The 42636-nt window shown below is 41.6% G+C and carries 38 protein-coding genes; 18 read left to right on the forward strand and 20 right to left on the reverse strand.

Features of this window, described 5'->3' with window-relative positions; translation table 11 throughout:
* Nucleotides 1-213: 213 nt before the first annotated feature.
* From ACY3FQ_RS06720 to betI, 5 genes are all read right to left on the reverse strand, one after another.
* Nucleotides 214-1488: an MFS transporter gene (locus tag ACY3FQ_RS06720; protein WP_263507050.1), complete on the reverse strand. Its 1275-nt coding sequence runs from the start codon at nucleotides 1486-1488 to the stop codon at nucleotides 214-216.
* A 73-nt stretch (nucleotides 1489-1561) separates the two neighbouring features.
* Nucleotides 1562-3196, reverse strand: coding sequence for a malate dehydrogenase (quinone) (gene mqo, locus ACY3FQ_RS06725; RefSeq protein ID WP_263507051.1), 1635 nt, complete (start codon nucleotides 3194-3196; stop codon nucleotides 1562-1564).
* Between the two features lie 493 nt (nucleotides 3197-3689).
* On the reverse strand, nucleotides 3690-5354 hold the full coding sequence (gene betA, locus ACY3FQ_RS06730; RefSeq protein ID WP_263507052.1) for a choline dehydrogenase: 1665 nt from the start codon (nucleotides 5352-5354) through the stop codon (nucleotides 3690-3692).
* 120 nt (nucleotides 5355-5474) lie between these two features.
* Nucleotides 5475-6947 carry a betaine-aldehyde dehydrogenase gene (betB, locus tag ACY3FQ_RS06735; protein ID WP_263507053.1) on the reverse strand — a complete coding sequence of 491 codons (1473 nt, stop codon included), beginning with the start codon at nucleotides 6945-6947 and terminating at the stop codon, nucleotides 5475-5477.
* Nucleotides 6940-7566, reverse strand: a complete 627-nt coding sequence (gene betI / locus ACY3FQ_RS06740; RefSeq protein WP_263507054.1) for a transcriptional regulator BetI — start codon at nucleotides 7564-7566, stop codon at nucleotides 6940-6942. The genes betB and betI overlap by 8 nt, the downstream gene beginning before the upstream one ends.
* A gap of 546 nt (nucleotides 7567-8112) precedes the next feature.
* On the opposite strand from betI, the gene ACY3FQ_RS06745 reads away from it, so the two are divergent.
* Both ACY3FQ_RS06745 and ACY3FQ_RS06750 read left to right on the forward strand, forming a co-directional pair.
* Nucleotides 8113-10173 carry a choline transporter gene (locus ACY3FQ_RS06745; protein WP_263507055.1) on the forward strand — a complete coding sequence of 687 codons (2061 nt, stop codon included), beginning with the start codon at nucleotides 8113-8115 and terminating at the stop codon, nucleotides 10171-10173.
* Nucleotides 10174-10185: 12 nt separating this feature from the next.
* Nucleotides 10186-10800 (forward strand): MarC family protein, encoded by a 615-nt coding sequence (locus ACY3FQ_RS06750; protein ID WP_004981851.1) that lies wholly within the window; start codon nucleotides 10186-10188, stop codon nucleotides 10798-10800.
* Nucleotides 10801-10854: 54 nt separating this feature from the next.
* Here ACY3FQ_RS06750 and ACY3FQ_RS06755 read toward each other — a convergent pair whose 3' ends face one another.
* The 8 genes from ACY3FQ_RS06755 to ACY3FQ_RS06790 form a co-directional block, all read right to left on the reverse strand.
* The gene (locus ACY3FQ_RS06755; protein ID WP_004696655.1) at nucleotides 10855-11157 is read right to left on the reverse strand and encodes a cyd operon YbgE family protein; all 303 of its coding nucleotides are present in this window, start codon (nucleotides 11155-11157) and stop codon (nucleotides 10855-10857) included.
* A gap of 3 nt (nucleotides 11158-11160) precedes the next feature.
* The gene (gene cydX, locus ACY3FQ_RS06760; RefSeq protein ID WP_002120988.1) at nucleotides 11161-11262 is read right to left on the reverse strand and encodes a cytochrome bd-I oxidase subunit CydX; all 102 of its coding nucleotides are present in this window, start codon (nucleotides 11260-11262) and stop codon (nucleotides 11161-11163) included.
* Between the two features lie 24 nt (nucleotides 11263-11286).
* Nucleotides 11287-12432, reverse strand: a complete 1146-nt coding sequence (gene cydB / locus ACY3FQ_RS06765) for a cytochrome d ubiquinol oxidase subunit II (protein WP_004981849.1) — start codon at nucleotides 12430-12432, stop codon at nucleotides 11287-11289.
* Nucleotides 12429-14009 (reverse strand): cytochrome ubiquinol oxidase subunit I, encoded by a 1581-nt coding sequence (locus ACY3FQ_RS06770; protein ID WP_489773730.1) that lies wholly within the window; start codon nucleotides 14007-14009, stop codon nucleotides 12429-12431. Before ACY3FQ_RS06770 ends, cydB begins: the two co-directional genes overlap by 4 nt.
* On the reverse strand, nucleotides 14009-14200 hold the full coding sequence (gene cydP, locus ACY3FQ_RS06775) for a cytochrome oxidase putative small subunit CydP (RefSeq protein WP_125273329.1): 192 nt from the start codon (nucleotides 14198-14200) through the stop codon (nucleotides 14009-14011). The genes ACY3FQ_RS06770 and cydP overlap by 1 nt, the downstream gene beginning before the upstream one ends.
* A 708-nt stretch (nucleotides 14201-14908) precedes the next feature.
* Nucleotides 14909-15526: an OB-fold-containig protein gene (locus tag ACY3FQ_RS06780; protein ID WP_010326962.1), complete on the reverse strand. Its 618-nt coding sequence runs from the start codon at nucleotides 15524-15526 to the stop codon at nucleotides 14909-14911.
* 18 nt (nucleotides 15527-15544) lie between these two features.
* Nucleotides 15545-15856: a Rieske (2Fe-2S) protein gene (locus ACY3FQ_RS06785; RefSeq protein WP_010326961.1), complete on the reverse strand. Its 312-nt coding sequence runs from the start codon at nucleotides 15854-15856 to the stop codon at nucleotides 15545-15547.
* Between the two features lie 14 nt (nucleotides 15857-15870).
* Nucleotides 15871-16875, reverse strand: a complete 1005-nt coding sequence (locus ACY3FQ_RS06790) for an adenosine kinase (RefSeq protein WP_263507063.1) — start codon at nucleotides 16873-16875, stop codon at nucleotides 15871-15873.
* Nucleotides 16876-17014: 139 nt separating this feature from the next.
* On the opposite strand from ACY3FQ_RS06790, the gene ACY3FQ_RS06795 reads away from it, so the two are divergent.
* The 3 genes from ACY3FQ_RS06795 (at nucleotide 17015) to ACY3FQ_RS06805 (ending at nucleotide 21725) form a co-directional block, all read left to right on the forward strand.
* Complete coding sequence (locus ACY3FQ_RS06795) at nucleotides 17015-17464, forward strand: GNAT family N-acetyltransferase (RefSeq protein WP_004696669.1); 450 nt, start codon at nucleotides 17015-17017, stop codon at nucleotides 17462-17464.
* 158 nt (nucleotides 17465-17622) lie between these two features.
* Nucleotides 17623-20562 (forward strand): insulinase family protein, encoded by a 2940-nt coding sequence (locus ACY3FQ_RS06800; RefSeq protein ID WP_489773731.1) that lies wholly within the window; start codon nucleotides 17623-17625, stop codon nucleotides 20560-20562.
* Between the two features lie 17 nt (nucleotides 20563-20579).
* Entirely contained in the window at nucleotides 20580-21725 is a 1146-nt protein-coding gene (locus ACY3FQ_RS06805) for a phospholipase A (protein WP_489773732.1), read from the forward strand.
* A 61-nt stretch (nucleotides 21726-21786) separates the two neighbouring features.
* Here the strand turns inward: ACY3FQ_RS06805 and ACY3FQ_RS06810 are convergent, their stop codons facing one another.
* Entirely contained in the window at nucleotides 21787-23136 is a 1350-nt protein-coding gene (locus tag ACY3FQ_RS06810; RefSeq protein WP_489773733.1) for a TrkH family potassium uptake protein, read from the reverse strand.
* On the reverse strand, nucleotides 23133-23786 hold the full coding sequence (locus ACY3FQ_RS06815; RefSeq protein WP_126036928.1) for a potassium channel family protein: 654 nt from the start codon (nucleotides 23784-23786) through the stop codon (nucleotides 23133-23135). Before ACY3FQ_RS06815 ends, ACY3FQ_RS06810 begins: the two co-directional genes overlap by 4 nt.
* 150 nt (nucleotides 23787-23936) lie before the next feature.
* Here ACY3FQ_RS06815 and ACY3FQ_RS06820 point away from each other — a divergent pair, with 150 nt between their 5' ends.
* The gene (locus ACY3FQ_RS06820) at nucleotides 23937-24431 is read left to right on the forward strand and encodes a hypothetical protein (RefSeq protein ID WP_279666318.1); all 495 of its coding nucleotides are present in this window, start codon (nucleotides 23937-23939) and stop codon (nucleotides 24429-24431) included.
* Between the two features lie 40 nt (nucleotides 24432-24471).
* On the opposite strand, the gene ilvA is transcribed toward ACY3FQ_RS06820, so the two are convergent.
* Nucleotides 24472-26010, reverse strand: a complete 1539-nt coding sequence (ilvA, locus tag ACY3FQ_RS06825; RefSeq protein ID WP_004981822.1) for a threonine ammonia-lyase, biosynthetic — start codon at nucleotides 26008-26010, stop codon at nucleotides 24472-24474.
* A gap of 107 nt (nucleotides 26011-26117) precedes the next feature.
* Between ilvA and rpiA the strand changes: the two genes are divergently transcribed.
* The 8 genes from rpiA to ACY3FQ_RS06865 all read left to right on the forward strand — a co-directional run bounded on the left by rpiA (nucleotide 26118) and on the right by ACY3FQ_RS06865 (nucleotide 34046).
* Nucleotides 26118-26789 carry a ribose-5-phosphate isomerase RpiA gene (rpiA, locus tag ACY3FQ_RS06830; protein WP_263507058.1) on the forward strand — a complete coding sequence of 224 codons (672 nt, stop codon included), beginning with the start codon at nucleotides 26118-26120 and terminating at the stop codon, nucleotides 26787-26789.
* 128 nt (nucleotides 26790-26917) lie between these two features.
* The gene (locus ACY3FQ_RS06835) at nucleotides 26918-27601 is read left to right on the forward strand and encodes a YgjP family zinc-dependent metalloprotease (protein ID WP_263507059.1); all 684 of its coding nucleotides are present in this window, start codon (nucleotides 26918-26920) and stop codon (nucleotides 27599-27601) included.
* Between the two features lie 259 nt (nucleotides 27602-27860).
* Nucleotides 27861-28895, forward strand: coding sequence for a GGDEF domain-containing protein (locus ACY3FQ_RS06840; protein ID WP_489773734.1), 1035 nt, complete (start codon nucleotides 27861-27863; stop codon nucleotides 28893-28895).
* Between the two features lie 107 nt (nucleotides 28896-29002).
* Nucleotides 29003-30058: an N-acetyl-gamma-glutamyl-phosphate reductase gene (gene argC, locus ACY3FQ_RS06845; protein ID WP_489774396.1), complete on the forward strand. Its 1056-nt coding sequence runs from the start codon at nucleotides 29003-29005 to the stop codon at nucleotides 30056-30058.
* A gap of 79 nt (nucleotides 30059-30137) precedes the next feature.
* Nucleotides 30138-30884, forward strand: a complete 747-nt coding sequence (locus ACY3FQ_RS06850; RefSeq protein WP_489773735.1) for a DUF6776 family protein — start codon at nucleotides 30138-30140, stop codon at nucleotides 30882-30884.
* 17 nt (nucleotides 30885-30901) lie between these two features.
* Complete coding sequence (gene clpS / locus ACY3FQ_RS06855) at nucleotides 30902-31318, forward strand: ATP-dependent Clp protease adapter ClpS (protein ID WP_005401077.1); 417 nt, start codon at nucleotides 30902-30904, stop codon at nucleotides 31316-31318.
* Between the two features lie 9 nt (nucleotides 31319-31327).
* Nucleotides 31328-33604: an ATP-dependent Clp protease ATP-binding subunit ClpA gene (gene clpA, locus ACY3FQ_RS06860; RefSeq protein ID WP_058951805.1), complete on the forward strand. Its 2277-nt coding sequence runs from the start codon at nucleotides 31328-31330 to the stop codon at nucleotides 33602-33604.
* An 88-nt stretch (nucleotides 33605-33692) separates the two neighbouring features.
* A complete protein-coding gene (locus ACY3FQ_RS06865) occupies nucleotides 33693-34046 on the forward strand; it encodes a YnfA family protein (RefSeq protein ID WP_489773736.1) in 354 nt (117 codons plus the stop codon).
* A 27-nt stretch (nucleotides 34047-34073) separates the two neighbouring features.
* On the opposite strand, the gene ACY3FQ_RS06870 is transcribed toward ACY3FQ_RS06865, so the two are convergent.
* The 3 genes from ACY3FQ_RS06870 to ACY3FQ_RS06880 all read right to left on the reverse strand — a co-directional run bounded on the left by ACY3FQ_RS06870 (nucleotide 34074) and on the right by ACY3FQ_RS06880 (nucleotide 36330).
* The gene (locus ACY3FQ_RS06870) at nucleotides 34074-34547 is read right to left on the reverse strand and encodes a hypothetical protein (protein ID WP_489773737.1); all 474 of its coding nucleotides are present in this window, start codon (nucleotides 34545-34547) and stop codon (nucleotides 34074-34076) included.
* A 90-nt stretch (nucleotides 34548-34637) separates the two neighbouring features.
* Entirely contained in the window at nucleotides 34638-35558 is a 921-nt protein-coding gene (gene argF, locus ACY3FQ_RS06875; RefSeq protein WP_489773738.1) for an ornithine carbamoyltransferase, read from the reverse strand.
* A gap of 121 nt (nucleotides 35559-35679) precedes the next feature.
* A complete protein-coding gene (locus tag ACY3FQ_RS06880) occupies nucleotides 35680-36330 on the reverse strand; it encodes a TetR/AcrR family transcriptional regulator (protein ID WP_201703138.1) in 651 nt (216 codons plus the stop codon).
* Between the two features lie 246 nt (nucleotides 36331-36576).
* Between ACY3FQ_RS06880 and prpB the strand changes: the two genes are divergently transcribed.
* From prpB to ACY3FQ_RS06900, 4 genes are all read left to right on the forward strand, one after another.
* Nucleotides 36577-37461, forward strand: a complete 885-nt coding sequence (gene prpB, locus ACY3FQ_RS06885) for a methylisocitrate lyase (protein WP_004696708.1) — start codon at nucleotides 36577-36579, stop codon at nucleotides 37459-37461.
* 2 nt (nucleotides 37462-37463) lie between these two features.
* Entirely contained in the window at nucleotides 37464-38600 is a 1137-nt protein-coding gene (prpC, locus tag ACY3FQ_RS06890) for a bifunctional 2-methylcitrate synthase/citrate synthase (RefSeq protein ID WP_004696709.1), read from the forward strand.
* 190 nt (nucleotides 38601-38790) lie between these two features.
* Nucleotides 38791-39252, forward strand: a complete 462-nt coding sequence (locus tag ACY3FQ_RS06895; protein ID WP_489773739.1) for a DUF2147 domain-containing protein — start codon at nucleotides 38791-38793, stop codon at nucleotides 39250-39252.
* A gap of 268 nt (nucleotides 39253-39520) precedes the next feature.
* A complete protein-coding gene (locus ACY3FQ_RS06900) occupies nucleotides 39521-40447 on the forward strand; it encodes an alpha/beta hydrolase (RefSeq protein ID WP_489773740.1) in 927 nt (308 codons plus the stop codon).
* A 77-nt stretch (nucleotides 40448-40524) separates the two neighbouring features.
* Here the strand turns inward: ACY3FQ_RS06900 and ACY3FQ_RS06905 are convergent, their stop codons facing one another.
* Nucleotides 40525-42162 carry a long-chain-fatty-acid--CoA ligase gene (locus tag ACY3FQ_RS06905; protein ID WP_489773741.1) on the reverse strand — a complete coding sequence of 546 codons (1638 nt, stop codon included), beginning with the start codon at nucleotides 42160-42162 and terminating at the stop codon, nucleotides 40525-40527.
* Nucleotides 42163-42636: the final 474 nt, after the last annotated feature.

Consider the following 42636-nt stretch of genomic DNA (forward strand, 5'->3'; position numbering starts at 1 on the left):
GAAATATTAAAATTAGAACACTGAAAAGGTATGCGCTTTTTCCACCAATAACCACACTATAGATTGCATTGAATAGGCAATAAGCCAACAACACGGATAGTACGAAAGAATAGAGTTTGGCATAGAGTGTGTGTGAAAAGGGAGGGATCAGTTTCATAATTTGCTCTATTGAAAACTCACATCGTATTAAAAGAAGATTTGAAGCTTAACATGCTATTCGATTCTTGTGACGGCGGCATGTTTTTGTTGTGTTGGAGATGGCTTGAGTAAATGTCGCGTACGAGTAGAACTTAGACCACAGATCATTAAACACAGCGTCCCGCCAATAAGTACTGCTGGCACTACCGAAAAATAGCGCGTCATTAGGCTTATCTGTAGGGCACCGAGTTGATTGCCTGAAGTCACTAAGATGCCATTTAAAGCTGCTACACGCCCTAATAGTGCTTTTGGGGGGAGTTGCTGCAATAAAGTTTGTCGAATCACCATGCTGATGCTATCAAAGGCGCCAATCAAAACAAGAAAGAAGACTGAGAGCCAAATATGGGAGGATAGTGCAAAGGCTAAAGTGCATAAAGCAATTGCAAAACTACTATAAAGCATGTTTCTCCATGCATTTTGCATTGGAGAATAACAGGTCAACATCAACATCATGATACAGGCGCCAATGGCTGGTGCTGCTCTGAGTATACCTAAGCCTTCAACACCTAAATGCAGGATATCGTGTGCAAAAATAGGCAGTAAGATAATGACACTACAAAAAAGCATGGCGCTGAGATCCAGCAACATACTCCAAAACATCAGTGGATGTTTAAAGATAAACAAATAGGCCTCTTTTAAGCTTTTGCTTAAATGTTGTTTATGCGTGCTAGGGAAGTCACGAGCGCTTAATCCGAATAAGCAGATGCTACCCACGCAACACAAGAAAAAAACAATCAAGAGGGTTTTTTCAAGCCCAAGTTGGCCGAGTAAAAGCCCTGCGCATAAGGGTGCTAAAATACCGCCCATTTGCCAAATGAGCGCAGTCCATGTGGCTGCATTGCTATAGGCTGACTCGGGGGTAAGAAAAGGGCGTAATGAATTAAAAGATGGGCTGTAAATGCCTCTAAGTATGCCTAAGCAAAAGATGAGGCTATAAATGCCGCATAAAAGAGTATTTTGTTGAATGTGCTGTTGTTGGTACTGAGAAAAAAGAACAATAAATAATAATGGAATTAGAGTGCTACAGCTAAAACTCCGCTGCACAATTTTTTGTCGGTTATAGCGGTCAGCCCAGTCGCCACTAATCAGGGAGAGGCAAATAAAGGGAAGTAACTCAATTAATGCAATCATGCCAAGGCTGAGTGGGTTCTGAGTGAGTTGGTAGACGCTATAGGCAATGACGACTTCTTGAATCATGATGGCTAGAATTAAGCACAACTGATTGACACTCAGAAGTGAAAAATCACGTGAACGAAAAGCCAAAAAAGCGTTGGAATGGAAAAGCGACATAAACAGAATGGTTTCAAATATGAATTAAAAAAAGGATGGCGCAAAGTCCATCCTTTTTAGGGTTTAAAGCAAATTACTGTGCTTTTGCTACCGCAACAGTTTCGTCATTTGCAGCCTTAGCCATAGGTGTATATTTCAAACCCAAGGTTGTACTGGTGTATTGGCGAACTTGATCAAGAAGAACAGGATTGGTGCTGAGTTCTTGTTGGTACGATTTTACAATTTCATGTAATTTCGGATTCCATTTACCTTCTACGTGTTGTGGGAATGCTTTTTCAAGCAAGCTCAACATAATATAAGGAGAAGTTGAAGCACCTGGTGAAGCACCTAATAGGGCAGTCACAGCACCATCTTGTGATGCAAAAATCTCGGTACCAAATTGCAAGCTTGCAGGTTTGCCTGGTTCTTTCTTAATGATTTGAACACGTTGACCACCTTGGTTCATGCGCCAGTCTTCTGGTTTTGCATCAGGATAGTATTTTTTCAACTCATTAAAACGGTCTTCATCGGTCATCATGACTTGGCTAACTAAGTATTTCACCAAATCAAGATTTTCCATACCCACAGCGGTCATTGGTAAAACGTTGTTCTTAGTGGTTGATTTCAATAAATCAAGCTGAGAACCTTGTTTTAAGAACTTGTTTGAATAAGTTGCAAATGGACCAAACAACACATATTTTTTACCATCGATATAACGTGTATCAATATGTGGAACAGACATTGGCGGTGCGCCTAATTCAGCACGACCATAAACTTTTGCAGTATGACCTTCAGTGACTTTTGGGTTGTCGGTCATTAAGAACACGCCACCTACAGGGAAGCCAGCATATTGCTTCGCTTCTGGTAAGCCTGTCATTTGTAAAAGTTTAACCGCTGCACCGCCTGCACCAATAAAGACAAAGCGCGTTTTCACGTGATCTGTTTTTCCTGTAGTGAGGTTTTTAAATGCAACAGTCCACGTTTTATCATCGTTTTGGCTAATGCCAGTCACTTCAGTCGATGTTTGTAACTGGAAATTAGATTGTTTTTTAAGGTGATCGACCAATTGAGTGGTGATCGAACCATAGTTCACATCCGAACCTACATCCATGCGTGTTGCAGCTACTTTTTGTGCAGCATCACGGCCATTCATCACCAATGGTGCCCATTGTTTAATTTCAGCAGGATTCTCAGAGAATTTCATGCCATAAAACATTGGGTTTTTAACCATTGCAGCGTAACGTTTTTCGAGGAAATTCACGTTATCGCCCCAAACGAAAGCAATGTGCGGTACAGGGTTGATGAAACTATTTGGTCGTCCCAAAACACCTTCTTTGACTTGATAAGACCAGAACTGTTTTGCAACTTCAAATTGTTCAGCCACTTTTACAGCTTTGGTAATGTCCATTTTCCCATCTTTTTCAGAGGTGTAGTTCATTTCCATAAAGCCAGAGTGACCTGTGCCTGCATTGTTGAAGCCATTAGAGCTTTCTTGTGCAACTTTATCTAGGCGTTCATACATGCGAATTTGCCAGTTTGGCTCAAGTTCACTAAGGTATGTGCCTAGGGTTGCGCTCATGATGCCACCACCAACTAGGACTGCGTCAACAACAGGCTCATTGCTGGTGGTTTGAATTTTTTTAGACGTGATAGGTCTAAATAAGAAAATTACGACTGCAATAATAAGCAGTACGATTAATACCAAAAGGTATTTTAAAAATTTGTTCATGCGATTATGACCTTGGGGAGCAGGTTTTGGATCGCTTTATAGCGAAGAGAAAATAACAATTATGGTGATAGAGGTGCTTGTAAAAAATTAGCTTGGCAGAATTGAAGTAATACTTAAAATCTCAAGTAGCCAAAGCTTAACTTTTTAAGCTATCACGCATCTTGACTTATGGGTATTTTAGACTAAATATGTATTGACTTAGTAATTTTTATTGTAAATGGTTTGGTTTGAATTATAAATATCAGTGATGTTTGTTTTTAGCTCTTGTTTTTATTGAGTTTTTATTTAGGTATAATTTCTGTATTTAAAATACAGACGTTGAATATCTATACAAGAGCATAATCTTTTTAACGTTTAAATGTATAAGTTGAGATGGAAAGTAAGTCCTAAAGATAAAGCAAGTTGTGATTATGGTGTTTTAGAAAATATGAATAATTGCCTGACCTAATTATTCTAAAGTTGAATAAAAGGTCAGGTTTTACACCATTAAGAGTTATGCGATTTCGGCGCGGTAAAATGGAGCAGTTGAACGTGGTAAAGCTTGATGACCACGTATTTGATCCGCGATTTTCTCAGCCATCATAATGGTGGTTGCATTTAAGTTACCTGTGATAATCAGCGGCATAATCGATGCATCAACAACACGTAAATTTTGCATGCCATGCACACGACCTTGTCCATCGACTACTGCCATATCATCTTCGCCCATTTTACAACTACAGGATGGATGATAAGCAGTTTCAGCGTGATTGCGCACAAATTCATCTAATTCAGCATCGGTACTCACATCTTTTCCAGGGCTGATTTCTTCGCCTCGATAAGGATCAAGTGCAGGTTGGTTCATAATTTCACGAGTAATCCGGATAGCGTCACGAAATTCCTGCCAGTCTTGTTCTGTCGACATGTAGTTAAATAAAATACTTGGATGGTCGAAAGGGTTTTTAGATGTCACCTGTACTCGACCGCGTGAAGGTGAGCGCATCGAACCGACATGGGCTTGGAATCCATGCTCTTTGACGGCATTGCTGCCATTATAGTTAATTGCAACAGGCAAGAAGTGGTATTGAATATTTGGCCAAGCAAACTCTTTGGATGATCGAATAAAGCCACCTGCTTCAAACTGGTTGCTTGCTCCAATCCCTGTTCCGTTAAACAACCACTCTGCACCAATTGCAGGTTGATTTTGCCATTTTAAAGCAGGGTAGAGAGAAACAGGTTGCTTACACTTATATTGTAAGTACATTTCTAAATGGTCTTGCAGGTTTTCACCGACACCCGGTAAGTCATGCACGACTGGAATGTCGAGAGATTGAAGTAAGGTGCTTGAACCCACACCTGAACGTTGCAAAATTTGCGGTGATGCAATTGCCCCTGCACAAAGTAGAACTTCTTTATTGGCATAGACCTGAAGCAAGTTGTTTTGATTAGCACCTTGAATATATTCAACACCAATCGCTTGTTTGCCATTGAACAAAATTTGATTGGTCATGGCGTGGGTAATAATGGTTAGATTCGCTCGACCTTTGGCCATATCTAAATAGCCACGTGCTGTGCTTGAGCGTCGACCTTTGGGGGTCACGGTTCGATCCATTGGGCCGAAACCTTCTTGTTGATAACCATTTAAGTCATCAGTGCGTGGATAGCCTGCTTGCACACCCGCTTCAACCATGGCGTGGAATAAAACATTGTTGTTTGCTTTAGGCGTGGCGACAGAAACAGGGCCAGCATCGCCATGATAGTCATTGCCACCGATATCACGGGTTTCTGCTTTTTTGTAGTAAGGCAGACAGTCGGCATAGCTCCAATTTTCAAGGCCTTTCAAGCTAGCCCATTGTTCTAAGTCCATGGCATTACCACGGATATAGCACATGCCATTAATTAGGGATGAGCCGCCTAAGCCTTTGCCGCGACCACATTCCATGCGGCGGTTATTCATATGAGGTTCTGGGTCGGTTAAATACGCCCAGTTATAACGACGACCTTGCAAGGGATAGGCTAAGGCAGCAGGCATCTGGGTACGGAAGTCGAGACGATAATCAGGACCACCTGCTTCGAGTAACAGTACCGAAACATCGGGGTCTTCTGTTAAACGAGCAGCCAGTACGTTACCCGCAGAACCTGCACCAATAATAATATAATCGTAGTGTTGAGAATGCATAATGATCCTTTTTCTATGGCAGGGCCACGTTGCATGAGAACGTGGCCACATGTTGAGTTGAGGATGAAAAAAAGAATAAATAAAAAGGAAGTAAGGATTTAGATAGTTAAAATTCAGACTTTAAAAAATACTTTGGTATTCACCCAGTTCAACTTGAACCGATTTGATACGGGTATAGTGTTCAAGTGTGGTGATGCCATTTTCACGTCCGACTCCTGACTGTTTATAACCACCTACAGGCATTTCAGCAGGGGATTCGCCCCATGTATTGATCCAGCAAATACCTGCCTCAAGCTGATGAATAATGCGATGTGCTTGGGAAATATCTTGTGTGACCACACCTGCGGCTAAACCATAACTGGTGTTGTTGGCACGTTGAATGGCTTCTTCAATATTGTCATAGCTTAAAATGCTCATAACCGGACCAAAGATTTCATCTTGCACAATGTGCATGTCGTCATGGCAGTCGGTAAAAACGGTCGGTAATACATATGCACCTTGAGCAAGTGCTGCTTCAGTGGCACGTTGTCCACCAATCAATAAGGTCGCACCTTGTTGTTTGCCTGACTCAATATAAGACAAGACTTTTTCCATATGTGGAAAGCTGACTAAAGGTCCAAAGTTGGTATCAGCTTGTATTGGGTCGCCGATACGGATACGTTTTACACGCTCAATCACTGCTTGTTCAAATGCAGCCTTGAGGGTTTGTGGTACAAACACACGGGTGCCATTGGTACATACTTGACCTGAGCTAAAGAAGTTCGCCATTACCGCAATATCGGCTGCGCGGTCAAGGTTGGCGTCGGCACAAATAATCAGAGGTGATTTGCCACCGAGCTCCATGGTGACTTCTTTGAGACTAGAAGCCGCAGCACTGGCCATGACCTTTTTACCCGTTGCCACACCACCTGTGAACGAAATTTTTTGGATATCTGGGTGTTCAGTCAACCATTGACCCACTTCAGCACCAAAACCTTGTACTACGTTGAAAACCCCAGCAGGTACGCCTGCTTCAGTGTAGATCTCTGCCAATTTTAAGGCAGTAAGAGGGGTCACTTCGCTGGGTTTAAAAATCATGGCATTCCCAGCAGCGAGGGCTGGAGCTGATTTCCAAAGTGCAATTTGGATGGGATAATTCCAAGCACCAATGCCTGCCACCACACCTAAAGGTTCACGGCGCGTGTAGAAAAAACTACTTTCACGTAGCGGCACTTGTTCACCTTGAATGGCAGTTGCAAGTCCTGCGTAGTACTCTAAAACGTCTGCACCAGTGACAATATCGACGGTAGAGGTTTCACTGAACGCTTTACCTGTATCCAGTGTTTCTAGGCGTGCTAATTCGTCATTACGAGCGCGTAAAATATCGACTGCACGACGTAAAATACGGGCACGTTCGACCGCTGTTTTGGCAGCCCATTCACGTTGCCCTTGTACAGCACTGTGTACGGCTGCATCGACGTCGGCTTTAGAGGCTTGTTGAATGGTGGCAATGACTTGACCTGTGGCAGGATTAATACTGTCAAAGGTTTGACCACTGGTGGCATTGAAATATTGTCCGTGAATATAAAGCGAGTGAAGCTGTACATTATTCATTTTGTTGTTCCTGCCGTATCTGTTGAATTAAGCGAAGTTGCATATCGACATAGTCGTATGCAATAGAACGTGCCAAATCACGATCAAATGCTTGATGACCACTTAAACTTCCACGTAACCATAAGCCATCAATCAGTGCTGCTAGCCCTTTAGCCGCTTGGCTTGCTTGTGACTTTGGCATGAGCTGCAAGAAATGAAACTTTAAATTTGAATAAAGACGTTGGTCATTGATTCGTTGCAGTCGACCTAAGTCGGGTAGGTGCATACTGGCAGACCAAAAATCCAGCCAAACCCGCATAGCAGTGTTGTTGACCTGACTGATGTCAAAGTTGGCATCAATAATGGCTTTGAGTAAATGTTCTGGACTGGGCTGCACCACCTTTGCCTTATAGCTTGCCGTGGTCTCGGCTAAGACATTGAGCATTTGACGCATGCAACTGTGAATGAGGCCTTGTTTATCGCCAAAATAATGACTCACAATGCCCGTAGAAAGCTGTGCTTTTTTCGCAATTTGAGCAATGGTGGTGTTGGATAAGCCCACTTCATAAATGACTGCATAAGCAGCATTAATGATTTCTTCACGGCGCTCATGCTCAGGTTTTACTCTACGTTTATTCATGACAATCCAGAACAATTTGCCTTAAATTTAAAGGCGTTAGATTCAATAACTTACATGGAAAGCATCATAGCATTTTTTTATGATACTTTTTATTGATTGAACGTTCAATCAATAAAAAGTACACTTATGGTTAAATTCAAAGCAAAATATTGCTAAATTGCTTTGAGTATTCGACATAACTTTTTATTTATCAAAAGGATGTGTCATAAGGGTTTAATCTCAGGACATCTTTCAAAAAGTGAGCTGATGAGCTATAGGCTTACGGTTTTATACTTTTTTTGAGCTGAGAAAACTCTTATAGTCATGTTGAAGGGAGATATGTGTAGGATTCCTATCAAAATATCGATGAACAAGGGTGGCTCACATTTTAAAACTGTGTAGCAAATGCACCTCATAAATGATTTAGACCTTCAGGTTTAAAGAAGATAGCGTTTTTATTTCTGATAAAAATACTGTCGTTTTTCGTTAGTCGATTTTTAAGCTCTCGACCACGAGAAGTTTAAAAATTGGCTTTTGTCTTTTTTTATTTACTTTCTTGAGGATTGTATGGCAACAGATAATCCAAGAGCAGTTGATGATCAAACATTAGCGCCTAAAGACCGTTTAAATGGTGTGGTCTTTTATATTTCAGCTCTCATTATTTTAATTTTTTCTCTTACCACCATTTTGTTTAATGACTTTGCTAACCGAACCTTAAATATGGTTTTGGCGTGGGTAAGTTCAACTTTTAGTTGGTATTACTTACTCGCAGCGACCTTGTATATGGTCTTTGTCATTTTTATTGCCTGTTCTCGCTATGGCAACATCAAATTAGGCCCCAAACATTCCAAGCCTGAATTTAGTCTTTTAAGTTGGTCTGCAATGTTATTCTCAGCTGGGATCGGCATCGATTTAATGTTCTTCTCGGTGGCGGAACCTTTATCTCACTATATGCATCCACCTGTGGGTGAGGGGCAGACCCTAGAGGCTGCACGTCAAGGCATGGTGTGGACCCTGTTTCACTATGGTCTAACGGGATGGTGTATGTATGCCTTGATTGGCATGGCCTTAGGGTATTTTAGTTATCGCTATAACTTACCACTGACTATTCGCTCTGCTTTATATCCGATCTTTGGGAATAAGATTCATGGGCCGATCGGTCATAGTGTTGATACGGCAGCGGTCATCGGGACTATTTTTGGTATTGCCACGACCTGCGGGATTGGGGTAGTACAGCTGAACTATGGCTTACATGTGTTGTTTGATTTACCTGAAAACCTTTGGATGCAAACCGCATTAATTGTGGTTGCGGTGGTAATGACCATTATTTCAGTGACTTCAGGGGTGAATAAGGGACTGCGAGTTCTCTCCGAGATCAATATTTATGTTTCTGTTGGGTTGATGCTGTTTATTTTGTTTTTAGGCAATACCGAATTTTTACTGAATGCTTTTGTGCAAAATATTGGAGACTACATTAACCGTTTTCCAAGCATGACTTTGGAAAGTTTTGCCTTTCAACAACCGAAAGAATGGATGAACAGTTGGACATTGTTCTTTTGGGCATGGTGGGTGGCTTGGTCACCATTTGTAGGTTTGTTTTTAGCACGGATTTCACGTGGTCGAACCATTCGTGAATTTGTTAGCGGAACGCTCATTATTCCTTTATTTTTCACACTCACGTGGTTATCAATATTTGGAAATAGTGCACTACATAGTGTGATTTTTGATGGTAATTTGGCCCTTGCACAAAGTGTCATTGCCAACCCAGCACATGGTTTTTATGACTTGCTAGCACAGTATCCATGGTTTCCGTTTATTGCAGGTGTGGCCACAATTACGGGCTTATTGTTTTATGTGACCTCAGCGGACTCTGGTGCACTGGTATTGGGTAATTTCACCACTCAATTTACCAATGTCGATCATGATGCACCGCGATGGTTGAGTGTATTCTGGGCCATAGCGATTGGTTTATTGACCCTTGCAATGTTGATGGCTAATGGAATTACGGCACTACAAAATGCCACGATTATTATGGGGTTGCCGTTTAGTTTTGTGATGTTCTTGGTCATGGCAGGTTTGTATAAATCACTGCGGTTAGAAGACTACCGACAAGCCAGTAGCAGCTTAAATGCCGCACCCGTGGTGGGCAACGTCGACATCCTCAACTGGAAAAAGCGTTTGTCCCGAGTCATGCACCATCCAGGAACAACTGATACTCGGCGTATGCTTGATGATATTTGCCGACCTGCGGTAATGGCGGTTGCCGAGGAAATGCAAAAACGTGGTATCGACATCAGTGTTCAAGAGAGTGCATTAGAAGAAGACCCAAATCTATATCATTTAGATTTGATGATTCATTTGGAAGAAGAACAAAACTTTGTCTATCAAATTTGGCCAGTACGTTATATCGCGCCGACCTTTAGTGAGCGTGGCAAACTAGGTAAACGCTTCTACTACCGTCTTGAAACTTATTTGTATGAAGGTTCTCAAGGCAACGACCTTGTTGGTTATACCAAAGAGCAAGTGATTAATGATGTGCTGGATCGTTATGAGCGCCATATGACCTTCTTACATATCAATCGAATCAGTCCAGGGAATCGTCCCTTATTTCCAGACCCTCAAGGATAATTAGGAGGAACCATGTTGACCTCATATTTACATGCTTTTGCTTTGTTTTTCTCATTGCTGAATCCGTTTTTAATGAGTATTTACATGATTGGCATGATTCGGAACTCCGAAGCTAAAGTGTTTAATAAGGCCTTGATTCAGGGTTGTCTCATTGCCTTTATAGTATTTATGCTGTTTGCGTGGGGCGGAGAAGCGATTTTTAGTAAATATTTAAATGTACGCTTTGAAGCCTTTCAAATATTTGGTGGTCTGATCTTCTTGGTGATTGGTTATCGCTACGTGTTTCAGGGGGCAGATACCATTGGTGAAATGCGTGGTGCGCCTGAGCATTTAGCAGGAACCATTGCGATGCCTTTTATGATTGGTCCAGGTACGATTAGTGCTGCTGTGGTGACAGGTATGGCACTGCCAATCAGTGGTGCGGCCATGATTATTTTCCTGACTTTGGCGTTGACCTGTGGCTTGATGATTTTAATGAAATTTGCACATGATCATTTACGCTATAAGCATGCCAAATATATTGACCGTTATGTTGATATTGTCGGGCGACTGTCGGCCTTACTGATTGGGACTATTGCGGTAGATATGATTATTAATGGCATTATTGGCGTCATGGCTGAAATGTAGAATCCACGAATAGCGGACCATAAAAAAGCCCTCAGTCAATGAGGGCTTTTTTATTTAACTGAAGAACCAAGTGTAATAACCCCAGATCATCAGTGGCCACGATAGAAACGGGCTAAACAGCCATTTCCAAATCCAGTGGCGTGGGACGAATCCGACGCCGTGGATAAAACCACCTGAGATACCAATCATGATATACATCAGTGCACTGTGGCTATAGTGACCATTGTCATCCAACATAGCAGCAGGATGCACTAACAACACCGCTGCAAGTGGAAAGGCCAATAGGCAGGAAATTAGCATCGCAAATTTGTTCGGCTTTTTATCTACAGTTTGGTTTTCCATAGCAACGTCTGTCATGGTTTATTCCTCATCAAGGTCTTGATGATGTTCGATATACAAAGCACTGAGTACACCTGCAAAGCAAGCCATCAAAATGCCGAGAATCCATGCAAAATACCACATAATTTGATCTCCTTAGACACAGCCTTAGTAAAGGCTGTGTGAATTCTCTTTAATGTGTGTGTTGGTAATAACACCCCACATTTTGTAGTAACACCAAGTGGTGTAGCACAAAATGAGTGGGACAAAGATACATGCTGCAACTGTCATTACAGTTAACGTCGTTTTACTTGATACTGCATCCCACATGGTCAAGCTTGCAACAGGTTGAATGCTTGATGGCATTAAGAATGGGAACAGCGCAAAACCAGCAGTTAAAATTGCACCCACGACCGCTAAACTTGAACCTAAGAAGCTAAAGCCCGCTTTGTTTTTGCCTGCTGCAAGCACCACAATCAAACCACCTAAGATACCTGCGATAGGCGCAATCATGGTAATTGGGTAAGTCGAGTAGTTGTTCATCCAGCCATGGTTGGCATTGGTCAAGACTTCTTTTGCCAATGGGTTAGCAACACCATTGGTGTCAAATGGAGTGACTAAGGTATAACCTTCGATTCCACCAAAGTACAACCAAGCACCAGCGCCTAAGAAACAGATGAGATAAACAATGCCCATAAGTTTCGTTGCTTGTGCTGAGCGTCTGCGTAAGTCACCATCGGTACGAAGCATGAGCCATGCACCGCCGTGTGCACACAGCATTGATAAGCTAACTAGGCCGCAAACTAATGCAAATGGGTTAAGCAGGGCGAAGAAGCTCCCTGTATAAGTTGAGCGGACGGTATCATCTAAACTAAATGGCACGCCTAAGAACATGTTCCCAAAAGCCACACCGAAGACCAGTGCAGGCACAGCACCACCGACTGCTAAGCCCCAGTCCCATGACGTACGCCATTTGGTATTTTGCAGTTTAGAGCGGTAGTCAAAACCTACAGGTCTTAAGAATAGAGCAAACAGTACCAACAGTAGCGCCCAATACATGCCTGAGAATGCTGTTGCATAAACCATTGGCCATGCGGCAAACAATGCACCGCCAGCAGTAATGAACCAAACTTGGTTACCATCCCAGTGCGGAGCAATGGTGTTGATGGCCGCACGGCGTTCTTCATCTGTTTTGCCCACAAATGGCATGATCGCCATAGAGCCCATATCGAAGCCATCGGTGAGGGCAAAGCCAATCAGCAAGACACCGACTAAAACCCACCAAATGATTTTGAGTAATTCATATTCGATCATGCTTGAGTCTCCTCATTACGAGCTGCTTCAAGTTTTTCAAAATGGTATTTACCAGTGTGAAGCGAACTTGGACCAAGACGTGAGAATTTGATCATTAAATACATTTCAATGATCAAAAGAACGGTATAGAACGCAGCTAAGGCAGCGATAGAACCCCACACATCACCTGTGCTTAAACTCGATGCTGACAAGTGTGTAGGTAAAACTTCACCAATAGTCCACGGCTGACGACCTACTTCTGCAACATACCAACCTGTTTGTGCAGCAATCCATGGCAGAGGCAGAGCGAAAAGCGCAAACTTCAGTAACCATGGTTTGTTTTCTGCATTGCGTTTTGCCACAGCAAAGGTTGCTAGAGCAAATAACAACAGCATAAGGAAACCAGATACAACCATGGCACGGAATGCCCAGAATAAGCTTGGTACGTGCGGAATCGTGTCTTTTGCAGCAGATTTAATTTGATCTTCAGATGCATCAACTACATTTGGTGTGTATTTCTTCAGTAGTAAACCATAACCCAAGTCTTTTTGAGTTTCAGCAAAGGCAGCTTTTAGCTCTGGAGAAGTATCACCCGCACGTAGTTTTTCCAGTTGTGAGTAAGCCACCATACCGTTACGAATACGATCTTCGTGTTGTACGATCAAATCTTTAATGCCAGTCACTTCTTTGTCTAAAGAACGTGTTGCAATAAGACCCATCACATATGGAATTTTCACTGCATAATCTGTAGTCATGGTTTCTTTATTTGGAATACCAAACAAAGTAAAAGGTGCAGGTGCAGGGTGAGTATCCCATTCTGCTTCAATGGCTGCGAGTTTAGTTTTTTGAACATCACCCAGTTCATAACCTGACTCATCGCCCAGTAAAATCACTGAAAGTGTTGAAGCTAAACCAAAAATTGCGGCAATGGCAAATGAACGACGCGCAAACGGAATATCGCGTTTTTTCAGTAAGTAGTAGCTTGAAATAGCAAGGACGAAAATAGCGCCTGTCACATAACCCGCAGACACGGTATGTACAAATTTTACCTGTGCAACTGGGTTAAAAATGAGAGCACCAAAATCTACCAGTTCCATACGCATGGTTTCATAGTTAAATACAGAACCGACAGGGTTTTGCATCCAACCATTTGCAACCAGAATCCATAAGGCAGACATATTAGAACCGAGTGCAACCAGCCATGTTACACACAAGTGCTGCACTTTGGATAAGCGATCCCATCCAAAGAAGAACAGACCGATGAATGTTGATTCTAAGAAGAATGCCATTAATCCTTCAATGGCTAATGGAGCACCGAAAATATCCCCCACATAGTGTGAGTAATATGCCCAGTTAGTCCCGAACTGGAACTCCATGGTTAAGCCAGTAGTGACCCCTAAAGCGAAGTTAATACCGAAGAGTTTCCCCCAAAACTTGGTCATGTCTTTATAAATTTCTTTACCTGAAATCACATAGGTGGTTTCCATAATGGCAAGAATAAAGGCAAGCCCCAGTGTAAGTGGAACAAAAATAAAGTGATACATCGCGGTCATAGCGAACTGGAACCGCGAAAGATCGACCACGCTTTCAGCTATCATCAACGTGTCTCCTTGATTGGGGATGGATTGCCTGCAATACGCTCAGCAACTTGATTGTCAAAATTTTTAGGAATAGTCGGGGCGTCAAACCAGATGTTCTTAATGACCATTAAAATAATCACCTTAATGATTAAAATGGCCATAATCTCTCTGGTGACTTTTTGATTGAGATTTTTGGGGACTAAGCTCATTTCACAAAGCCTATTTTTTTAACTTGCTTTATATTATTAAACAAAAACATACAAAAGATAAATAGTCTTTAAACTTAAATAAAAAATATATTATTAAGTCATTTAAATACAGATACTTAAAAAAATGGTGTGATGAAAAATAAACTAATATTTTTGTATTTTAAAGTTGACCAAATTACTTATGTTTATATTTAAATACCTGACTAAAATACTTGTATATATTTATTTTAAATCCGACTAAAACGCTTATATTTAACGTTCATCGTTATTTTATTGATAATTCGTTTTAAGATAATAAAAGTGATAGGGCTTTTAAATGATAGATTTTAACGGATATGAATCATGGATGATCTGATCTGTTGCATAGATCACAAGGAAATTAGGAATTGAAAATCGAATTAATATTTAAAAAGTCTTTTATTGTGTCATATGAGCTTGAAGGCAGAGGTGGAGAGTAAAATTCTCATCCTGATCTTATTTTGCGCAAATATTTTTAAATTGTAGAAAGCTGGATTGTGAATGAAAGATTACTTTAAAAAGATTGAGCAAGAAGATGAGGCAAGGGCTCGATTTAAACAGCGCGTTGTGAGGCGTTTGTTGGAGGCTGACGCTGTATCAATATCTTGGTAGGGGTAGTAGGCCATGGCAAAGGATAAACATGCTCATACAGATGTACAGCGTTGAAATGGGATCAGATGGGGTGCTTGTTTAGCGTGTACTTTCGCCGCTAAAAAGTTGATTGGATTTTGAAATTTTCTTTGCTATGTAATGCGACTTTTTTAGACGAATGAGAATAATTTGTGACTGAAACTCAAGTTCACCAAACTCAGGCTCAACTTGCACATAGTGGAGTTGACCGTATTCATCGCGAACGCGAGCTTGAGCCGAAAAACCAGGACGTGCATTCCCGCTGGAGATGGTCGCCAGACGACCCAGTAAGTTGGTTTGCTTTTTATCTGGTCTGGGTTTAATAACTTGATCCAAACAGTGGATCATAAAAACGGTAAAGAAAATTGCAATAATCAGCGCAGGCAAAATCAGGTAGTAAGCCGAAGTAAAGGCCTGTTCTTTGGCGTAGATGCAGAACTGAAGGAAATAACCTGCAACACTAAAATTAAGTAAGAGAAAAACTACAATCAGTACTTTAGAAAACTTAACGTCCAGCAGCGGAGATTCAGTCAGTTTTTGTGGCGAGAGCCTTTTAAGGAAATGACTTGGGCGAGATTTAAAAAAGTAGCCTAAGGTTTCCACCATGCTGAGTATGACTAAAGTCAATAAGCTGAAATGAAAGAGCATCAAATCAGGGTGATGTAGCAACTCATACATGGTGAACGTCCAATTTCATTATTCTTCTGTGAGATAAATCCCACCGTCAGAATGCACGGTAATCGCTACTTTTTCAAGTGCTTCGCCTTGGCAGGGGCCAGAAATGCATTCACCTGTTTCCACCATAAACAACGCACCATGGGTCGAACATTCAATAAATTCTTGGTCGCGGTCTAAGAACTGGTTTTCCAAAAATTCAAGTTCAACTTGCAAATGCGGGCAAATGTTTTGGTAAGCAAAGAAGGCACCATCACGTTGGGTAATAAAAATCGTATCCCCTTTAGGTGTTTCAAAAGAGCGCGCTTCGCGTTCTGGGATGTCTTCCGTCATGCAAATTTTTTGCATCATGCACATTCCTTTTGCAGTTGTTGGAACAATTCAGCGTAATTTGCCACAGCCAAACGAGGGCCAAACTGTGACACCACTTCACTTGAAATCAAAATTGCAAGTTGCGCTGCGGTATGTAAGCCTAAGCCCGCATTCACTGCATAAAGGAAGGCACCAGCAAAGGCATCACCTGCACCATTGGCATCGATAGCGTGTACTTTACGACCTGCGACATTAAATGTTTCCTGTGCATTTGAAATAAGTGCACCTTCAGCGGAAAGCGTAATCACCACATGCTGGCTCAGTGTTTTCAGTTTTGCTAAAGCCGCCTCAACTGTTTCAGTTTCAGTGTACATCATGGCTTCTTGCTGATTACAGAACAATAAGTCCACACCATCCGCCATCATTTCATCTAGACCATGACGCGCGTATTGCACCATCGCAGGGTCAGACAGGGTTAATGCAATTTTAACACCATGAGCTTTGGCAATTTCACGCGCCTGCTTAACAGCTAAACGTGCGCTATCGCTGGTTGAAAGATAACCTTCGATATAGAGCCATTTCGCTGTTTTTAAGGGTTCAAAGTCAATCTGTTGTTCAGTTAACTCGGCTGTAATACCTAAATAAGTATGCATAGTGCGTTCAGAGTCTTCACTGACTAGAACCATACACGTGCCTGTTACGCCTTCACTGATTGATTTTTCAGTGTTTTTAATGCCTGCTTCGTGCAAACCGTTAAGGTAAGTTTGTCCTAGTTCATCATTACCCACGCGGCATGCATAAAATGCTGAACCACCCAAGGCACTAAAGGCAACGGTGGTGTTGGCTGCTGAACCACCTGAAGCTTGACCTTTATAGCTCTGTGTTTCTTTTAATTTTTTATAAAGATCTGCTTGTGTTTCACCATCAGTTAACTGCATAGTGCCTTTTTGCAAATGTTGTTGAATAAGGAAGTCGTCAGAGACTTTAAATTCTTGGTCGATTAGTGCATTACCAATTGCAAAAAGATCAACAGTTGCCATGTCTTTTTTCGTCACGTATTGAAAATAAAGCGACATTTTACACCAATGCTCAAGATTGCTGTAGTTTGTTGAGGAAAATTCATTTTATTTACGCGGCAAATGTAGTGAAATGGCTTTGCTCATATTCAAGGAAGTTTAGATGGAAATTTTAATTCAAGCGGCAGAACAATTACCTCCTCAAATACAAGCTTTAGCACAACTTGCGGCAAAAGAAGGATATGAACCGTTGACCCGCTTGATCGAAGAATATCAAAGCGGAAAAAATCGTTTTGATCAAAAGGGTGAAGTGTTGTTATTGGCCTATGATCAAGACCAATTAATTGCCTGTGGCGGTTTAAATCAACAATGGGGTGAAAATGAAATCGAGGCGCGGATTGGGCGCGTACGCCGTTTTTATGTACATCCTAAATACCGTAAGAGCGGTGTGGGTCGTCAGTTGTTGGCACATTTAGAAAAATGTGCACGTCCGAACTTTTCTGCGCTGTGTTTAAATACCGCGGATTTGTCCGCAGCCAGTTTCTATCAGAAGCAAAACTATGTTTTTGTGGAAAATCACCCGAACTATAATTATTTTAAATATCTCATCTAGTTTTACTTTTGAGAACGCTTCCCTAAAAAAGACTGAAATTTGGAAAGCAGTGAGATGCTTTTCAAATTTCCAGCAAATTACTCGGGTTTTCAGCGTGAAATCTTTTGACAACTAAAGCTATAATGCAGGCAGTGTATTAATTATTGTTAGGAGATCACATGACTGTAGATGTCACTGAAACCATTTCTCAAACTGTACATCCTGCGTTTCAGTTGGTACGTCAACACCATGTTGAAGCTTTAGACATTTTAGTGTCTGAATATAAACATAAAGTCACTGGGGCAGTGCATTATCACTTGGCCACCAATCATGATGAAAATGTATTCTTGGTTGCATTTCGCACCCAACCTATGGATTCAAAAGGCGAAGCGCATATTTTAGAGCACACAGCACTGTGTGGTTCGGAAAAATTTCCTGTTCGTGATCCGTTCTTTTTAATGATTCGTCGTTCACTGAATACTTTTATGAACGCCTTTACTGCGGCGGACTGGACAGCGTATCCATTTGCGACTCAGAATAAAAAAGATTTCCAAAATTTACTTGAAGTATATTTAGATGCGGCTTTTGCAGCCAATTTGAATCCGTTGGATTTTGCCCAAGAAGGGATCCGCATTGAGCTTGAAAACGGTGAGCCTGTTTATAAAGGTGTGGTTTTCAACGAAATGAAAGGGGCTATGAGTTCGCCTTCAGACCAGTTGTATCATCAGTTAGCGCATCACTTATTTCCTGAAACCACTTACCACTACAACTCAGGTGGCGACCCTAAAGATATTCCGGACTTGACTTATCCTGAGTTAGTGGATTTCTACAAGTCACATTATCACCCAAGTAACGCAGTTTTCATGACCTTTGGTAATGAGCCTGCTTACAATCTACAAGAGCAGTTTGAAACTTTAGCCTTGGCGAAGTTTTCAAAAGGTGAAACGCTCTTTTCTAAAGAAGAGCGACGCCTGACTGCGCCGCTAGAAGTGACCGAAACCTATGCGGTAGATGCGGAAGATTTAAAAGACAAAACTTATCACATTATTTCGTGGTTATTGCCTAAAGCCAGCGAGATCAAACTACGCTTAGGTATGCGCCTAGTGGAAGGTGTACTGTTAGAAGATTCAGCTTCTCCGCTACGTCACTACTTAGAGACCTGTGATTATGCACAATCTACAGGCCCGATTATGGGTGTAGATGATTCTAACTATGAAATGACCTTCTACTGCGGTGTACAAGGTTCAAACCCAGAACATGCAGCTGAGTTTAAAGCAGGTGTGTTTAAAGTTTTGGAAGACGTTGCTGCAAAACCTGTTGATCAGAACATGGTGGATGCGATTTTACATCAAATTGAATTGCACCAACGTGAAATCAATGGCGACGGCATGCCTTATGGTCTAAGCCTGATTTTAAATGGTTTGGGCAGTGCGATTCACCACAGCGACCCAGTCACTGTATGGGATGTGGACTCAGCCATTGCTGCGGTAAAAGAAGAACTGAAAGATCCAATGTGGTTGTCAAACTTAATCAAAACCTATTTGATTGATAACCCACACCGTGTACAAATGACTTTGGTGCCTGATGCTAATAAATCTGCAGTGGAAGCAGCGGCAGAAAAAGCACGTTTAACCGAAATTGGTGCGCAGCTAACAGAAGCTGAAAAAGCAGAAATTGAAGCACAAACTGAAGCACTTAAAGTCCGCCAAGATACCCCTGATGACCTTAATCTTTTGCCGAAAGTGGGCTTGGAAGATGTGCCTGCTGAACTGCAAATTGTACAAGGGCAGTTGCGCGAGATTATCTCAAATCGTATCGATTATCCGTTGAATCTTTATCATGCTGGGACCAACGGTATTTACTATAACCAAGTGTTGATCGAAATTCCGCAAGATGTAGTGCAGTCACCTTACTTTAACTTGCTGTCTATTTTGATGGGTGAAGTCGGTGCAGGCCAGTATGACTATTTAGAACTACAACAACTGCAAACTGCGGTGAGTGGTGGTTTAGGTATGGGCGCCTCTTTACGTTCTCAAGTGAATGACAAAAATCAAATCAGTGCATGGTTAACGCTGACCACAAAATCGTTGGTGAGTAATTTTGACAGTATTGCTTTGTTGAAGTTGGCATTTGAACAACTTCGTTTTGACGAAAAAGATCGCATTGTTGAGTTATTGCAACAACGTAAAACCCGTTGGGCATCACGTCTTTCAGGTTCAGGCCACAGTTATGCTATGCAAATTGCGGGGCGTAACCACAGTGCTTTGGCAAAACGTGATTATCACAACACGGGCTTAGGTGCATTAAACTGGTTAGGCGATCTAGTCAGCCTTATTGAAAAAGATGCAGCAGCTTATGATGATTTGATCAATGAATTAAAAGTGATTCATTTAAAACTTTTACAAGCACCAAAACAGTTCTTACTGGTTTGTGAAGAACATCAGTCAGACCGTTTGGTTGAAGAAGTTCAAAATGTGTGGGACAAGTTAGCCATTCCTCAACACATTGTGAGTTTGAAAATGGCTGAGCAGATCGATACCGATGCAGATGAGGCGTGGTTAATTCAAGCCAATGTTCAATTCTGTTCATCGGCTTATCAAGCTGTTGAGGTGTCACATCCAGATGCTGCACCGCTGATGGTACTGGCAGCGTACTTGCGTAATGGTTTCTTACACAGTGCAATTCGTGAAAAAGGTGGGGCTTATGGTGGTGGCGCAAGCTATGACGGCAATGCATGTTCATTCCGCTTCTATAGCTATCGTGACCCGCGTTTGGCTGAAACCTTCAATGACTTTGAAGCCAGTGTGCAATGGTTGCTCAATACTGAGCAAAAGCCTCATCAGCTTGAAGAAGCAATTTTAGGTTTGATTGCGGGTATGGACAAACCAGGTTCACCAGCGGGTGAAGCGATTACGGCATGTTATGCACTTTTACATGCACGTACATCAGCCTTCCGTAAGCAGTTACGTAGCCGTCTTTTGGCTGTGAGTTTAGAGGACTTGCAACGTGTGGCGGTACAATACTTGCTTGAACAAAAACCAACGAAAGCCGTGGTTGCACCTATGGCGAAGCGTGATACTTTAATTGAGTTAGGTTTTAGTATTCAACAAGTTCAGTAAAACAATAAGAGGGTCATATGGCGTTCAAATCATTTGAGCGTTCAACTTTAGTACTGAGCATGACTGTGCTCAGTACTTTGGGTGTCGCTAAAACACATGCACAAATTTCCGAAGTACCTGCAACTCCTGCAACAGCCGAGGCATGTGTTGCATTAGCATCTAATGCAGACCGTTTGGCTTGTTATGATGCATTATTCAAAATTCCTGAAGCAGTAAAGCCGCGCATTGTTTCTGAGCAACGTGCAGCCATGGAAATTGCGCCAGAACCTGAAAATATCACAGGGAAGATTGCACAAGGTGTGAGCTCTGTTTTCGCTTCTGAAGGTCCTAAAATATCCCCGAATTTATCTTTAATGGATAGCCGTTGGGAGCTTTCACCCGAAAGTAAATTAGGGACTTGGAATATTCGTGCTTATCAACCTGTGTACTTAATGCCTGGTTTTTGGACGACAGATAAAAATGAACGTCCATCGAGCCCAAATGAAAACAATACTGTAAATGCCGATCGAGAGCAAAACCTGAAGTCGATGGAAGCGAAATTTCAACTGTCTTTAAAAACCAAAGCTGTGGAAAACCTATTTGGGGACAATGGCGATGTTTGGTTAGGTTATACCCAGTCTTCTCGTTGGCAGCTTTATAATAGTGATGAATCACGTCCGTTCCGTGAAACGAACTATGAGCCTGAAGCCAGTTTGGTTTTCCGTACCAATTATGAATTGTTGGGTTTAAATGGTCGCTTACTGGGATTAACTTTCAACCATCAGTCTAATGGTCGTTCCGATCCGCTGTCGCGTAGTTGGAACCGTGTCATGTTGAATGTGGGTTTTGAAAGAGACAACTTTGCGCTCATGCTGCGCCCTTGGTACCGTCTAGACGAAGATGCAGGTGATGATAATAACCCTGATATTAAGGATTATGTCGGACGGGGTGACTTAACAGCATTCTACCGTTGGAATGAACATGATTTTTCACTCATGCTTCGCCATAGTTTAAAAGGTGGCGATGATTCACGTGGTGCTGCACAGTTTGACTGGGCTTTCCCTATTTCAGGGAAGTTGCGTGGCCATTTGCAGTTATTTGATGGTTATGGCGAAAGCTTAATTGATTATAACCACCGAGCGACCTACGTAGGCTTGGGCGTGTCCTTAATGAATTGGTACTAATTTAGAGACATAAAAAAACCACGTATCAAACGTGGTTTTTTTATGTTTAAGTTTTAGTGTTTTAACCAATTTGAATATCGGCAGTTGGGTGCTTTAGACGGCTCTTTTTCGGCGTAGCTATCAGGTAGGCCAGCGTTAATGGACCTAAACGACCTGCAAACATCAAGAGCATCAGGATAAATAAACTTGCAGATTGAAGTTCACCCGTGATGCCACGTGACAAACCGACAGTACAAGCAGCGGAAATGGCTTCAAATAACAAATCCATAAACTGATGATTAGGTTCAATTAAAGATAAACTAAAGATGCCTAAGAAAATAAGTGCTGCGGTAATAGAGACAACAGCCATCGCCTTAAAAGAGGTTTTTTGAGAAACAGAGTGATTGAACACACGAATTTCATCTTCGCGTCGAAGGAAGCTAATCACGCTGAGTAAAACAATAATAAAAGTACCTACTTTAATCCCACCTGCGGTACTCATCGAGCCTCCCCCAATGAACATCAGTAACATGGTCACGAGGGTCGAGGCATCTTTCATTTGTGCCAAATCGAGGCTGTTAAAACCCGATGAACGAGGCACGGTGGCATGGAACCATGCATTTAAAGCTTGGTCACCTAAGCTCATTGGCGCTAAAGTGAGGGGATTGTTCGATTCAATTGCCCATAAAAGAACAAAAGCAATCAGGTTCAAGCCTGCAATGGTGGATAAAATCAGTTTGCTATTGGTACTTAAGCCTTTCCAACGTTTGCTGCGTTTAATGTCCATTAGCACCACAAAACCTGTCCCACCAATGATGTATAGCATACTGATGGTAAAGGTAATGAGATACTGGCCCGAGAAGCTCATTAGACTGTTGGGAAACAGTGAAAAGCCACCATTGTTAAATGCGGATACACTGTAAAAAGCCGCATAAAACAGAGCTTGATTGAAGTTGTAATCTTCTAACCATGCAATGGTCAAAATAACCGTGCCGATCGCTTCAAAAAATAAGGAATACAGCAGTACCCCTTTAATGGTGAAAGACACTTTGGATAAGCTGGTTTGACCAATGGTCTCTTGCGCCATGATTTGTTGCTTTAAACCGAGTTTGGTCGACAGACTCAGTGCGGCTAAAATTGCAAAAGTCATAAAGCCTAAGCCACCAATTTGAATCAGTAGCATGATGATGATTTTACCTGTTACGGTAAAAGTTTCACCGACATTCACCACAGACAGTCCCGTAATGGTGACTGCTGAGCTGGCGGTGAACAAAGAGTTAATCCAACTGAGTTCACCGTAGTGTGAAATGGGTAACTTTAATAATAGAGTCCCAATAATAATAAAGCTCAAAAAACCCAAAGCCAGCAGGCTGGGCGGGCTTAAATTAATGGTGCTGTTTTTGGGGGTTTGCCATTCTTTGACTTTTTTCATGATTTGAACCGTGCTGAAAGACGACGTAATGTTTCAACTAAACCTTCAACAACTAGAATATCACCCACTTGTAAAATTAAATTGGGGTCAATGCTGTACAAAACTTCTTTGCCACGTTTATGGAGTAATGTTTTCACATCAGGTGCTTGATCCATCAGTTGGCGGAAGCGAGTCCCTTGTAGTTTTTCATCAATTTCAATTTTGACGATATAGTGATTATCTTCAAGCGCCATATAGCGACTGACCATGGGGTAGCATAAAGACTGCGCAATCCGTACGCCCATGTCCTCTTCAGGGTGAATAATTTTACTAATCCCTAAATGGCTTAAAATCATATGGTGCGACTTTGATTTGGCTTTGACCCAAATTTTTTCAACCCCAATATTTTTGAGGTGCAGCACACACAAAATACTGGCTTCAATATTTTCACCAATTGCGACCACCACGGCATCGCAGTTTTTAATATTTAATTCATCGAGGACATGTTCATCTGTTGCGTCGGCGATGACAGCATGGGTCACCTGCTCAGAAATATTTTCAACATATTTTTTTTCACTATCGATACCAATGACATCATGTCCCAGTTCAATGAGTTGAGTTGCAACTGTGGCTCCAAAGCTTCCTAAACCAATCACTGCAAATTGTGCCATGTCATCTTTCCTTTAAATTTTTTTATACGTCGATTGTTAACGAATGTTGTGCCAAATTTCACAAGATGTCATCTTTATACAGACACGCTATTTTCGATCAACCGCGCTTTGCCTTATACCAATATATCACTCATCCAAAGGAGTATATAAATGCGGAAGACACTGTATGAATCCCTGAGGGTCGCGTTTCCAGAATTGAATGATACCGCAATTCCAGAAGAACAAGATGAGTTCGAGCACTTTGTACGTTGGTTGAATAGCTATTATTCAAACATTCAAAAAATAGAACTCGATGATTTTCGACAAAATGGTATTGATGAATGCCATCGATTTCAACAATTAGGTATTGACTTAGACGAGCTGAAAAACCAAATCAATGATGATATGGCGTCTTATTATCAAATGTATGACAGTGAGGAAGAAGAAACCTCAGACATGCATGGTTATGATTTTGAATTTAGTTTTGATGTCATTTTTAACCACATTAAAATTTTTATTGAGCCTTATGAACTCAGTTTACTGGTTATCGAGCGGGAGAATCCCTATTGGCTGTTGGTACCGCATAATGATGAACTGATCGACAGGATTATTGTCACGTATAACCACACGTTTGGTGATGAAGAGCCGATGCAGCTCATAGAATAAAACCGCCTCGAAGGGCGGTTTTATGTATGTATTGAATCTTTTATTTTAAGAAACGTTGATAACCTAGGTTATTGGTAATTTCTTCATATGGATACGAAATACTTTCTAAAGTTTCAATCAAACCATCTGGGTTTTGTTTCGCATCACTTGCTTCTAAACCGACGAGGACACGACCTTCCGCTGCACCGTGGTTACGGTAGTGGAATAGGGTAATGTTATGTGTAGGGCCAAGGCGTTCGAGGAACATTAACAGTGCACCTGGACGTTCAGGGAACTCAACACGGAACAAACGCTCATTTTCAAGGTCTGCATGCCCACCAATCAGATAGCGAATATGCAGTTTTGCTACTTCATCATCAGACAAGTCATCGACATCGAACTGAGTTTTGAGTGCTTCAAAAATATCATGACGCTCTTTTTCACCGCCTTTTAAGCTAATGCCGACAAAGACTTGCGCTGCACTGGCATCACTCGCACGGTAGTTAAACTCGGTGATATTACGGCCCTGTAGCGCTCGGCAGAAATTCAGGAATGAACCTTTTTTCTCTGGAATGGTCACAGCAAAAATAGCTTCTTTACGTTCACCCAATTCAGTGCGTTCTGCAATATAGCGTAAACGGTCAAAGTTCATGTTTGCACCACATACAATTGAGACGATGTTTTGCCCAATCAGCTCGTGAGTTTCAACATATTTTTTAATCCCTGCCAAGGCCATCGCACCCGATGGTTCAACGATGCTACGACATTCATCATAGGTGTCTTTAATGGCGGCACAAATTTCGTCGGTATTGACTAAAACCACTTCACGCTCAACAATCGGGCCTGAGTTATCCGACTTTTGTAGTTGAATCACTTCAAATGGTTTTTCACCAATCTGTGCCACAGCCGTACCGTCGGCAAATAAGCCGACTTGAGGCAGTACTACGCGTTCACCTGCTTCAAATGCGGCTTTTAAACAAGCAGATTCGTCATATTCAACAGGAATGACTTTGACATGTGGTGCAACATCGCCTAAGTAGGCTGCTACACCAGCAATTAAACCGCCACCACCAACAGCGACGAAGACATAGTCGACATCGCGCCATTGGCGCAAAATTTCATTGCCAATCGTGCCTTGACCTGCCATCACCAGTTCATCGTCATAGGGTGGAATAAAGCTCATACCATCTTCTGCAGCACGTTGAATTGCGTATTTGTTTGCAACATCAAAAGAGTCGCCATGGAGAACCACTTCACCGCCTAAGCGTTTGACTGCCTGAACTTTAATATCTGGGGTGGTTTTTGGCATCACAATAATGGCACGAATCCCGAGTTTTTTACCTGACAGTGCTACGCCTTGGGCATGGTTGCCAGCAGATGCGGTAATCACGCCACGTTCAAGTTGAGCTCTAGGAAGTTGGCTAATGCGGTTATAGGCACCGCGCAGCTTAAATGAAAAGACGGGTTGTAAGTCTTCGCGCTTAAAACGAATGTTGTTATTGAGTTTCTCACTAATTCGAGGTGCCGCTTCGAGTGGAGTTTCGATTGCAACATCGTAGACTGTTGCTTGTAATATTTGTCGAACCAAACGAGACAGCATGTTAATTTCCCATTTAACAGTTTAAAATAGAGGATCATTGTAACAAACCCCTGTACATTTGGGCTGTAAAATCAGCAACAAATGTCAAAAAATAGTTGAGCCAAATTATGAGTCTGTATGCTACCCAAGATGAAAAAAAGCAAGTTGCTGCAAAAGCTGCCTTAAAGCACTTACCTAAAGGTGGCATTTTAGGGGTGGGTACAGGCAGCACCGTGAATTTCTTAATTGAACTTTTACCAGAGCTTCAGCTTGAAGCAGCTGTGGCAAGTTCAGAAGCAACGGCTGAGCGTTTAAAGAGATTAGGCATTGAAGTGGTTGATATGAACTCTGTCGGCGGTTTAGATGCCTATGTCGATGGTGCAGACGAAATTGACCGTCATATGCATATGATCAAAGGCGGTGGCGCCGCACTTACTCGCGAGAAAATTGTGGCTTCAATTGCGAGAAAATTTGTTTGTATCGTAGATGATTCTAAGTGGGTTGATCAATTGGGGCGTGACTTCCCACTTCCGATTGAAGTGATTCCAATGGCTCGTTCAGCTGTGGCACGTAAAATTGTAGCGCTCGGTGGTGATCCTGCTTACCGTGAAGGCGTGGTGACGGATAACGGTAACGTGATTTTAGACGTCTATAACCTGAACATCTTAAATGCGCTTGAGCTTGAAAAAACCATTAACGACATTCCAGGTGTAGTGTGTAATGGTATTTTTGCAATCAATAAAGCAGATGTGGCAGTTGTTGCAACAGACAGCGGTATTGAAGAACGTACCGCTGTTTAATTTTAAATCTTCCCTAAGCCCTTCTTTGAAAAAGAGGGGCTAAAAGCAAAAACATTTTTATCTTATGTTTTTCTCCCTCCTTTCAAAAGGAGGGCCGGGGAGGATGATTCAATAAAAGAATAATATTAATGACCTTAGCAGACCTACCTGAAATTCAAATCACCCATCATGCACGTGCGACCCGGTTACGACTTCGTGTTGAACCAACTCAAATTCGTTTAACCGTGCCTAAATTTTGTAGCAAACGGCAAATTCAGGATTTTTTAAATCAATCTGAACAGTGGATGGTTGAAACGTGGCTGAAGCAACAAGCCAGTCTGCTACAGATAGCTCAAACCCTTCCCATAGAGTTGCGGTTATTTAATCGCCAAAATGCTTTAACGGTGAGCTATAAAACACAAAAAAATGCATATATTTTGGATGAGTACAATCACCAGCTTTGGATCAGTGACCGTCAGCCTGAAAGTTATTTAAAATCTTTTGTGATTGCATATGCCAAACAGCACTTGCCTGTTTATTTGCAACAGATTAGTCATGAAACTGGTTTAAAATTTGCACAATGTTCAATTCGCCAACCCAAGACCCGCTGGGGGAGTTGTAGTGCCAAACACGACATCATGCTTAACAGTGCTTTAGTGTTGTTTCCTGAAGCCATTACCCGTTATGTCTGTGTGCATGAACTCGCACATACGCAACATTTTGATCATAGTGCACGTTTTTGGGCGGAAGTTGCCAAATATGATGCCGCTTTTCAACAGCATCGAAAAACCTTAAAAACAACCGCATTGCCGTATTGGTGGACAAGCGCTTAAAGTTAATTTTACGTGCAGAATTTAAAAATAATTTCTTCTGATTGATTGAGCGTTAGCCAAAAAATGCTCTAAACTTCATGATCTAAGGTAAACATTCCTCAATTTCAGTCCAAAGACCTCAAATGTGAATTTTACAGATATCCACTATTTTATATTAATTGTTCCAGCTTGCCTGATTTTAATGGGAAGCTTGCTTTTAATATGTCATTTTGCTTTTAGGGCTCCCTCATATTTATTGTGGCTCGGGCTTGGATATATTGTGCCTTCGTTTTCTGTGGCGGCACAAAGTTTTATGTCGAATAAGCAGTTGGCTTTGTCGGCACCCATTTTAGGCAGTATGTATTTGTTTGGTGCATGGGCCAGCGCTTATGCCATGGGCTTAAGAAAGAATACCAATGCACGTCCATATTGGTGTCTTGCCTTGGTCGTGATGGCTTTATTTTCACTCAGTTATTATTCCTATGTAGATGATCAACTGTGGATCAGAATGCTGATTTTGAACATTTCAATTGCATTGGTTGAGTCTTTGGTTTTGTTTTCAATGTTTAAACATTATCAAGGGATTGATTTGCTCAATAAAATAGTCGACTTTTCCTACTTGTTTATTGTGCTGTATACCTTTGTTCGCGGAATCATTATTTTTCTCTTTTTAAGAAATATCGAAGCAGATATGCTAGCAAACTCAGTTTGGTGGCTGATGATGCTTGCTGCGAGCATTATCTTGAGTATGTGGTTTGCAATAGTGCTGCTCGGAACCTTGGTGCGCGATATTATCCATCAACTCAATGATGAGCGGCTAAGAGATCCGCTAACACATTTATTCAATCGACGTGGCTTTAACGAAGCCGCTAAACGAAAGTTGCATCAGCTCTCTAAACAGTCTTATTTCTTGCTCATGTGTGATATTGACCATTTTAAGAAAATTAATGACACCTATGGGCATTTGGTGGGTGATCAAATTTTACAACAAGTTGGGCAAATTATTGGGCAAAACGTCCGTGATCATGACTTAGTGGGGCGTTTTGGCGGGGAAGAGTTCATTGTCTTATTGCAAATTGATGACCCCACGCTGGCTTATAACATTGCCAATCGTATTCGTTTAGGTATTGCCGATGCACGATTATCCTCAAAAAGTATTGCCGTGACAGCAAGTTTTGGACTGGCTGCAGTACATCATTCCAACTTAAAATATGCCATACAAGCTGCCGATCAATTATTATATCAGGCGAAACATTCGGGACGAAATCAGATTGGTTTTGAGCCTGCACAGAGTATATTGGATGTGTCTCATTAGGTGTCGATAGCACTAAAAACGCATAAATTCCAAGTAAAACAGTTTAGAAAGCAGAAACTTCCTGTCATACTAGGCAGTTACGAAATGGACAGTTTAAGTTTGAGGTAATACACGTGATTTCAGTTGGTATTGTCGGCGGTACAGGTTATACAGGCGTTGAATTGTTGCGTCTTTTACTACGACACCCAAATGTGCAAGTAAGCGTATTAACATCGCGTACAGAAGACGGTCGCCGTGTAGATGATATGTTCCCAAGCCTACGTGGACATACCGAACTTAAATATTCAGATTTGAATATTGATGAACTGAAAAAATGTGATGTGGTGTTCTTTGCGACACCGCATGGCGTTGCCATGAAGCATGCTGAAGAGTTGGTGGCTGCAAATACTAAAGTGATTGACCTTGCCGCAGACTTTCGTTTACAAGATTTAGAACAGTTTGAAAAATGGTATGGTATGCAACATGCGTGCCCTGAACTGTTGAAAGACTCGGTTTATGGTTTGTCAGAATTAAACCGTGAGCAGATTAAAGAAGCCAATGTCATTGGTAACCCTGGTTGTTATCCAACGACAGTACAACTGGGTTTAGCGCCGTTATTTAAGCAAAACGACACATTAGTTAAACCTGAAAGTATTATTATTGATGCAAAATCGGGTGTGTCTGGTGCAGGCCGAAAAGCCAGCCTTGGGATGATCTATTCTGAAAATGCTGATAATTTCAAAGCCTATGGCGTTGCAGGTCACCGTCATCATCCTGAAATTGTGGAAGCGTTGGAAAATATTTCAGGCTTAAAAGAGGTATTTAACCACATTTTATTTGTCCCGCATTTGGTGCCAATGATTCGTGGCATGCTGAGCACGATTTATGTGGACTTAACCGATGCGGGTGAAGCTGCTGATTTGCAAAGTTTATATGAACAGTTTTATGCCAATGAAGCTTTTGTCGATGTGATGCCTGCGGGAAGTTCACCAGAGACGCGTTCTGTGCGGGGTGCAAATCAACTGCGTATTGCGCTGTATAAACCACAACCAAAAAAACTAGTGGTCATTTCAGTACAAGACAATTTGGTTAAAGGTGCAGCAGGTCAGGCCGTTCAAAACATGAACTTAATGTTTGAATTTGCTGAAACTGCAGGCTTAGACGGAATTGGTTTATTACCATAAAAAACGTTTTAGAACTTCACACACATTTAGATTTCGATTTAAATGTGTGTTTTGAATTGAATCAAAATAAGAGATGACGATGCCGAACACTGACACAAATATGACGTCACAACAGCCTGAACCTGCAAAGCCGTTTTTACAGACCAATAAGCCCTTGGCAATTGGTGCTGCAATATTGATGGTTGCAAGTGGACTATTGGGCTATACCGTCGGACATCGTCAAGGTTTAACGGTGGTAGGTTTTGATGCGGATGCTGAGCAACTGGTTGAAGTGGTACAAAAGCAAAAGACCAGTCTGGATGCTTTAAATAAAAACTACAATGTTGCTGTTCAGGAGCGTGACGTTGCTGTGACCAATTCAAATGAGCTGTATTTGTCGTTGCAAAAAGCTCTAGATCAACAAGCGCAATCTGAAACCACGGCTGTGATTTACCGTGAGGTTTTGCGTCAACGCGGCGGTATTCCACTGGCTGTGCAGCATATTGCGATTAAACCTTTGCCTGAAAATGCATTTGAATATCAACTCGATTTGGTTCAAGTCAGTCCATCTAAACGTGCAGCTTCAGGTACAGTTGAACTCCGACTCATTCGTGGTACAGAGGTTTTAGTTGTGCCTCTTGAAGACAAAAACTTTAACTTTGAAAACTATGAGCGTTTAACAGGGCGTTGGACGATGCCTAAAGGCTTTACGCCACAGTTTATCGAAGTCCGTTTAACAGGTAGCACACCAGTGACACGACGCTTTAGTTGGTCACGTGGTGAGGCCGTAGAAAGTCAATCTGCATTTGTCTCTGAAATCCCTCAGGCTGAGGCAAATGCACAATAATTGTGAATTGTAAGTTTATGGGTATCTCTAAGCGTTCAACGTGTTTAAATGAAATCAAGCAGTCTTTTCATGAATCTGGCTATGTCGACTGGCATATCAGCCCGCGCTTGAGCAATGATGAACCGAATGAAGAAGAAAATGGGGATGTCGCTGTCCAAACTGCGCCACCAGAACTTAAGCGTCCGCCACTCTATGCTGTCGTTTTAATGAACGATGACTACACCCCAATGGACTTTGTTATTGAAATTTTACAACAATACTTTGCTTTGAATCTTGACCAAGCCACTCAAGTAATGCTAACTGTACATTATGAAGGAAAAGGTGTTGCAGGCGTTTACCCGAGAGACATCGCGGAAACAAAAGCAAACCAAGTCAATAATTACGCTCGGTCTCAAGGTCATCCTTTACTTTGTCAGATTGAGCCGAAAGATTAAGGGGGTTCCATGCTCAGTCGTCAATTAGAAGTATCCTTACGTTTGGCTGTTAGTATGGCTCGACAAAAGAGACATGAATTCCTAACCGTTGAACATTTATTATTGGCTTTACTCGATAATGATTCGGCCGTAAATGCATTGAAAGCCTGTGGTGCAGATATTATTGTGCTTCGTAAAGAGCTTGAAGAATATGTAGAGCAGCACACTCCTAAGCTGGGCGAAAACAGTGACCAAGCTCCGCATCCAACTGAAAGTTTTGACCGTATCTTACAACGTGCAATTTTTCATGTGCAATCAAGCGGTGGTGATCGTACAGTTGAAGGTGCAGACATTTTAGTTGCAATGTACTCTGAACGTGACTCTTTTGCAGTCTACCTCTTGAAACGTCATCAAATTAACCGCTTAACTCTGACACAATACTTGGCCCACGGCACACGTAAAGATGAAGTGCAAGTGGAAGAAGAAATAGAAGATCTTGATGGTGAATCTGCTAGTTCAAGCAACGCAGGTCCTTTAGAGCTGTATACAACCAACTTAAATGTTGAGGCACAAAAGGGTAAAACAGATCCTTTAATTGGTCGTGAAAAAGAAATTGAACGTGCTGCGCAAATTCTATGCCGTCGCCGTAAAAATAACCCGTTATTGGTTGGTGATCCTGGCGTCGGTAAAACATCGATTGCTGAAGGTTTAGCTTGGCTCATTGTCAATGGTAAAGCGCCGAAACCATTGGCAAATGCTGAAGTGTATAGCTTGGACATTGGTGCTTTGGTAGCAGGAACCAAATACCGTGGTGACTTTGAAAAACGTTTAAAACAGCTTTTGAACGCATTGAAAAAGAAACCAGAAGCAGTTTTGTTTATTGATGAAATCCACATGATTATTGGTGCAGGCTCAAGTATGGGCAGCACAATGGATGCATCAAACTTGATTAAACCCGCTTTGGCCAATGGCTCATTGCGCTGCATTGGTTCAACCACATTCCAAGAATACCGCCAAGTCTTTGAAAAAGATCATGCATTGTCACGCCGTTTCCAAAAAATTGATGTCAATGAGCCATCTATTTCAGAAACGATTGATATTTTACGCGGTTTGAAGAGCAAGTTTGAAGATTTCCATCATGTTAAATATGATGACAAAGCTTTAATTTCTGCGGTTGAGCTGTCTGCGAAGTTCATTAATGACCGTTTCTTGCCGGATAAAGCCATTGATGTCATTGATGAAGCAGGGGCGCAACGTCGTCTGAAAGCTGAGCAAGATGACACCTTGATTACCGTGGAAAATATTGAAGATATCGTGTCGAAAATTGCACGTATTCCACCAAAAACTGTGTCTAAAGATGACAAGACCGTTCTTGAAAATCTTGAGCGTGATTTAAAACGTGTGGTCTTTGGTCAAGATGAAGCCATTGAAGCTTTAGGCTCAGCAATTAAACTGTCGCGTGCAGGCTTAAAATCGCCAGATAAGCCTGTGGGTAGTTTTGTTTTTGCAGGCCCAACTGGGGTAGGTAAAACAGAAGTCACCAAGCAGCTTGCGAAATTACTGGGTGTTGAGCTGGTTCGCTTCGATATGTCAGAGTATATGGAGCGCCATGCAGTTTCACGTTTGATTGGTGCGCCTCCAGGTTATGTCGGCTTTGACCAAGGTGGTCTGTTGACCGATGCGATTCATAAAAATCCGCACTGTGTATTATTGCTAGATGAGATTGAAAAAGCGCATCCAGACGTATTCAACTTATTGCTACAAATCATGGATCATGGTTCATTGACCGATAACAATGGTCGTAAATCAGACTTCCGTAATGTGGTATTGGTCTTGACCACAAATATTGGCGCAGAAAGTATTTCTCGCGTGAGTATTGGCTTCATGGATCAAGACAACAGTAATGATAACCAAGATGCGATGAAGAAAGCGTTTTCTCCAGAGTTCCGTAACCGTTTAGACAGCGTGATTCAGTTTAAAGCTTTACCAACGACAGTAATTGAAAATGTGGTGGATAAGTTCTTAACTGAACTACAAGCGCAACTGGATGAGAAAAAAGTCATTCTAGAAGTGGATCAAAGTGCGCGTGAGTGGATGGCTGAAAATGGCTATGACCGTTTAATGGGCGCTCGCCCAATGCAACGACTCATCCAAGAGCATTTGAAAAAACCACTGGCTGAAATGATTCTATTTGGTGAGCTTGCAGAACATGGTGGCAATGTTGCGGTCTCTGTGAAGAATGAAAATGGTAAAGCGGTGGGTCTAAAACTTGAAGTTTTTGAAGACCAAACGGCTGAACCTGCTTAAGAATTGCTACATAATAAAAAACCCGTGTTCGCACGGGTTTTTTATTGAAAAAAGTATTTAACAGTTAGAAGTAATAAAAGTAGGTTGCATGGATATTCAATTGACGAAAGTTTTAAGTACATTTGTACTGTTTTTGGTAACCGCTGTGATGGAAATATTAGGCTGTTATTTCCCTTATTTGATTTTAAATCAGGGAAGAAGTCATTGGTTGTGGATTCCTACAGCCTTAGCGCTAGGTACTTTTGTATGGTTGTTGACCTTACATCCGGCTGCTTCGGGACGTATTTATGCCGCTTATGGCGGAATTTATATTTTTACCGCATTGCTATGGTTGCGTTATGTCGATCAAGTTTATTTATCCCGTTGGGACATAATGGGTGGGGCAGTGGTATTAATTGGTGCGGCCATGATTATCTTACAACCGCAAGGATTGGTTCGCTAAAGTAGAGAACCAATCGCTAGAAAGGTACTATTTGATACCACAATCTTTTTGCTTTAATTCTAAATCGTAGCTATTTTTCTCAGAGATGAGCTGTAATTTTACAATGTAGGGGTTATGGCGTTGATATTGATGCTCGAAGAAAATATTGCAGTTTTGCACAACATTCTTTTTAATCACTTTTTGAACTTCTTTCGCACCCAAATCCTGTTCAAACTGCGCAAAATCAGGGGTAATGATCAAGCCTTTAAGCTCGGTACGGTCTGCATATAGATTAAATTGTTCAATGATGGTGTTGTTATCAATTTCAATTGGGAGAGTTCGTGAGTCTTCTGCGGTTAATACAGTTAAAATCTCGTTCAGAGTTTCAGGCTGTTTAATTTTAAAATTTGCATCAATAATTTGTTTGGACTGTAAGTAGTCATCAAATTCTGAGGCTTGAACCTGAAAAAATGTAGAGCTTAGAATTGTAGCAAGGCACAGGCCAGTTTTTTTGAAATGCATGGAAAGTGTCGCTTATAAAAATTATGTTCCAATTATAGCTTTGCCCGTATAAAAAAAGCACCCTTAGGTGCTTTTCGTTGGAAAAATTACTTAATCTTTCTTGGTATTTTCATTGATTAAAAACTCAATCAATGCTTTTTGTGCATGTAAGCGGTTTTCAGCTTCATCCCAAACCACGGCATTTTTATGGTCGAGCATCTTTTCAGAAATTTCTTCGCCGCGATGTGCTGGTAAACAATGCATAAATAAACAATCAGGATGAGCAAGATCCATAAGACGTTCATTTACTTGATAGTCTGCAAACGCAGCTTCACGAATTTTTTGCTCTTCTTCTTGGCCCATGCTTGCCCATACATCGGTCACGATAAGGTCTGCATTTACGGCAGCATCTTCAGCTGAGTTAACTAGTTCAGCACAATGCGCAAATTCACTTAAAAATTCTACTTTGGGTTCATAACCTTTAGGCGCAGCAATTTTTAACTTAAAGCCCCACATATGCGCAGCTTCGATATATGAATTACACATGTTGTTGCCATCACCAATCCAGGCTACAGTTTTGCCTGCAATGGGCCCACGGTGTTCAACAAAAGTTTGAACATCTGCAAGTAGTTGGCAAGGGTGGTGATCATCGGTTAAAGCATTAATCACAGGAACTTTTGAATAAGAGGCAAAACGTTCAACGATGTCATGTCCAAAAGTACGGATCATCACAATATCCAACATGCTTGAAATCACGCGTGCTGAATCTTCAATCGGTTCACCACGACCCAATTGGGTGTCTCGTGGAGAGAGGAAAATTGCACTGCCACCAAACTGGCTCATGCCTGCTTCGAACGATACACGGGTACGAGTGCTCGATTTTTCAAAAATCATACCCATGACTTTACCAACAAACGGTTGGAAGACTTCGCTGTTGTGCTGTTTACGTTTTAGTTCGATACCGCGTTGCACAACTTGGTTCAGTTCTAAAGTAGATAAATCGCGTAAGGTAAGAAAGTGACGTTGAGCCATTGTTACTCCACAATAATTGCTGAAAACCGAAATAGGTATAGAACAACAATTAGTTGTTGGTTGGTGAAAAGAAAAAAGAGAGTCGATTAATATACTATATGCAAAGGAAATTGCAAAAAAACTAGACTTTTTGATGACCTGCTAAGAAACGATCTACACAATAATGAACATATTCTAGATTTTCTTGTTCATTTTCTTCAACATAGATGTTCATGAGTACTCGCCACTCTAACTCGCGCACAATGCCAAAAAAAAGCTGGGCAGAATAATTTGGATGTTCACATCGAATAATGCCTATTTCATCTGCTTTGCTTAAAACACAAGCCACGGCATCTTCAATATGTTTAGGCCCTTGTTTGTGAATATGAAAGGCTAACTGTGGATTACGTTGTACTTGTTCCATAATGAGTCTTAAAAAAGAGGCATTTTCTGGAAGCACAAGATGCGTTTGAATATTTAAAATAGTTTGTATTAAATAAACGCGCAAATTGTCCTTAGTGAAATCAAAAGGCATACAAATATCTTTAAAAAACAGTTCACGACGGTAGTCGCAAATTGCTGTAAAAAGACCGTCTTTATTTCCAAAATATTTGTAAATCGATGCTTTTGAACCACCCGCATGATTGACAATATCATCGAGTGAAACCGCATCGTAGCCATGTTGCAAAAACAACTCGTTTGCACTTAATAAAAATGCAAGACAGCGTTCATGACCTCGTTTTGTGTGAGGTATGTCACGTGTAAGGGGTTCTAGTTGAACTGAGTCGTGCATATAACTAACAACAGCCTAATAAATGTGGATCTCTGGTTGCTATCATAGCAAAAATATGCACACATTGTTGTTTTGGGGCTTATCTGTTTACCACTAAAGCCCAATGCATGGAAGAAAATTACACAATAAAAACGTGAACCATGGGACTAAAGTTTTAGAGTGATCATTCTAAAATGTCATAGCCAATTCAGTCATTATGGCTATACTCAAAACTCGAAAATTAAAGTAAATGCCGTGGAAAGGACGATGACAGAACAAAGATCTGCAGGCTTAAGATTTAGACAAGCACTGGAAGTGGAAAAACCATTACAAATTATCGGTACAGTCAATGCTTATGCAGCAATGATGGCGAAACAGGTGGGCTACAAGGCCATCTACCTTTCGGGTGCTGGTGTAGCCAACTACTCTTATGGATTGCCTGACTTAGGCATGACCAGTCTGGATAATGTTTTGGAAGATGTACGCCGCATTACCGAACGTGTAGACACCCCGTTACTGGTCGATATCGACACCGGTTGGGGTGGGGCATTTAACATTGCCCGCACTGTGAAACAAATGATTGCCGCAGGGGCAGCCGCAGTGCACATCGAAGACCAAGTAGCACAAAAACGCTGTGGCCACCGCCCAAATAAAGAAATCGTCACCCAACAAGAAATGGTTGACCGCGTAAAAGCCGCAGTTGATGCCAAAACCGATGCAAACTTTGTGGTGATGGCACGTACCGATGCCCTACAAAAAGAAGGCCTACAAGCGGTAATTGATCGTGCCTGTGCTTGTGTAGAAGCCGGTGCCGATGCGATCTTTGCTGAAGCAATGACTGACATTACCATGTACAAAACCGTCTGCGATGCAGTCGGTGTTCCAGTACTGGCGAACATCACCGAATTTGGCGATACCCCATACTACACCAAAGAACAACTGGCAGAACAAGGCATCTCGATGGTGCTGTATCCACTGTCACCGACCCGTGCCATGCAAAAGGCAGCACTGGAAGTCATGCATGCCATTCGCAATGACGGTACCCAAGTCAACGTCCTCGACAAAATGCAACAGCGCAAAGAACTCTACGAATTTCTCGATTACCACACCTTTGAAAACACATTAGACAAGCTGTTTAAACAGGAGAATTAAAAATGGCTGAAGGAAAAGTCCTCACAGGCGCAGGATTGCGCGGACAAGTCGCAGGAAAGACAGCACTATCAACCGTAGGCAAAAGCGGAGCAGGTCTAACCTACCGTGGTTATGACGTACAAGACTTAGCTGAAAACTGCCAGTTTGAAGAAGTGGCCTACCTGATCTTCTTTGGTGAACTACCAACAGCAGCACAGCTCACCGCTTACAAGGCTAAACTTAAATCACTGCGCCAACTGCCACAAGCACTTAAAGAAGTCCTTGAGCGTATCCCAGCAGATTCACACCCAATGGATGTGATGCGCACGGGCGTATCGATGCTGGGCAACCTAGAAACAGAACAATCTTTTGCAGAACAGCAAGATGTTGCAGACCGCATTCTTGCAACCCTTCCAGCAATCATTTGCTACTGGTACCGCTTTAGCCATGATGGCGTACGCATTGAAGAAAACACCGATGACGACTCAATCGGTGCTCAATTCTTACACCTGCTGCGTGGTGAAAAGCCAAATGAACTGCATGAACAAGTGATGAACGTATCACTGATCCTTTATGCAGAGCATGAATTCAACGCATCGACTTTCACCGCACGTGTATGCGCATCAACATTATCGGATATGCATTCATGTATTACCGGTGCAATTGGTTCACTACGTGGTCCATTGCACGGTGGAGCAAACGAAGCTGCGATGGAAATGATTGAAAACTGGACGTCACCTGAAGAAGCTGAGCGAGAAATGCTGGGCAAATTGGAACGTAAAGAAAAGATCATGGGCTTTGGACATGCAATCTACAAAGACAATGACCCACGTAATGGCATCATTAAAATCTGGTCTGAACGCTTAGCGAAAGACGTGGGTGACACGGTTCTTTATCCAGTATCAGTACGTTGTGAAGAAGTGATGTGGCGTGAGAAGAAACTATTCTGTAACGCAGACTTCTTCCATGCATCGGCTTACCACTTCATGGATATTGCGACCAAACTATTCACACCAATCTTCGTGATGAGCCGTGTGACAGGTTGGGCAGCACATGTGATGGAACAACGTGCAGACAATCGTATTATTCGCCCAAGTGCGGACTATACGGGTCCTGAACTGCGTAAAGTGGTGCCGATTGAAGAACGTTCAGCGGCTTAATATAAAGCTCTGATACATTATTAAAAAAAGCCTCTTCGGAGGCTTTTTTTATATGCAATTTTTTTGTTGATTTTTCTCAGGGGTTAATTCATATAAATATTTAATTTTAATGAAATAATAGATAATTAAAAGAAAAGAATTGCTATAATCGCGACCGTTTATTTCTTCATTTTTTATTGTAATTTACTTTATGAAACATAAGTTTTTGTGTGCATCAGCACTGTTTTTGGGGTTGTCTCATTCTGCTTTCGCCATGCCATTTGACCCACTTATTGGAACATGGAAAGTGATTGATGATCGGACAGGGTATTATATTTCAGATATTGTGATTCGTAAGAATTCTAAAACATCGCAATATAGCGCAGTGGTGACCAAGTACTATCCTTTGGCTGGAGCGCCTGTGAGTGATGTATGTAGTAAGTGTCAGGGTGGGCTTAAGGATAAACCGATTTTTGGTATGCAAGTGCTGAATGGCTTAATGGGTGATGTAACAGGTCAAAAATTCGCAAAAGGCCAATGGCTGAATCCTCAAGATGGTCGTGTGTATAACATCAATACTGCGCTGCTCAATGCAGGTAAAGATCAGATGAAGGTACAGGCCTCAGCAAAAGATGCGAAAGGTTTGAGCAACATGACATGGAAAAAGCTTTAAGTCTTTTGATTGTGTCGATAAAGTCATTGCACTTTCATAGTGCGGTGGCTTTTTTATGGATGAAAAAGCTGGAAGGGTATTTGCTAGACTTGTTGAATCCGTATAAAAAAGAAAAATTGCATTTCGGAGTGCATAGTCAAAGTAAATGTAGTCTATTCAATCGATGAGATGTACGCCCTGAAGAGAGATGATTAAGATTTGCTTAATTGATAATGATAACTATTATTATGTGTTAAGCTTCGGCATCTCATGGCTGTGTAGAGGGAAAATGACTCATCTTTATAGAAAGACTTTTACTACTGTGCTTTCGCGAATTTTTGGCTCGTTGTTGATTTTGGGTGCCAGTTTAAGTATTTATGCGAAACCTGAAATGAAACCTTTACCTGCCAATATTGCTGAAGTGGGGTCTGAGTATTACGATTTCAAAATTAAAGAGTTTGCATCCAAAGACCTACAAAAAACATATAAAGTGTGGTTAGGTATTCCAAAGACAGTACAGAAGACGCAGAACGCGTATGCATCGGTCTTTATGCTAGATGGGAACGCTGCGATGTCCCATCTGAATGAAGAAATACTTAAGTCTTTGTATGCAAATGATGCCCCTGTATTGGTTGCCATTGGTTATAAAACCAATTTGCCATTTGCCACAGCTTTTCGTTCACTCGACTATACTCCAGCAGATTTATTGACTGGGAAACCCGCCCAAGACCCAAGAAATCCAGAGCGGATGAGCGGGGGAAGTGCTGATTTTAGAAATGTGATTTTGAAGGATATCGCCCCTTGGGTTGAGCAGAATGTAAAGTTGGATGCGCAAAAAAGAGCGTTATGGGGGCATTCCTATGGCGGGCTTTTTGTGCTTGATAGCTTGCTCGATGGGCGTTATTTCAGCCATTTTTTTGCTGCAAGTCCATCACTTTCTTGGGCAGGTGAGCGCATGATGCAAAAAATTAGAGCCGTAAAATTAGTCAAAGAGCCACAAAAACATGTATGGCTGATGGAAGGTGATCTTTTAATACATACTGGTGCACAGCAAAGCGCTAATTTTGATGCAAATGGCATCAATAAAAATAGAGAAATTTTGTCTATATTCGATCAGCAGGGCGTAGAGTCTAAATTTTTAATCTATCCAAATCTAAAGCATGGTGAGGTGTTTAAAGCATCTTTATTGGATGTGCTTTCAAATAAATTGTATTGATGGTATTTAAATTATCCGAACATAACGAACATAAATAAAAGCCTGACCATATGATCAGGCTTTTATTTTACACAACCTTAAACAGGATTTTGTTCCAGTAGTACTTGGCCATATTGGGCGCGGAGTTCACGTTTTAGCATTTTACCCGTACCGCTCAGTGGAATACTGTCGACAAAGATCACACGGTCAGGGATCTGCCATTTCGCAATTTTGTCCGTATAGTAGTCTAAGACACCTTGTTCAGTGACCGTGCTATCGGGTTTCTTCACAGCGATGACAATAGGACGCTCATCCCATTTTGGATGTTCGGCCGCAATAACGGCTGCCATAAGAATGTCTGAATGTCCCATCGCAAGGTTTTCAAGTTCAACCGATGAAATCCATTCGCCGCCAGACTTAATTAAATCTTTAGAGCGGTCACTGATGCATAAGAAGCCGTCTTCATCTAAGGTTGCAATATCACCTGTGTCAAACCAGCCATCGGTCGTGAGTGCAGAGTCATCTTTGCCAAAGTAACTGTCAATAATCCAGTGCCCTTTAATTTGTAGATTTCCAATCTGCTCACCATCGCGGGCAATTTCATGGCTGCCTTTTTCTTCATCGGTAAGACGTAAATCCACGCCAAAAGGCGGACGGCCTTGAGATAGTCGCAGCTGGAAACGCTCTTGTTCAGAGAGCTGTTGATGTTTGGCTTTAAGCTGGTTGGCAGAACCGAGTGGGCTGGTTTCGGTCATGCCCCATGCATGGATGGTGTCGCAGTTATAGTCATTTTTAAAGGCCGCTAACATGGATGGTGGACATGCAGAACCACCGACAACGTTACGGTTCATACTTGCCAGTTGACTGCCTGTTTGTTTAGCTGCTGCCAGTAAACCTTGCCAAATTGTGGGTACACCCAAAGCCACAGTGACTTTATACGTATCAATCATGTTCACTAAACTTGGCCCATCTAAGCCTGGCCCTGGTAATACAACGGTACAACCGACCATAGCTGCTGCATAAGGTGTACCCCAAGCATTGACATGGAACATTGGCACTACAGGCAACATAATGTCATTTGCAGACAGATTAAGAGAGTCAGGTAGGCTGATGGCAAAACTATGCAATATGGTAGAGCGGTGGCTATATAGCACACCTTTTGGATTTCCCGTTGTGCCTGAGGTATAGCACAAAGAGCTTGCGGTTTGCTCATCAAAGCTTGGCCATGTGAATTGTTCAGACTCTTTGCTGACCAAGTCATCATAAAATTTCACATCGGCAATTTTTTCTGTAATAGCGTCATCTGCAGCATCTAAACAAATAAAGTGCTCTACATGGGGTAAATGGGCTTTCACCGCAGCAATGAGTGGCGCAAAGGTTTTATCAAATAACACCACACGGTCTTGGGCATCATTGATAATAAAAATCAGTTGTTCTGGAAATAAACGTGGGTTGATGGTATGGCAAATATAGCCACTGCCAGAGATCGCATACCAAGATTCTAGGTGACGATAATTGTTCCATGCGATGGTCGCCACGCGGTCACTTTGTGAAAGTCGTAAGCCTTTGAGTACATTGGCAAATCGCTTAGAGTTGGCTGCTACTTTGGCCCAGTTGGTTTCAGTGATACTGCCGTCTGTATTTTTAGAAATAATAGCTGTATCCGCATGGTAGCGTTCTGCGTGATCAATAAGATTGCTAATTAATAGCGGTTGAAACATCATACGTCCAAGCATGTATAAATATCCTTATCGTTGCTTTTTTATCAAACTCTTTATTGGTTGCTCGAAACATCTGTTTTGAGCATTGATTGTATTTTTATCCTAGCTTGATCCAAATTTAAATCAAGCATTGTTTCATTCTCAGCCGCATTTTTAAAAGCGATGTGAAGCAGAACGATAAGTAAATAAAAAGCATCATTTAAAAAAGTAAATGACCATTTATCACTTTATGTTGTTATTCGACAAAAGGCACTTGAAATTTATAAAAAGTATGTTTAAAACTGTGTATAGCTCATGAGATATGAGTTGTGGGTATTTCAGGAAGATATACCTATTTTAAGAAGCGAATTTTTAAAAAATCATTTACAGGAGTTAAAAATGCTTCAGTTGTTTAAAAAATTATTTTGCATCCACGTTTATGAATATGAACAAATGACTGAAATAGGGGAGCATATGGAATGCCGAAAGTGCGGTGATTCTAAAACCGAC

It is taken from the genome of Acinetobacter sp. AB03, assembly GCF_058107045.1.

Excerpts from the sequence above, each read along its gene's own strand:
- ACY3FQ_RS06720 (WP_263507050.1), bottom strand. The coding sequence starts at position 1,488 with ATGTCGCTTTTCCATTCCAACGCTTTTTTGGCTTTTCGTTCACGTGAT.
- mqo (WP_263507051.1), bottom strand. The coding sequence starts at position 3,196 with ATGAACAAATTTTTAAAATACCTTTTGGTATTAATCGTACTGCTTATT.
- betA (WP_263507052.1), bottom strand. The coding sequence starts at position 5,354 with ATGCATTCTCAACACTACGATTATATTATTATTGGTGCAGGTTCTGCG.
- betB (WP_263507053.1), bottom strand. The coding sequence starts at position 6,947 with ATGAATAATGTACAGCTTCACTCGCTTTATATTCACGGACAATATTTC.
- betI (WP_263507054.1), bottom strand. The coding sequence starts at position 7,566 with ATGAATAAACGTAGAGTAAAACCTGAGCATGAGCGCCGTGAAGAAATC.
- ACY3FQ_RS06745 (WP_263507055.1), top strand. The coding sequence starts at position 8,113 with ATGGCAACAGATAATCCAAGAGCAGTTGATGATCAAACATTAGCGCCT.
- ACY3FQ_RS06750 (WP_004981851.1), top strand. The coding sequence starts at position 10,186 with ATGTTGACCTCATATTTACATGCTTTTGCTTTGTTTTTCTCATTGCTG.
- ACY3FQ_RS06755 (WP_004696655.1), bottom strand. The coding sequence starts at position 11,157 with ATGACAGACGTTGCTATGGAAAACCAAACTGTAGATAAAAAGCCGAAC.
- cydX (WP_002120988.1), bottom strand. The coding sequence starts at position 11,262 with ATGTGGTATTTTGCATGGATTCTCGGCATTTTGATGGCTTGCTTTGCA.
- cydB (WP_004981849.1), bottom strand. The coding sequence starts at position 12,432 with ATGATCGAATATGAATTACTCAAAATCATTTGGTGGGTTTTAGTCGGT.
- ACY3FQ_RS06770 (WP_489773730.1), bottom strand. The coding sequence starts at position 14,009 with ATGATAGCTGAAAGCGTGGTCGATCTTTCGCGGTTCCAGTTCGCTATG.
- cydP (WP_125273329.1), bottom strand. The coding sequence starts at position 14,200 with ATGAGCTTAGTCCCCAAAAATCTCAATCAAAAAGTCACCAGAGAGATT.
- ACY3FQ_RS06780 (WP_010326962.1), bottom strand. The coding sequence starts at position 15,526 with ATGTATGAGTTGCTACATCACCCTGATTTGATGCTCTTTCATTTCAGC.
- ACY3FQ_RS06785 (WP_010326961.1), bottom strand. The coding sequence starts at position 15,856 with ATGACGGAAGACATCCCAGAACGCGAAGCGCGCTCTTTTGAAACACCT.
- ACY3FQ_RS06790 (WP_263507063.1), bottom strand. The coding sequence starts at position 16,875 with ATGGCAACTGTTGATCTTTTTGCAATTGGTAATGCACTAATCGACCAA.
- ACY3FQ_RS06795 (WP_004696669.1), top strand. The coding sequence starts at position 17,015 with ATGGAAATTTTAATTCAAGCGGCAGAACAATTACCTCCTCAAATACAA.
- ACY3FQ_RS06800 (WP_489773731.1), top strand. The coding sequence starts at position 17,623 with ATGACTGTAGATGTCACTGAAACCATTTCTCAAACTGTACATCCTGCG.
- ACY3FQ_RS06805 (WP_489773732.1), top strand. The coding sequence starts at position 20,580 with ATGGCGTTCAAATCATTTGAGCGTTCAACTTTAGTACTGAGCATGACT.
- ACY3FQ_RS06810 (WP_489773733.1), bottom strand. The coding sequence starts at position 23,136 with ATGAAAAAAGTCAAAGAATGGCAAACCCCCAAAAACAGCACCATTAAT.
- ACY3FQ_RS06815 (WP_126036928.1), bottom strand. The coding sequence starts at position 23,786 with ATGGCACAATTTGCAGTGATTGGTTTAGGAAGCTTTGGAGCCACAGTT.
- ACY3FQ_RS06820 (WP_279666318.1), top strand. The coding sequence starts at position 23,937 with ATGCGGAAGACACTGTATGAATCCCTGAGGGTCGCGTTTCCAGAATTG.
- ilvA (WP_004981822.1), bottom strand. The coding sequence starts at position 26,010 with ATGCTGTCTCGTTTGGTTCGACAAATATTACAAGCAACAGTCTACGAT.
- rpiA (WP_263507058.1), top strand. The coding sequence starts at position 26,118 with ATGAGTCTGTATGCTACCCAAGATGAAAAAAAGCAAGTTGCTGCAAAA.
- ACY3FQ_RS06835 (WP_263507059.1), top strand. The coding sequence starts at position 26,918 with ATGACCTTAGCAGACCTACCTGAAATTCAAATCACCCATCATGCACGT.
- ACY3FQ_RS06850 (WP_489773735.1), top strand. The coding sequence starts at position 30,138 with ATGCCGAACACTGACACAAATATGACGTCACAACAGCCTGAACCTGCA.
- clpS (WP_005401077.1), top strand. The coding sequence starts at position 30,902 with ATGGGTATCTCTAAGCGTTCAACGTGTTTAAATGAAATCAAGCAGTCT.
- clpA (WP_058951805.1), top strand. The coding sequence starts at position 31,328 with ATGCTCAGTCGTCAATTAGAAGTATCCTTACGTTTGGCTGTTAGTATG.
- ACY3FQ_RS06865 (WP_489773736.1), top strand. The coding sequence starts at position 33,693 with ATGGATATTCAATTGACGAAAGTTTTAAGTACATTTGTACTGTTTTTG.
- ACY3FQ_RS06870 (WP_489773737.1), bottom strand. The coding sequence starts at position 34,547 with ATGCATTTCAAAAAAACTGGCCTGTGCCTTGCTACAATTCTAAGCTCT.
- argF (WP_489773738.1), bottom strand. The coding sequence starts at position 35,558 with ATGGCTCAACGTCACTTTCTTACCTTACGCGATTTATCTACTTTAGAA.
- ACY3FQ_RS06880 (WP_201703138.1), bottom strand. The coding sequence starts at position 36,330 with ATGCACGACTCAGTTCAACTAGAACCCCTTACACGTGACATACCTCAC.
- prpB (WP_004696708.1), top strand. The coding sequence starts at position 36,577 with ATGACAGAACAAAGATCTGCAGGCTTAAGATTTAGACAAGCACTGGAA.
- prpC (WP_004696709.1), top strand. The coding sequence starts at position 37,464 with ATGGCTGAAGGAAAAGTCCTCACAGGCGCAGGATTGCGCGGACAAGTC.
- ACY3FQ_RS06895 (WP_489773739.1), top strand. The coding sequence starts at position 38,791 with ATGAAACATAAGTTTTTGTGTGCATCAGCACTGTTTTTGGGGTTGTCT.
- ACY3FQ_RS06900 (WP_489773740.1), top strand. The coding sequence starts at position 39,521 with ATGACTCATCTTTATAGAAAGACTTTTACTACTGTGCTTTCGCGAATT.
- ACY3FQ_RS06905 (WP_489773741.1), bottom strand. The coding sequence starts at position 42,162 with ATGCTTGGACGTATGATGTTTCAACCGCTATTAATTAGCAATCTTATT.